Here is a 54774-nt window from a genome sequence, read left to right on the forward strand (position 1 = left end):
AATCCGCTGGTCAGCGCAATCCGCACCGCCTCCTGCTTGAACTCTTCTGTATGCTTGATCATCTCGTCGGTCTCCTGTTGCGAGCTCTAATCGCTCAGGTGACCGGCGCAAATCCGTTACAAGTCCAGTGCGCCATCAGTGGGAGCACAGCATCGCCCCTATCGAACAGCCCCGCTGGTCGATCACCTTTAGAAGCCTTTCCGACCGGAACCGCACGGGGTGAGCGGGCGGGACTATCCCAAGACGCCCGACGGTCGTTACTTCGTCGTGCGCGGGCGACTGTGGCGGACGAGCAATCCAGCGCTCGACCCTGGACTTCGCGAGCGCCTCGTCGGCGAGCTTATGGACGCCCGTCGTGCCGTCGGCGCCGCAAAGCGAACGGATGACCGAGTGGCGGAAAAGGCGGCACGCGATGCTGTCGATCACGCCAAGGTCGCCCTGGGCGAACGCGGTCCAGTCTGGTGGAACGACGGTGCACCTGACCTCAACCGTCATCTCGCCAGCACCGGCCCTTACGCAGACTGGTATGCCAACCTCTCGAAAGAAGAGGACTAGGTCTTTCCGCGCCGCTTGCCCTTGTCGGCAAGCTCGACCCATACCGGCGCATGGTCGCTGGTCTTTTCCCAGCCGCGCGGGCGGCGGTCGACATCCGCCGCAACAAGACGAGTGGCAGCCGGCCGGTTGAGCAGGATGTGGTCGATGCGCAACCCCGCGTCCCGTTCGAAGGATTGACGCCAATATTTCCAGAAGGTGTAGATCTGCTCGCCGGGATGGAGATGGCGCAAGGCATCGGTCCATCCTTGCGCGACCAGTTCGGCATAAGCCTGCCGCACCTCGGCTGCGAACAGCGCATCGTCGCGCCAGCGCTCGGGCGCATAGACATCGAGGTCGGTCGGCATGACGTTGAAGTCACCGGCGACGACGACGGGGGCATCCAGGTCGAAGAGGCCCGCGAGGTGGTCATGCAAGCGGTCGAACCAGCGCAATTTGTAGTCGAACTTGGGTCCTGGTCGGGGATTGCCGTTGGGAAGGTACAGGCCTGCAATAAGCACGCCGTTTACGGCGGCTTCGATATAGCGGCTCTGGTCGTCATCCGCGCGTCCAGGCAGGCCACGACGCGTCTCTTGGATTTCGCCGACTCGGCTCAGGATCGCGACGCCGTTCCAGCTCTTCTGTCCGTGCCAGATCGCGTCATAGCCAAGATCCCGGATGGCGGCCTCGGGGAAGCTTTCATTGGGCGCCTTCAATTCCTGGAGGCAGACCACATCCGGCTCGGCCAGTTCAAGCCAGCGCAGCAGCACGGCGAGCCGCCCATTGATCCCGTTCACATTGTAGGTTGCGATCTTCACGCACAGAGAAGTGCATTGAGCGCGTTGTCGTTCCGGCAGCACCAGTTCAGGAGATGGTTGGTCCCGCTCGCCCGCGACCGAATTGCCAACTGATTCCGTCGGTGCGCATGATGCCCGAAGCGGCCTTGCCGATGTTGCGTTCAAGCACGTCGCGCCACGGCACCAACGTGAAGTCCCGCGATCGCTCGACGACAGCGAAACTCCCGCTTTCGAGATTCACCCGCCGAGCGATCTTGCCCTCGATCCGCTCGCCGATCCGGGCAGGCTCAAACCGTTTCCCGATCTCGTCGCCGATCCGCTCGCCGGCGTGTTGCAATTCACGCTGGCGCAGCGTGTCCAACGCGCCGTCGCGATATCGAAATGCAGACCGCTCGCCATCCGCCAACTGCTGCTCGATCAGCCACTGCCGCCGCGCCGCCAGCGCGGTTCGCACCTCCTGCCCATAACCGACATCGCGCATGGCAGCCTGAATGCCCTCGGCGAGTTCCCGATCGAGCCAGGTCGGTGCGTCCTTCCCGGCCAGGTCGTCGATCGGTGACCGCGAAAGGACCGAGAGCGTTACTGGCCGGTCGCGCTGCTGGGATTTCGCAAAGGCATCGGCGCGAGCGAGATGATCGTCGGGGATCGTCCAGCTTCCATCCGCCTGACGCTCAGGTCCGCTGCCCATGCGCCGCATCGCCTCGAGCCGCCGGACATGGCTGGTCGCGAACGCCTCGCTGGCTTTCGGATCGTGCGCCAAGTGCAGGTCGATCGAATAGCGCCCGCCATTGGCACGGGCGACTGCATCGACATTGCGATCGGCTTGGGTCACCTCGATCCGCGACGGCGCGATCCGCACTGTCGATCCCTCTGGCACCGATGGCGTGGCGTCCCCTCGGCCGATATCGAGATAATGGACCCGGCCATCGACCCCGTCGATCATCAGGTAATGCCGGTCGCGATGCTCATCGGAAAAGCCTCGGCTGATGACCCGTCCGACCAAGGCCTCGCGCAGGTCATTCGACACGACCTGCTCAACGCCGGCACGGTCAAGCCTGCGGGCGGTCAATTCACGCTGCATGAGCCGGATGATGTCGCCGCGCTCACCCATGCGTCGGAGCGTGTCCTCCAGCCCCTCGGCAAGCCTGTAGCGTCCGCCGCCGACATCATCGGCCAGGCCCATTGCCTTGAGTTTGCGCAGTCGGCCTGCCGCGACCGACTGCTGGAAGGGGTCGTTGTCGGCCGGCGATACCGTTCGATCGACGTCCATGCGGCGCAGCAGGCGGCGGTCGATCGCGGTCAGCCGTTCCTGGTCAATATCATGGCGCAGGCGCGCCGCGATCTCCTGATCGGTACAAGGGCCGAGGTCGAGCGTCACAAGCTCTGCGGCGCGCTCGCGAAGCCCGTGCGCAATATACCCACGCGCGATGACCAGATTGTCGCCTTGGTCATCGACCCCGCGCAGCACGATGTGGGTATGCGGACGCTCGGTGTTGAAATGGTCGACCGCGACCCAGTCGAGCTTCGTCCCGAGGTCCTGCTCGACCTGCGTCATCAATCGCCGGACATAGGGCTTCAGGTCGGGATATTCAGCGCCGTCCTCGGCAGAGACGATGAATCGAAACTGATGGCGGTCGCCAGCGGTGCGTTTCAAGAAATCATCACCGTCGGCGCGGTCGGTTTCCGGGCCGTAGAGTTCGCCCGGCAAACCCTCGCGCGTGACGCCGTCGCGCTGGATATACCGCATGTGCGCGCGGGCAGCCTGACCGCCCTTGCCCTGGAACCGTATCAGGCTTGCCTTTACCACCGCGCGACGGCCGCGAAAACCGCCAAGCCGATCACGGCTCGACAGCAATCGTCCCATGCTCGCGCCGCGCCCGATCCGACTGCCGTCGAACCGACGCGAGCGCAGTCCGTCTTTGGGCCCCGTCTTGATGCCCGCGAGACGCGCCGCGGCGAGGATACGTCCGCCATATTTGACGACCTTCTTGCCTTCCTTGCCGCGCTGCCTGCCGAGCCTGGGGATGAAGTCGTCGTCAGACATCGAGACGACCCCGAGTCTCGCGATAATCGGTGATAAATGGCAGAATTCCGCCGCTCTTGAGCGCCATGTCTCGCGGTCGCGATTGCCTGTCTCGTGAAAAAAGGATGTGCAGACAAATGCTTGGCAAGGGTCGCGAGACACTGCCTTTATCTTGTTTCCCCTCTCTTCCTTCCTTCCCACCATCAAGGCTCAAAAAAATGGGAGAGACGCCGCCGAACCGACGCCGCCTCTCTCCGCGAAATCCATCTACGTCAGTGCGCATGGAGCATTGCATCCCGCGCCCTGACCAGCGATCTGAACTGGCGGCATCCCATCATCCCGTGGGCCTGGCCATCGCCATTCACGAGCATGGTGGCACAGAACCACTTGCCATCGAGCCGCCCGCAAATCGCGATCCGATCGAGCTCGAAATCCTCGTCGTCAGCGCTTTCGTAGGTGCCGATCCAGCGTTCCTCGACCCTCGCATCCCAGCGAAAGTCCGCTTCCTCAGCCTCCAGAAACCGGTGTGCCAGTGCCTCTCCGGCGCCGCGTCCGAACTCCAGTTCCAAGCCTGAGATCAGCGCCGCCATCACGCGATCCGACGCCGTTCCGATGCTTTGATACATGCTCATTGTGACCTCCAACGCTTCTGTTCTCACCATCGAGAACGGCGTTTGAGGGACGGGTGGCGGAGCGGCTGTCAGGGCCGCGGAGCGCAGTGCAGCGCCGCGAAGCGGACGTGGGGGGAACCGATTTTCGAAGAAAATTGGGGGGCACCCGCGGGCCTTGATAGCCGCTCCGCCGCCCGTCATGCTGGGTCTATCGAGACGAGCTTCCTCCCTCTCCATCAGGCAGGACATCTCTCTCAATCCCGCTGCGACAGGGCGACGAACAGGGAGGGAACCGGCGTCGTGGCCGGCCGATCCGCATCACCTGTGAGTACATTCCGGCGCACGGCGAAGATCGACTGAGGCGAGGCTGGCCGGGCCGCGACCATCGCCGGCACAGATGCCGATGGCGCGACGCTGGCGAGATAGCCGATCGTCTCCGACGGCAGCGCACGACGCCCGGCAAGATGCTCGGCATAGCGGCCGGGGCCGGCATTATAAGCCGCGAACAGGCCCGGATAGCCGAAGCGGTCGTACATCAGCCGGAGGTAGAACGTGCCCGCCAGGATGTTGTCACGCGGGTCGTCGGGATCACTGCCAAGCCCGAGCCTGGCGCTCATCTCCTCCCATGTGCGAGGCATCAACTGCATTAGTCCGATCGCGCCTGCCGACGAACGGATCGGGTGGCCACCCAGATGCGTGCGGCCCCGGCTCTCGGCGTGCATGACGCGCTCGATCCACGCGACCGGCACGCCGAAGCGGTTCGAAGCGTCGACGATATATGGCCGCCAGTTGTCGACCGATTGGGCGTGCGTCGGGCTGGCGAAAAGCAGCGAAGCAGCGGCGAGCCAGAACCTCAGCGTGCCCATAGCAGCCGCGCCTTTCCGACGACATCGGTGCCCTCGGTCACCCCGAAATAGCGCCCGTCGAACGAAGCCGCCGCATCCATCAGGAGGAACAGCTGGCGTCCGCGCAGCCGCACGCAGCCCGACCACATCGGCATCGCACGGCCTGCGCCATCGGTGACGCGGCGCTCGGCGATCCAGTGTCCGTTGACGAAGATTTCCTGCCCCAGCGCGCAGACCTCATCGCCCGCCGCAGCCGCGACGCGCTTCACCAACGGCACGTTCGTCGGCAGGTAGCGGCGCGTCCCGGCGAGGCGGCGGAAGGTTTCGGGAACGCGCGCGATCACCATGTCACCGGGTTCGGCGAGACTTTTCGGCGCTACCGAATAGAGACCGATCGGCGCGCTTGCCGAGGCATTCCACACGAGGCGCGGAGTAGGCGGGAAGGCTGCGGAGGCGAGCAGGATTGCCGCGCCCGTCGCACCGATCGCAATGCGCCGTCCGAGCCTTTTTCGACGCAGCTTCGCCGCGCGCAGTGCATCGCCCCAGGCGAGCAGCGGCGCGTCCGCGCCGCGTGCGTTGCGCCCGGTCACGAGCGCGAATCCCGCGCGCCGCTGTCGCGGCTCCAGGCGTCGAGGTCGTCGATATGGTACTGCACCATGCGGGTGTGGCGGCGAAATGCCGGCCCCTTGCCATCGCGCCGCAGCCGCTTGAGCGACTTGGGCGAGATCTTGAGATAGGCCGCGGCCTGGTCCGTGGTGAGGAAGGGCGAGCCGCGCTTCGCGCGGCCCGCACGGTCGATGTCGCTGTCGTCATGCATGGTGGTCGGGGTCCGAATCTGGCGGCGGCGAAAGTGCCGGCGCGTCCCCGAACCTCGCCAACCCGGCCCGGCGGCGGGAGTGTCGAACCGATTTCCGGTTTCGACACCCCCGGCACGCGGGTTCAGCGGGACCAGATGAGCTTCCAGTCGGTGCCGTCGCCTTGCACGAGTTGCGCATAGATCGGCGAAGGCAGCGAAGGGTCGTCGAGTTTCAGCGACAGATATTCGGTGCCGGTCTCGCGCGCGGCCTTGGTCCAACCCGCGCCGATCTCAACGGCGCCGGCGAAGACGCGGTGGTCGGGTGCCTTGTCGTTGTCGCGTTCGACTGGCCGGATGGTCGCCTTGACGTTGAGCGTGAGAGTGCGGATCGAGCCCGAAAAGATACCGGATTCGTCGCGGGTGAAGGTTCCGATCTGTGCCATGATGCAATGTCCTTTGCTTCTCGAAGCCGCCCCATGCGGCCTCGACGGGCGGACATCGGCGGCAGCAGGTCCGGCGCTGCACCCGCAGGGCCGAAGCGCAGCGGAGGACGCGGTTAGCGGGCTTTCTTGTCCCGCGAGGAGGACGCGCACGCGTCCGGGGAAGAAAGTTCGCTTGCCGCGTTGCGGCGGCGGACGGCCTGCCGCAGGCCGCCTTGTCAGACGAGGCCAGTGGGGCGGTCGGGACGCGCGGCACATGAGCCAGGCACGGTTCGTGTTACCCACAATCACTATCCGGCTGTCTTGCAGGGGCGTCGGCTCCGCGATTTTCTCGCCGGAGCCGGCATCCATTCGGGGGACTCGCATGACCAGCAAAGACATCGCCGACAGGCTCGCCGCGACGCGTGGGATCAGCAAGGCGAAAACCCGCGAGATCGTCGCGGCGGTGCTCGACGCGATCTCGACGGGCGTTGCAAAAGGCGAAGTATCGCTGGCCGGGTTCGGGAAATTCTCGGTGTCGAGGCGCGCCGCGCGTCCCGGTCGCAATCCCCGGAGCGAGGAGACCATCGTGATCGGGCCGTCCTCCCGCATAGGCTTCCGCGCCGCAAAGGCATTGAAGGACCGCCTGGCCGGGCGATGACAAACTCGGTCTCCGATCTTGCGGAAACCGAGGCGCACGGCGCGAAATCTTTGAGACCTCGGGTCGCGCCGAGGGAGACGCGGGCGGCACTTGACCCGCCGCCCGCGTCTCTTTTTCCGATCAGGCGGCAAGCCTTTCCTGCTCGCGTTCCGGCTCTTGCCTGGCCGCCCTAATGGCGGCGGCGATACTCGCGACACCCCCGCGCGCAGTATAGGCAGCGGGCGGGAAGCGCATCCAGCGCGGCACCCAGCGCTCCACTTTGGCGCGGCCATTTGCGCCTTCAACATGATCGCGGGCGATCTTCTTTAGTGTCTTCGCCTTCTCGCTTTCATTCGCCTTGGCGACGACATCGCCCGCGATTTCGGTGAGCAACGCGGTCGCCACCTCACGGTCGCGGATCAGATCGAACAGGCATTCGTCGGCCTGCCACCAGTCAGCCATGTCGATGCCGAGATGGCTGCCGACCGCATCGACGGCGGCGCTTCCGACCGCCAACGTCTCGCCCATCGCGACAGCGACGATGTCGAGCACGACGCCATCGGGAAGCTCCAGCAGTCGGTGGAACAGCTCGCAAAGACCGTGGTCGTCGCCATTGCCGCCGGTGACGGTCGGCTCTTCGGGCGACAGGTCCAGCACCGCCAGCACGGCGCGACGATGCTCGTCGAAGCGCGCCTCGCCGACGCTGGTTTCGACGCTCTCGCGCACCTCGTCGTTGCGGGTCGATTGCGGATCGGGCCGCACGGTCCACAGCGGCGAGCCCATGATCGCATGAGCGACCATCAAGCGCAGCGCCACCCCCGAATGCGCTAGAATCGCGGCTCGCACGGCGGTATGGCGGTGCAGATCGACATAGGTCTGCATAGCGCTGGTGATCTCGGGCCGCGGGGGCTTTGCGCCGCTGTCGAGGGGTTCGCCGCGTGCGGCACGGCGCGCCTCCGTGCGGGTCAGATAGCCTTCATGGAAGGCCACCTCGCCATTGGCGCGCACATCGATATAGACGCGCCCGCCCTTGCGCTTGGCAGCCTTCTCATACTCCCAGCTATCGAACCGTGCGGACGGCGGCACGATCACGACATCGCTCCACCCGGCCTCCAGATAGGCCTCGCGGCGCGCGTCGATCGCCGCGTTCTGCGCCGCCCAGAAGGCGTCGGCGTCCGCGAAATACCGGTCGCAGCCGAACAGGTCGGCGACCAGCGCACCGGCGTATCCATCGAGGTCGAACAGTGCGTGGGCGGCGCTGATCGACTGCCCGCCCAAGAGCCACGCCTTCAATTGATGGCCGGTTGGGACATAGGCATTGGGGTCGACCAGTAGCGCCAGCCACGCGCGCTGTTGGGCCTTGCTTGCCATGGTCAGGTGACGGACGGTGACGCGGTCGATCTCCTCGCGGCGATAGAGGTCACGGATGCGCGGCATGAGATTGCCGAGCGCCAGAACGCGGCGGATGGTGAGGTCGGGAAGCCCGAAGGTCTCCGAGATGTCGGCCACCTCACGCCCTTCCTTGACCAGCCGGGTGAAGGTTTCCCATTGCGTCACCTCGTCGGCGTCGAGGCGGGCGAGGTTCTCGATCATCGATGCCTCGATGGCATCGGCATCGTCGCCCGCCGCGAGGATGCGGCACGGCAGGGGCTCGGCCTCGCCGGTCTCTGCGGCGATTAGCGCGGCGGCGTGGAAGCGCCGCGCGCCCGCGACGATCTCGTAACGATCTTCTTCGCCGGTCGACCGCACCAGCAGCGTCTGGATGACGCCGCGCTTGCGGATGGTGGGGAGGATGTCGCTGACATCGGGTGCCTTGCGGCTGTGGCGCATGTTGGTCTTGCTGACCGAAAGTCGGTCCTGCGCGATGAACATCAAGGTCATTGGTCTGCTCCTTCATTGGAGCCGGACGCGCGCGTAACCTTTGCGGGTCCGGCAAAATGGGCGGCGCGGACAAGCGCCGCCCGGTGATCATCCGTTGCCGGATGCGTCGGGCGGCGGCCCGATTTCTTCACCGCGCGCGAGGCGGCGCAGCAGGGTTTCAGCCCAGAGGATCGACCCGGCGCGGCGGCTCCATGCCGTCCAGACCGACAACCGGTGCCGGCTTTCGAAGGCGAGGTCGCGCTCGATGCCGAGGCCGAACGGCAGCCGGACCCCTGCGATCTCGGACAGGCTGAATGACCCGAGTTCGGGGCAGCCGAAGCCGAGGTCGGCAAGGCCGAACAGGGTGTCGTCGTCCTCGTCCAGTTCGGTCGCGAGCCATGTTGCGGCACCCAGCGGATTGAACAGCTTGAGCACCGGCACGGGATCAAAGGCCGCGTCCTTGGCGTCGGCGGCACGGCGGTTGACGGCGTTGGCGCGCAGCGCGAAACGCAGGTCAGGAGGCAGGAGGATCATGCCGCGATCCTCCCCTCGACCTGTGCGTCCATCGCCTCGCGGTGGCGCGCCATCAGCCAGTCAGCTGCCTTGCTGGCCTGACTGGCGGCGCGGAAGATCGCGCGATTGTCCTCGCGCAGCACCTCCAGCCACGATGCGATATAGTCGGCGTGGCGCACGGTCGGGACGATGCCAAGCGCGGCGCAAAGGAAGGCCGAACCCAGTTCGGCGACCAGCTCCTCGCGCGCATAACCCTTGGTCCCGAACCCGTTGGTCAGGTCGCGGTCCAGCCGCTTGGCGTGGCCGGTCGCGTGAGTCAGTTCGTGCAGGCAGGTCCGGTAATAGTTGATGTGCTCGAAGAAGGCGGGCTGCGGCGGCACCGACACGAAATCGGCGGACGGCACATAGAAGGCCTTAGTTCCACCGATCCGGAAATTGACACCCGACGCGGCGATCACCTCCTCGGCGACGGGCACGATCTCGCGCTCGGGGAGCGGCGCGGGGTCGAGCGCGAGGCCGGGCCGCAGGCCTTCGCACTGCGCGATGTTGAACACGGTGAAGCGCTTGAGGAACGGCACGGCCTTGGCCTCGCCGCCATCACGCGCGGCGCGGGCCTTCTCAGCCTCGGGGGTGAAGCGGTCGGCATAGACCACGGTCTGCCCGCGCTCGCCCTTGATGACACAGCCCCCGGCTTCCTGCGCCTGCCGGAAGGTCAGCCAGCTTTGCGAGGGGTAGCCATTGGCGATGACAGCGCCCCACAACAGCAGCACATTGACGCCCGAATAGCTGCGTCCGGTGAGCGCATTACGCGGTAGCGACGGCCCGGCGCAGGCGGCACCGCACGCCGCTGAATTCCATGGCTGGACCCAAGGGAAACGCCCGGCCTCAAGCTCGGATACGATCCGCGCGGTCACCTCGTCATAGAGATTGACGCGGGGTTCGGCAGAGTCGCCAGCAGCCTTGCCAAGGGCGCGACGGTTGGTTGGTTTGGACACCATAGCCTCCTCACCCGCCCAAAAAGCCCCATGGCCTCCCCCGAGAGGCGGGGGTGGGCGGCGAGACGCGACCAGAGGAGGCCCGGCTCCAGCGGCGCGTGCACCGACAGGGCGCAATGCAATGAAGCACTCCGCGCAGCGGAGTTGCGCGCGCCGCGACGGGCCTCAGGCGGAAGCGCCGGCCACTCCCGCCGACGAGGGAAGGCCCACGAGACAACGCCGCCGCGCCAGCGAGGCGCGGCGTCCATAGATGCGCCATGTGATCGTCACCGCAGGCCGTGCGCCGTTGTGGCGCGAGAAGAAAGGAGTGTTCTACCGAACGAAACTTACTGGCACAGTTTCTGCCTGACCGACTTACCGGTGCTGGTGATGAGCCGGCTGAGATTCCGAAAGGGAAACGGGACCATAGCATGTCGGTGAAGGGATCGAAGCCTGACTCCGCAGTCGGGCGGCTGACCTCCGGGCAAGGTGCGCATGGTGAAGACTGGATTGTCTGAATCCCAGTTTCCAGCGGTTAATAGGTGAGCGATGGCGAACGCGGATGACACGCCATTTCGTGCAGGGCGAGGAGCGCGGCCTAGCGAATCGCCGCCAGTCTGCACGGCGCGGCCCCGGTCAGGGGATCAAGGAAACGAACGGGGCACCTAAACGCATCGCGACTCCTCCTCGTGCAACTACGGGATCGCCTAAACAGGCCAGCGTATCGGACCTGCATGGCGACGGAGCCGTCATAGTACTCAAATGCCCGGTGTAATGGCCGGGACAGCCACCGCGAGGTGGACGGACCGGCGGTACAAGCGGCGAGTGATCGACCGTGAAATCCGCCCGGTGCGGGGGAAGGACGGCAGTTCTGCGTAACTCGACCAATCGATGGAAAGGAACTGCTGATGCAGACCGCTATTATCCTGAGAAGGCTCGAGACTCTTCCGGCCCTGTCGCGGGCGGGAAAGCGGGTCAATGGTCTTCACCGCTTGTTGAGATCGTCGCATCTCTACGAACGGGCCTATGTCAAAGTGTCCCGGAACCGGGGTGCAGCGACACCGGGCGTTGACGGGCAAAGCTTCGACGGCATGACGCTTGAGAGGTTAGCCAATCTCGCCCGGCAGGTGGCCGATGGCACTTACCGCCCCCGACCGGTCAGACGGGTCTATATCCCCAAGGGCAATGGCAAAATGCGCCCATTGGGCATCCCTACGGTCGATGATCGCATTGTTCAGGAAGCGGCTCGAATCGTCCTCGCGCAAATCTATGATCCTGTGTTCTCAAAGCATAGTCATGGGTTCCGCACGGGGCGCTCGTGCCATACGGCGCTCGAAGAGATCCGTAATACCTGGACAGGCATGAAATGGCTGATCGAGGTGGATGTTCGCGGGTTCTTCGACAACATCGACCATGACATCCTGCTTAGGCTTCTCTCGAAACGCATCGATGACCCTCGGTTCATCGGTCTGATCGAACGGATGTTGAAGGCGGGCGTCATGGACGACTGGACGTTCGAGCGGACCTATAGCGGCACCCCTCAGGGCGGCGTAATCTCGCCCTTGCTGGCCAACATATATCTCCATGAGCTTGATGAGTTCATGGAGGAAATGCGGATCGGCTTCGATCAGGGAAAAACGCGCAGGGCAAATCCTGCCTACACGCGTCTATCTCGCCAGATCGCTGATTATCGTGCCGAGATCGATGCGCTCCGCGCCGGTGGCGCGGACGATGCCGAGGTTCGTAACCTGTTGAAGCGGATCAAGGCAGTCACGAAAGAAAGGCGGGCATGTCCGTCTGTCGATCCAATGGACCCGGACTTCCGGCGCCTGCGCTATTGTCGCTACGCCGACGACTTTCTCGTCGGTGTAATCGGCAGCAAGGCTGATGCAACAAGGATCAGGGCTGAAATCGAAGCGTTCCTTCGTGATCGGCTCAACCTTGAAGTGTCACCGGAGAAGACGCGGGTCAGTGATGCATCGAAGGGATCGCCGTTCCTTGGCTTCCACGTTTGCGCCTTCACGTTGCGGTCTGCCGGATCAATGGCAGGGCGGTCGAAGGTCGGTGGCGGATCACGTCGTGTCCGTCGCCGACCAACGCGGGGCAATATCAAGCTGTGGGTGCCGAGGTCTCGGGTCTATGGGTTCTGCAGGCACAAGAAACTCGGCAACCTCGATCTGAGGAATGGCCGGGTACGTCCGCAGTTTCTCGACTCCAGTGTCGCGGAAATGGTCATTGCCTACAACTCGGAGCTACGTGGCCTCGCCAATTATTATGCGATCGCAGACGGCGTGAAAAGCTCGCTCGACGGCCTTGAACTCGTCATGTTCAGGAGCCTGCTGGCGACCATCGCGGCGCGGCAGCGCATAACGCGGGCGCGGGCCATGGCAAATCTGAAACTGGGGACGGACTATGGCGTGAAAACCATGGTTCGGGGCGAACTGCGGGTCCAGATGCTCTGGAGGTTGAAGCACCTGAACGTTCGGCCTTGGCAACGGTCGGTCGTGGATAACACCACGGTCGGCTCACGCCTTGCGCTGAGCACGAACGATATCATCACACGCCTCAGCGCACGCGAATGCGAGAGCTGCGGCGATGTTGATGGTCCGTTCGAAGCGCATCATCCCAACAGGCTGAAGGACAAGCGGCGCGGACCGATGACGGCGTGGAAACAATCGGCTCGGCGGCGCGGAACTATCGTTCTGTGTCGCTCATGCCACGTCCATCTCCACGGCGGCCGGTTGACCAGCGGAATGGAGAGCCGTGTGCATTGAAAGGTGCAAGCACGGTTCGGGGGGAGGCGCTGGAACGTCCTCGAAAGAGGCGTTCCGCGTCGACCCTACGAGACCCGGCACGGGGCTCGGGGCCGCACCGCGGCCTAAAGCGCGGTCGCAGACGGCGAACCGCGATGCACCGCGCCGCCAGGCGCGAGACAGAACGCACCCTTGCATGCGGCCGGCCAGCACGGCGGCGTGCGCGCGGGCCTGTGGGCCAGCCGCCGCCGTGCCACGGCCGCGCAAGCGTGCAGACGCGGGCAAATCCAATGCGCGACCCCTGGCGGCAGCGCAGCGCCGGCAGAGTGCGCTCATCATATCCCGCGTTCGATCAGGCATCGCCGCCGCCCCGCGAGGCGCCGGCAGACAGGTAGCCTTCAGCTATTCAGGCCGGGATTCGGCTTCCTTGAAACGGGGCATCTTACCGAAGGCCTTGGTCGCGGACTGCAGCCCGTCCCCGATGATCCAGCGCGCACGGGCGAGATGGCTCTGCCAGCAACATCGCGCGAAGTCGGGATTCACGTCTGGATCAACACCGAGGATGGCGGTCGCGCCGTCACGCCACATCAGCCCGGCATCGTCGGCGTCGAGCAACTCGGCATAGATCAGCAGATGCTGGCGATCGTAGAGAACGACATCTCCGCGTGGCGCTTCGCGATCAAGTTGATGTGCGGCCATGCTGCTTGTGGCCCTCCGTTCGAAACACCTCCGACCCGGTCGGATCGAACGATTCAGAGTATACTCCGTGGCGTTATACTCATCAAGGCGGCTGAACATGCAAGATGACGAGCCGCGCTGTCCTTGCCCATAACCTGAAGTTCCTGCGTGCGCGAAAGGGCCTGTCCCAAGAAGCGCTGGCTGACGCTGCCGAAATCGACCGAACCTATGTGAGCGCGCTCGAGCGGAAGAAGTACAGTGCAAGCATCGATCGGCTGGATCGGCTGGCGGCGCAACTCGATGTCCCGACCCATTTCCTTCTGATGCCTGAAATGCCGATCGGCGACGCGGAAAGCTAGTCGCCCTAGATTCGCCCGGCTAGCACCGCACGCGGACCCGCCCGAACCAGCGCACAGGCCAGCGGGATCATGCGCCGGACACGCGATTTCAGATGCTCGCCATCGCCAGGCCAGTCGCCGCCATAAATGCCGAGTGCGATGTCGCGTTGACTGGCGCCCTCACGGAGCGCGTCGCCAACGCGCAGCGCATCGACCAGTCGCGCAAGCCGCTGGTCGTTTTCTCCCTCGGTCACGCCATCGACCAGCTTGGCCAAGCGGCGAATCTCTCGTAGCTGGGGGTCAAGAGGCCGACCGAGATCGACCTGCGGGACGATCGACAGGGCGTCGCCACGGAGAACGTCCGCGCCGCGAACGAGAAGCTGCAGCGTTCCCGACGGGAGGTCGATCAACAGGTGACAGACATTCTCTGCCACTACTGCACGATATTTAACGCGCGATAGGTCGAGGCGCGGTCCCGACACTTCAATCACCGCCGCCAGCAAACACGGGTTTGCGGCCGCCGTCCAAAGCGGCGTCGCGTGCGCGCAGTCCAGCGACGGATCAATCGCGAAAGTGCAGCCCCCAGACCGACGCGCCCGCGACATCAGTTTTGCCGTCACCGATCTGCACCGCGTCGCGGTATGCTAGGTCTCGGCGCAGCAGTTCCCAGGCGAGCGCCGGGCGCCCTGCGGCACGGACCGGCGCATAGGCACCGGCGTCACGCCAGTCGGGCAGGCCAGTCTGCTGCATCAGTCCTGTTCCTGCCGGAGAAAGGCAGCGGCTTGAGCTTCCTGATCGGGACGCAATGCATCGATGGCGCCAAGATGGTCCGCCACCGTGTCACCGAGCAGGATCGATGGGCATTGCCCTTCGACATTGCCGAGATTGGGTCGGTGCTGGGCGTAGCCGACCAGCGCGGCGAGCTCGGGCGAGAAGTGCCGCGCGACCGCGGGCGGATAGACCAGCCATTGCAGCTCGAAGGGCTTGAGCCAGCCCAGGCAGTAGCTGACGATGATCCCGCGCCGGGGCGCGAGAGACAGGTTCGCGCCGCCACCATGGAGGGTCGAGCCCAGGAACAGCAGCGCGTCGCCCGGCATCACTTCGGGAAAGACCGCGTCCGCCTCGGGTAGCTCGCCAATGTCAGGATCGACATGACTGCCCGGCCAGAGCCGCGTTCCGCCGTTGGTGGCCGTGAATGGATCGATCGGCCACATGACATTGACGAGGTATTCGACGGCGCCTTTCGGCCCCGCCCACATATCCTGATCGCGGTGTGGCAGTTGCGCCGGGGCACCGGGATGGATCTCGATCGCCTGCGTCAGGTTCAGCGCGATGCGCTGACACCAGGGCAACAGCATGTGCTCGGCGATCTCGAGAACGCCGGAGTGCCGGACCAGCGCTTCGGCCTTCTCGGATCGACGCAGGAGCGCGCCGAAACGCCGCGTCCGCTCGCCATAGAAGACGCCCCGACACATCGGGGTCAACGCGAAAGCCGGTGCGAGATCGGCGGCAAGCGCGTCGATGATGGCTGGATCGAGCGCACCGCGCAGCACGCAATAGCCCGCGCGCGACAGTTCGCCGATGGCGATGTCCGCCACCGCGCTCACGCCGCAACCTCCAATGCGCCGACATAGGTGCCGGTCCAAGTGAGACGTTCGCGCATGTCCGGCGTCACGTCGATGCGGAACGCGCCGATTGTTCCGCCCTTGATGCGGACCGCAGGCCCCAGCGGCTCGGCACGCCAGCCCATCGCGAGCACCTCGCGGCGAAAGCCGTCGGGAATGACTCCGGTGATTTCAGAGATCCCGCGCGCCAGCGCAAAGTCGGCCATTGCCGAGATCAGCGCATTGCGCAGTTCGCGGCGGCGCAATGCGCCGTGCCGGCTCGGGAGACAGAGCCGCGTACTTTCCCAGATGCGTGGTCCGACCGGCACGCCGGCGACGCAGAGATGCGCAAAGATGTCACCTAACAGATGAGGCAGCCAGCTCGGCAGCATGCGCAGCGACGCCTCGTGGCGGCCGTCCGTTCCGATCGCGATAATATATATCGCATTCGGACCATCGAACTGGTCGACCTCGAAGCGGCCGTCGACGACCGGCACGTCCCAGGCGAAGAAATCTACGAACTGCGACTTGCGGTCCATGAACATGGTTTCGAGCGCGAGGGTGTGGGCGCTCTCAGGGTAGTTTTCGATCGTGAGGATCATGTGCTGCTCCCATGGCTAGATGCGCCATGGGAGGAAGCAGTTTGCCGCGTTCAGGATCAGAGCCCGGAAATCACGGTAGCTGGTAGATCTCGTCGACACCGATCTCGCCGGCGAGGACGGCGGCCACCCGCAATTCCTTGACCGACCGCACCCCATAGGCACGGCACGCGTCGCGGAAATAGCTCTCGACGGTGCGCTCGGTGAGGCCGAGCTTGTGGGCGACCGTCTTGTTCCGAAACCCGCGACCGGACAAGACGACGCAATCGCGCTGGCCCGGCTTGAGCCGCGGCGGCGGCGCGATGGCCGCAGGCGAGCCGGAGAGTTGCCGGGCGCGCGCGAATGCGAACAGGCCGAAGGTCTGCGCCGGGCCAACCGCCAGTTCTGCGCGTCGGGTGCTGGTGAAGCCGGCGAAGGTGCACGAGCCGAAGCAATGGCCGAGTTTCGCACAGGGCACGGTGACTCCTTCGACCAGATTCTCGCGCCGGCCGAGCTCGATCGAAACCCGGTCGGCATTGTCCAGCGCCATGCGCGCGAAGAGTTCGGTCCAGGTCGCGGCGGTCTCGATTAGCAGCGAACCCCGCATGACAACGTCGCGGCGATAGCGGCAGCGGTCTATGATGCGACGTGATGCACCCTCGGGATAGTGACGGATATCGACCATCCCGGGCCGCCACTCCCTCAGGTCCTCATGGGTGACGAGCGCGAACCATGGCGCGCCGATGTACGCGCCGAAATCGCCGGCCAGCGCGCGCATCGCGGAAAAGTCGGCAATCGCGCGGATCGCCTGAACAATATCGTGCGAAATTTCGCACGCACCTTCTCGCCACAGCTCAATCTCCAGAGCCACGTTTCGACCTCCTGCCGCGGCTCGTCCGCGATCCCGGATCCCCTTCGCCGGTCCGTTGATGCCATCTCCCCGCTCGCGACCATGACAAAGCGAGCGCCGCCAATGGGTAACGCCAATGTGGCGCCAGATCGGCGCGACCGATCTCCCGCGACAGCGTTACCCATTCCGGCCGGCCGCTTGTCCAAGACCGCACTCGCGAGGATCGCGGACCTCAAATCCGGTGCTCGCGAAAAAAATGGGAGGCAGGCAAAATTCGCGTTACCAATTGTCGGGTGGGAAACTGTCTATCCTTCTTCGAACAATTGTAGCGAGGCCGGCCCCGCCTGAATGATCGACGATGACGACCTCAATGCTTGGTTCGTGCGAGAGGTGCTCCCTCTCGAGCGGGCGTTGTCGTCCTACATTCGCCGGAACTGGAGGGTGCCCGAAGACGTGCTGGAACTGAGGCAGGACATCTACGAAAACGTACTGATCGGCGCGCGCCGCACGCGGCCGGCGAACACGCGCGCCTATGTCTACACGGTCGCGCGCAACCATCTGATCAACAATGCCAAGCGCGCAAGGATCGTACCGATCGAGGCGATCGCAGATCTCGACAGCGTAAATCAGGACATCGACTTCGCGATGTTCGAAGCCGAACGGACTCTGACCGCGCGCGATGAACTGCGGCGCGCGAAGGAGGGCATCGACAAGCTTCCGCCCAAGTGCCGCGAGGTGATCCTCCTGCAAAAGGTCGATGGCCTGACCGATCGCGAGGCCGCTGAATCGCTGGGCGTCTCGATCGAGACGGTGCGGCGGCAGATCAAGCTCGGCATGAAGGCGCTGTTCGATCACATGGCGGGCGGCACGGGCCGGATCGTCCGCAAGAATTATCGCCGTCGCAGCGACCACGAGGTGCTGCCATGAAGCGGCAGGAAGCAATCGAGGACCAGGCGCTGGACTGGCTGATCCGACGCAACGGCGAAGGCTGGACCGAGGACGAGCAGGCCGAACTGGACCTTTGGCTCGAGGAATCCATGGCGCACAAGGCCGCGTTCTGGCGCGCCGATCATCTGTGGCAGCAGGCGGATCGCATCGGATCGCTCGGTATCGACACCCATGCGGAGCCGGAGGAGGCAAAATCGCAGCGCAAATGGTGGCCCGCGGCCATCGCTGCCAGCATCGTCGCCGCGGTCGGCATTGGGGGCATGTCGCTCGGCCCTCGGTTTTTCGAACAGCCGGCCATTGAGAGGCAGCAGGCCCGCTTCGACACACCGGTCGGCGGCCGCCGTATCGTGCCGCTGACCGACGGCAGCAAGGTCGAGCTGAACACCCAGACGGTGATGCGCGCGGTGGTTAACGAGACGAAACGCGAGGTCTGGTTGGATTCGGGCGAGGCCTTCTTCGAAGTGGCTCACCGCGAAGGCGAGCCGTTCGTGGTCCATGCCGGCCGCCAGACGATCACGGTGCTCGGCACCAAATTCTCGGTCCGCCGCGACAAGGACCGCGTGACGGTCAATGTGCTCGAAGGCCGAGTGCGGGTCGAGGACGGCGCCGGGACTATGGCCCATGCCGCGCTCATAACGGCGGGCGACACCGCGATCTCGCGCGGGGCGTCCACCCTGATCGCAGCCAAGTCCGAGGAGCGCGTCGAGAGTGCGCTTGCGTGGCGGGACGGCATGTTGAGCTTCGACCAAGCGCCACTCACCGAAGTGGTTGCCGAGTTCAACCGCTACAATCGCATGCAACTTGTCGTCACCGATCCGGCGACGGGTCGTATCCCGATCGGCGGCTCGTTCCAGGCCTCCGGCGTGGAGTCATTCACGCGCTTGCTGCGCGACGCCTATGGCCTCAAGATCGAACGCGACGACACCAGTGTGAAAATTTCAAGTCAGTAGCGTTACCAAAAGCCGTTGCCCAATTGTCGTGCGCTTCCAATGGGGCGGATAATCTGCCCGGAATGGGGGCATAATGATCCGGACACTCGCAGCGTTACTCGCAACCAGCACCTGCATCGTGGCGCTCGCCACACCAGCGGCCGCGCAGACGCGCGAATACAATATTCCTGCCGGATCATTGAAGTCCGCCCTCGACGCCTATGTGCGCCAGTCGGGGCAGCAGGTCGTCTATCGCTCTGACGAGGTCCGCTCAGCGCACTCGCCCGGCGCTCGCGGAGCCCTCTCCGCCGAGGCAGCTCTCGCAAATCTGCTCACCGGCAGCGGCTTCACCACCCGCGTCGATGGCAAACTCGTGGCAATTGTACGGGGGGGAAACGGAAGCATAGCAGCTGGTAATGGTCCGGGGGAAGGCGGACTTCCTTCGTCAAATGAGGACGTGATCACCGTAACGGGAACTCGCATCCGCGGCGTCACCGTGGCATCACCCATAATTTCGGTAACAAGAGACGAGATGGCCAATGCAGGCCAGACGGATGTCGGTCAGGTAGTTCGCTCCATCCCCCAAAGTTTTACCGGCGGGCAAAATCCTGGCGTAGTATCGGGGACCCCGGGTATTCAGAATCAGAATTTCAATGCTTCCTCAACAATCAATCTTCGCGGGTTAGGCGCCGATGCGACTCTTACGCTCATCAATGGTCATAGGGTCGCCTATGACGGCGCGTCGCAGGCAGTCGATATTTCTGCGATACCTCTTGCCGCCGTTGATAGGCTTGAAGTTATCACCGACGGGGCGTCTGCGATATACGGATCCGATGCGGTGGCGGGCGTGGCGAATGTCATTTTGCGAAAAGACTTTGAGGGTCTGGCTGCTGAAGCCCGCATAGGAGCCGCGACCGAGGGTGGCTATTTTCAGCAACAATATAGCCTTGTCGGCGGCGCGCGTTGGAGCAGCGGCGGGTTCATGGCTGCCTATAACTATGTTCGCGATACCGATATTTCGGCAGGCCAAAGAGACATAACCAGCGCAATCAACGAAACGACTACGCTCTTGCCCTATCAGCGGCAGCACTCCGGAATATTTACAGGACATCAAGCGCTGTCGCCCAAGCTCGATCTCGTTATCGATGCAACTTATAATTGGCGAGCCAACAACTCAGGCTATGCCGATACCACGACGCAACCGTATCAATATGCCGGTTCATTTGCGACGCAAGATACAGAGAGCTTTTCCATCGCCCCAAAGCTCGATTGGAATGTGTCAAAGGACTGGCGGTTATCCCTACAAGGGCTTTATGGAGACAACCGGTCGGACTTTAACTCATTCCTGTACGCCAATGGCGCCGCCTATCTGCAACTGCCAGGCTACTACAAGAATGAGACGAGGCTCGTCGAGCTGAATGCAGAAGGCTCGCTCATCCGACTTCCTGCGGGCACTGCTCGAATTGCGATGGGTGGGGGATATCGACGGGTTGGTTTACACGGCTATGGTCGACAGGAAACGCCGACCTCCTCGCTGTTGTCGGCCGACTATGATCGCTCGCTCAAAAGCAAATATGCATATGCGGAGCTGTTCGTCCCGATCGTTTCGCCCGCACTGGCCGTTGCAGCCGTATCACGCCTGGAAGCGACTGCTGCCGTACGATATGAGGATTATGGATCACAAGGGGCTCTGGCCACCCCGAAGCTGGGGCTGATTTATGCTCCCGTCAGCGAACTCACCCTCCGCGGAACCTGGGGCAAATCTTTCAAGACGCCGACGCTCTACCAGCTTTACACGGGCTATCGGGCTTCCCTGCTCTCAGCATCAATGGTGGGGACGACGAATGCGCCGCCAGGCTCGACGGTTCTCCTTGCCACGGGTGGGAATCCGGACCTCAAAGCTGAAAAGGCAACAAACTGGACGATTGGCGCCGAATTCAAACCTAGATGGCTGCCGGGGCTGTCGATTGAAGGCAGCTATTTCGATATCCGATATCGAAACAGGATCAACACGCCAGGGATCGCGCTGAGCAACATCCTGACGAATCCACTTTTTAGTGACGTCATCACGGGCAATCCTGCAGTGGACCTAGTCTCCTCGCTAGCTGCGGGTTCGCGCACACCATTGAACAATGTATCAGGTCTTCCGTTCGATCCCTCCAAGGTCATTGCATTTATCGACGGCCGATATCTGAACGTGTCACGCCAGGATATTCACGGTGTCGATATCCAACTGCGTTACTCGACGACTCTGGCTAGTGGAGATCGCATCCTAGTCAGCGGATCGACAGCATATTTGTCCAGCAATCAGAAGCTGCTTGCCCAATCGGATGCAAAGCAATTGGCCGGGGTGCTCTACAATCCACCTCATTGGAGAGCGCGAGGCGGCGGAACATGGAGCCACGGATCGCTCAATACCTCCCTGTTCGTCAATTATGTCGGATCGGTGATGGACAACAGCGCCACGCCTTTTGTGAAAGTGAGAGGCATGACGACAGCTGATGCTGTTGTCCGGCTGGCCATACCTTCGGATGTCTCGGCGATTGGAGGTATGACCTTCGGATTTGCGATCAACAACATATGGAATACGAAACCGGCCGTCATTCGGGAAACCGACCCACGCCAGCCACCTTATGACTCCACCAACTACTCAGTCATCGGCCGGACGATAAGCTTATCAGTTTCGACGCGGTGGTAGACGCGCGCTTGTTCATGCTCAAGCGTCTACTACTCGTTGGTTTCGCAGTGGGAACTTCGCTAAATGCCGATGCCCACGCCCGGCAGTTCGCGACGGTTCGTACCGGCATAGAGATGACTCTTGTCGGCACGCCATATGATACAGGGTCGGGCCATCCAGCTGTTTTGTCGCCAGATGGTCGCCGCGCGGCTGTAGTGACCTACAGGGGCGACGTCAGCCAAAACACCCTTCAATATCGAATTCTTCTATTCCAAAGACGACGTGACGGACGATTTGGACGGCCAGCTGTCACAATGGCCCTGTCCTCACAGGAAATAGGCAATAAACCGGGTATATCGACGCTTAGATGGAGCCGAGACTCGAGAATCCTTTATACACTCGCCGCTGACGATAAAGGGATCACACAGTTATTCACCGTCGATCTGTCCGACGGAAGGCGATCAGCCGTCACTTCATCTAAGTCTGATCTTATCGATTTTGCTACTGACGCCAGTGGAAGGATTCTGGCCTATATAGAACGTAAGCCAATTGTCTCGGTAACGGGGCAGCGAGGCGTATTCGCCGGGAAGATAATCTCTAGTGAGAATATTTACACGCTCCTGTCCGGTAAGTCACAGCCATCAACAGCCCAGGGAATAGGCGGCGGCAATATTGTCAGGCTTGAAATTGATGGTGTCACTGCCGCGATCGACTTGCCTGCTGAAGAATGGCCTGTGTCGGGAGGGATGTCCGTATCTCCATCAGGCCGATATGTCGTTATTCCGGTCGCAATGACCAGATCAGCCATTCCGGCTTCTTGGTCGGCGCTGCCATTGCCCGTCCACTGGGACTTTTTTTACGGCCTGCGCGCTTATGATCGCGTTTCCGGTGAGTTGCGCTGGCTCTATGATGGGCCCGTAAACTGGAAAAACCGAACGGTAACCTGGTCTCGCGATGAGCAGAGCGCCTTGATAACAGCCTTGCTTGTGTCGCAAGCCGATGGGCAAGTGCCGCAGGAAAGCATGGCGGTCGTCGATGTCGCGACGGGGATTAGCGCCTCGAAATTCCCCGGCGATTTTGAAGTCGTCAATCCCGACGCCGCGCTTGAAGATGTCCAGTTGATAGACCCAGCCACTGATGGACGGCCCTATTCCATGTCGAGACTGGAGGCCGAGTGGGTGATAAAATCCATCCCGTCTCAAGATTGGCAGATAATCCTTTCGCAATCCATGAATCAGGCTCCATTGCTGATGCAGCAAAAAGAGGGAGCACAGCGTCTCCTTCTCGACCTTAATCCTGAAATGACGCGTGCGCGTTTGAATCATGTCCAACAATATCGCTGGAAAAACAGCGCCGGCGTCACTCTAACCTGCGGCCTTTACATGCCTCGGGGGTTCAAAAAAGGCTTCCGCTATCCGTTGATCATCCAGACGCATGGATGGACCGACAAGCTCTTCTGGTTCGATGGCCCATCGAGCGCCGGTTTCGCGGCGCAAAGTCTGGCGGATGAAGGATTTCTCGTTGCACAGATTGGAGGCTTGGAGAATGGGCTCTCTACAACGCGTGAAGGCTCAGCGAGCGCCGACGCGTTCGACACACTGATCGATGCCCTGGTTCGCGAAGGATGGGCCGATGACAGCAGATTGGGCATTACGGCCTGGAGTCGGACTGGCTTCGCCGTCCGTTCAGCATTGGCGTTCGGCCGGCACCGTTTCGGCGCGGCCGTGCTTGTTGATTCCATGAACTCTGGCTTCCTCGACTACCTATTAAGTTCAGACACCTTGAAAGGCGTGGCAGAGCGCCAGATGGGCGCGGCGCCTTACGGCGCCGGTCTCGATGCATGGCGCATATCCTCACCAATGTTCAATTTCGACCGTATCACCGCGCCTGTCCGACTCGTAAAGCTTGGCCCCCAATTATTGGAGCAATGGGAGGACTGGGCATCAGCACGCCATTTGGGCAATCCTATAGATTTCGTCTGGTTGCCCGAGGCAAACCATTGGCCCATCCTTCCTCTGGAGCGCTTGGAGATTCAGCAAGGCGCGGTCGACTGGTATAAATTCTGGCTTTTAGACAGTCTGGATCCTACTGACGATAAAAAGGCGCAATATATCCGTTGGCAAGCGCTCAAGCAGGTCGGCAGATGACATCTGATTTATCTGGCAAGCGGACACGGACATTGTCATTTTGCTGGTAGGCGTTTGCGTTGGATGGCTCTCCACTTCTTTGCACGCCGGCCCGCTGCCGCTGGTCGGATTGGCACTCAGGATTACCAAATCGCTTGATGTCTGATTCATGAGGTTCTGTGTCGAGACGCGGAGCGGACGATGGAGATCAAGCGATACGAGTTGAGCGAAGCGAAGTGGACGAAGATAGCACCTGTGGTGTCTGGCAAGGCGGGCGCTCCGCGGGACGGGCACTGACAACCCCTTGATTGTGAAAAGATGTTTGTGGGTGTTACGCTCGGGCGCACACTGGTGCGACCTGCGGGCAACATCACCGCTTTCCGCCACAATGACGCTATGCCATCCGACCTAGTGACGGCCGACGTTGTGACTGAAAGCGCGGCGTCATTGGCAGCGGTAAGATCTGCTGACCCCAAAAAGAACCTGTGGACCCCAACGGGTCACTGCCGCCAATCCCGCACTTTTGAGAGCTTGGGACCAAGCCCGCAGACAATGATGTCGGCCAAGCGGGCAAGAGGCCCGCATGACCCCGACCAAACTCCTCATCGGCCAGATCCTCGTGGTGCTCGCGATCATCCTCGCGAGCATCTGGACGGCGACCCAATGGGCTGCAGCCCAACTCGCCCACCAGCCGGAGCTCGGCTCGCCATGGTTCGTGCTTTTCGATGCGCCGGTCTATCACCCTTGGTCGATCTTCCCGTGGTGGTTCAGCTTCGATGCGTACGCGCCGCTAGTCTTCGACGAAGCTGGCGCGATCGCGGCGGCCGGCGGATTTATCGGCTGCGGCGCCGCGATCTTCGGTTCGGTGTGGCGCGCACGCCAGTCCAACAACCTCACGACGTATGGCTCGGCGCGATGGGCGACGCACAAGGACATCCTGTCCGCAAAGCTGTTTGATGACCGTGGTGTTGCGCTCGGCCGGATCGGCGGCAACGACTTGCGCCATGACGGCCCGGAGCATGTCATGGCCTTCGCGCCCACAAGAAGCGGCAAGGGTGTCGGCTTGGTCGTGCCGACCCTTCTATCTTGGACCGGCTCCACCGTCGTCCATGACATCAAGGGCGAGAACTGGCAGCTGACTGCTGGCTGGCGCGCCTGTTTCTCGCACTGCCTGCTCTTCAACCCGACCGACTCCCGCTCGGCGCGCTATAATCCGCTGCTAGAAGTCCGGCGCGGCGTGAACGAAGTCCGCGATGTCCAGAACATCGCCGACATCCTCGTCGACCCGGAAGGCGCGCTGGAGCGTCGAAACCACTGGGAAAAAACCAGCCATTCGCTTTTGGTCGGCGCGATCCTGCATGTCCTCTACGCTGAGGAAGAGAAGACGCTCGCACGCGTAGCGACATTCCTATCCGATCCACAACGCTCATTCGCCGCGACCCTGCGCCGGATGATGGCGACCAACCATCTCGGCAGCGCAGATGCTCCGCGGGTGCATCCGGTGGTCGCCTCGGCCGCCCGCGAACTGCTCAACAAGAGCGAGAACGAGCGCTCAGGCGTGCTGTCGACCGCCATGTCATTCCTTGGGCTGTACCGTGATCCGACCGTGGCCGCGGTCACGTCCGCCTCCGACTGGCGGATCGCTGATCTGGTGGAGGCCGCGCATCCAATCTCGCTCTACCTTGTCGTGCCGCCGTCGGACATTAGCCGCACGAAGCCGCTGGTCCGCCTGATCCTCAACCAGATCGGCCGACGGCTGACCGAGGAACTGCGCGGTACCGGCAAGGACGGCGAAGCCGCGAAGGGCCGCCACCGCCTGCTGATGATGCTCGACGAGTTTCCGGCGCTGGGGCGGCTTGATTTCTTCGAGACGAGCCTCGCCTTCCTCGCCGGCTATGGCGTGCGCGCCTTTCTGATCGCGCAGAGCCTCAACCAGATCGAGAAGGCTTACGGCGAGCACAACGCCATCCTCGACAATTGCCACGTCCGTATCGCATTCGCGACCAACGACGAGCGCACCGCCAAGCGGATATCGGACGCACTGGGCACCGCGACCGAGCAGCGCGCGATGCGCAATTACGCCGGACATCGTCTCGCACCTTGGCTCGCGCATGTCATGGTCAGCCGGCAGGAGACCGCGCGTGCGTTGTTGACGCCGGGCGAAGTGATGCAACTCGCGCCGACCGACGAGCTGGTGCTGATCTCGGGCCATCCGCCGATCCGCGCGAAGAAGCTGCGCTACTATGAGGATCGCCGGTTCACCGCGCGTGTCCTGCCAGCGCCGTCGCTTGATGCCGACGGGTACCGCGACCGTCCGGCCGCGCGTCCCGACGACTGGGCCGGACAGGTGCGTGGCGCCGATATGCGCCTCTCTGCCGCTAGCGACAACGAAGACGGCGCCGATGCCGGCGGCCTGGAACAGGCTCGCCATCCGGCGCACGAGATTGAACCGGTGGTCGTGGTCGAGCCTGAGATCGCCGACCCGCTCGGGCTCGGCGAGGACGATGGCGACCAAGCCGCCGAACGCCGGGCAATGGACCGTGTCCAAGCGCTCGGCACCGCTCGCACCGTCTACGGTCTTGATGCCGCCTCTGGTCGCCCCGACGACCTCCAGCTGGGGTTCTGACCATGGACAAGGTCCGCCACCAGCTGTTCCTGCCCAAGACATTGTCTGATCGGTTGGAAGCTCTCGCCGTCAAGCCGGGAGCCAGCAAGTCCGCGATTCTCGTCGATGCGGTAACTGCTTGGCTCAATCGCCGCGGTGCCTCCGAACTGGAGGACCGGTTCGCAATCCGGCTCGACCGGCTGACGCAGGCGATCTGCCGGGTCGACCGGGACACCTATGTCATTCTCGAGACGCTGGCGCTGTTCATCCGCTTCGAACTCGCGATCCAGACCCCGCTCGCCGAGAACGATCAAGCCGGCCGTGCGCTCGGCGCCAAGCGGTTCGAAGCCTTCGTCACCCAGGTCGGTCGGCAGGTCTCGACCGGGCGTCGCACGCTCGGCGCATCGGGGGACGGCGAATGAGCGCCACCCTGTCCGGCGAACGTCGCCGCCGCATGCTCATCACCGCGCTCGGCGCCGACATCGCATCGGCCATGCGCGACCCGCTGGTCATCGAGATCATGGTCAATCCCGATGGCGCGCTGCGGCTTGACCGGCTCGGCGAAGGCCGCACCGATACCGAAGTCCGGATCGAACCTGAACAGATCGAGCGAATCATCCGGCTGGTCGCGAGCCATGCCCGCGCCGAAGTCCATGCCGAGCATCCGATCATCTCGGCCGAACTGCCACCGCATATCGAGGGCCGGGCAGGAGAGCGGTTCGAAGGCGTGCTGCCGCCAGTGTCAACGGCGCCATGCTTCTCGATCCGGAAGCCTGCGCAAAAGCTCCACACGCTCAACGACTATGTCGCTGACCGGCTGATGACGGAGGCGCAGGCCGACGCGCTGCGCGCTGCGGTCACCCAGCGCTACAACATCCTCGTCGCGGGCGGCACCAGCTCGGGCAAGACCACTCTCGCCAATGCGCTGCTCGCCGAGATGGCGTGGGTCGATGCCCGCGTCATCCTGATCGAGGACACGCGCGAGCTGCAATGCCCGCTACCCGACACGGTGGCGCTCCGCACCCGGCCGCCGCATGTGTCGATGACCGAGCTGGTCCGCTCGACCATGCGCTTGCGCCCCGACCGCATCGTGGTCGGCGAGGTCCGCGGCCCCGAAGCGCTCGACATGCTCAAGGCTTGGAACACCGGCCACCCCGGTGGAATCGCGACCGTTCACGCCAACAGCGCGACCGCGGCGCTCTACCGCATCGAGCAGCTCGTGCAGGAGGCGGTGGTCACAGTGCCGCGCCAGCTGATCGCGGAAGCCATCGACATCATCGTGTTCATATCCGGGCGCGGCATCGATCGCCGCGTCTCGACCATCGCGCGCGTCGCCGGGCTCGACCCCGACACCGGCAGCTACGCGCTCGCCGACTTTCCCACCGCCAGACCCAAGGAGATCTGATCCATGACCCGCGCCCAACTATCTCGCCTTCCCGGCAACCGCCATCTGCTGGTCGGTGCCGCGATCGGCCTCGCGCTCACGCTCGCCACCCAGGTCCAGGCCGCCGGCTCCGGCATGCCGTGGGAAGAACCGCTCCAGCAGGTGCTGGAATCGGTGCAAGGACCGGTCGCCAAAATCGTCGCGGTGATCATCATCATCGTCACCGGCCTCACCCTCGCGTTCGGCGAAACCGCGGGCGGGTTCCGGCGCCTGATCCAGATCGTGTTCGGATTGTCGATCGCGTTCGCCGCCTCGTCCTTTTTCCTGTCCTTCTTCAGCTTCGGCGGCGGGGCGCTGATCTCGTGATCGGAAGCGGCCAGCATATCGAAGGCTTCGAGGTGCCGATCCACGGCTCGCTCGGCAGTCCACTGCTGCTCGGCGGCGCTCCGCGCGGCCTCGCGATCGTCAACGGCACGCTGGCCGCTGCGGTCGGCCTCGGCCTCCAGCAATGGTTGGCCGGGGTGCTGCTCTGGGCGGTCGGGCACAGCGTGGCGGTGATGGCCGCTCGCCGCGACCCGAGCTTCGCCCCCGTCCTCCTCCGCCACATCCGCCAGAAGGGGTATTACGCATGCTGAGCCTGCGCGAATATCGCGACCGCGCCGAGCGGCTTGCCGACCATCTCCCCTGGGCGGCGCTGGTCGCCCCTGGCGTGGTGCTCAACAAGGACGGCAGCTTCCTTCGGGTGCTGGCGTTCCGCGGTCCCGATCTCGAATCCGCGACCGAAGCCGAACTGGTCGCGGCCTGCGCGCGGGCGAACAATGCGCTGAAGCGCTTCGGCAGCGGCTGGGCCTTGTTCTTCGATGCCGAGCGGCGCGAGGCACTGGCCTATCCCGACAGTGCCTTTCCCGATGCGGCGAGCTGGCTGGTCGATGGCGAGCGGCAGGCGGCGTTCGAGGCGGACGGCACCCATTTCGAGAGCCGCTATCACCTGACGCTGACCTGGCTGCCGCCGGCCGACGCGACCGATCGCGCGGGACGCTCGCTGGTCGAGCGACCCGATGGCGACAAGGAGCGTGACTGGCGCGGTGCGCTGGAGAGCTTCGTCGCCGAGACCGAGCGGGTGCTCGATCTGCTCGCCGGCTTCATGCCCGAGGTGCGGCCGCTCGACGATGGCGCGACGCTGACCTTCCTCCACGGCACGATCTCGGACCGGCGGCATGCCGTCGCGGCACCCGAGACACCGATGTATCTCGACGCGATCATCGCCGACACGCCGCTGGTCGGCGGGCTGGAGCCGCGGCTCGGCGACCTGCATGTCCGCACGCTTACGATCCTCGGCTTCCCGAGCCTCAGCCGGCCGGGCATCCTGGATGCGCTCAACCACCAGGACTTCGGGTATCGCTGGGTCACGCGCTTCATCGCGCTCGATAAGACGCTCGCGACCAAGACGCTCACGTCGCTGCGCCGCCAATGGTTCAACAAGCGCAAGTCGGTCTCCGCGCTGCTACGCGAAGTGCTCTACAACCAGCCGGCACAACTGCTCGACAGCGACGCCGACAACAAGGTCGTCGATGCCGACCTCGCCCTGCAGGCGCTCGGCGGTGACCATGTGGCCTTCGGCTACCTGACCACGACGATCACGGTCACCGACCGGAGCCGGGCGGCGGTCGAGGACAAGGTCCGGGCGGTCGAGCGGATCGTCAACGGCCTGGGCTTCACCTGCGTCCGTGAAGGCGTCAACGCTGTCGAAGCCTGGCTCTCGTCCTTGCCGGGACACGTCTATGCCAATGTCCGGCAGCCACTGGTCCACACCCTCAACCTCGCGCATCTGATGCCGCTCTCGTCGGTGTGGGCCGGGCCGGTGCGCAACACGCATCTCGACGGACCGCCGCTGCTTGTCGCGAAGACTGCCGGCTCGACGCCGTTCCGACTGTCCACCCATGTCGGCGATGTTGGCCATATGATGGTGGTCGGGCCGACCGGTGCGGGCAAGTCAGTGCTGCTTAGCCTGGTCGCGCTTCAGTTTCGCCGCTACGCCGACGCGCAAGTCTATATCTTCGACAAGGGCAATTCCGCCCGTGCCGCCGTGCTGGCGATGGGCGGCGCGCACCATGCGCTCGGCTCGGCCGAATCCGATGGCGATGCGCTCGCCTTCCAGCCACTCGCCGGCATCGACGATGCCAATGAGCGGAGCTGGGCCGCAGACTGGATCGCGGCGCTGCTTGCCGCCGAGAATGTGCCGGTTACGCCGGAGGTCAAGGACGCCGTCTGGACTGCGCTCGGCAGCCTCGCCTCGGCACCGCGCGAAGAGCGGACCATGACCGGCCTCGCGCTGCTGCTCCAGTCGAACGCGCTTCGGATCGCCCTCCAGCCCTATACGCTCGAAGGCCCGCATGGCCGCCTGCTCGACGCGGCCGAACAGCAACTCGCACTCGCCGACGTCCAGTGTTTCGAGACCGAGGCGCTGATGGGCCAGGCCGGGGCCGTCGCGCCGGTGCTGACCTATCTGTTTCATCGGCTTGAGGAGCGGTTCGACGGGCGGCCGACGCTGCTGATCCTCGACGAAGCCTGGATCTTCCTCGACCACCCGTTGTTCGCGGCGCGCATCCGCGAATGGCTCAAGGTGCTGCGCAAGAAGAATGTTGCGGTGCTGTTCGCGACGCAGAGCCTCGCCGACATCGCAGGGTCGGCGATCGCGCCGGCCATCATCGAGAGCTGTCCCCAACGCATCCTGCTGCCCAACGACCGCGCGATCGAGCCGCAGGGCCACGACATCTATGCGCGGTTCGGGCTCAACTACGCCCAAATCGAGTTGATCGCTCGGGCCACGCCCAAGCGGCATTATTACCTGCAATCCGCGCGCGGCAACCGGCTGTTCGAACTCGGCCTCGGCCCTGTCGCACTGGCGCTGTGTGGGTCGTCCGACCCTGCCGCGCAGGCGCGGATCGACGCCATCCTCGCCGAGCACGGCCGCAGCGGCTTTGCCGCCGGCTTCCTGCGCGATGCCGGGCTCGACTGGGCGGCCGATCTCGCCGCCGGCTTCCCGGCTCCAGACCTGTCCACCTCCCAAGCCCCCCAAGAAGGAGAAGAGTAATGCGTATCCCCACTCGAAAGCACGTCATCGCGGCGGCCCTTGGCCTCGGCACCATTGGTTCGCTTGGCATGGGCTTGGTGTTGTCGGCCACGCCGGCGCACGCCCAGTTCGGCGGCGTCGTGTTCGACCCCAGCAATTACGCGCAGAACATCCTGACCGCCGCGCGCACGCTGCAGACCGTGAACCAGCAGATCCAGCAGCTCCAGAACGAAGCACAGATGCTGGTGAACATGGGCAAAAACCTCACCCGCATCGATTTTCCGCAGCTCAATGCGCTCAAGCAGAAGCTCGCCGAGATCGATCGGCTGATGGGCCGGGCACAGGCGATCGACTTCCGAGTCGACCAGCTCGACGACAAGTTCCAGTCGCTGTTCCCGCAGGACTTCTCGTCGGCGCTGCGCACCGATGCCCGTGTACGCGATGCCCGCTCGCGGCTCGATGCCAGCATGGGTGCCTTTCGCCAGACGATGACGGTGCAGGCGCAGGTCGTGGAGAATATCCAGTCGGACACCGAGGCACTCGCCGACATCGTCGCGCGCAGCCAGGGTGCGGAAGGGTCTCTGCAAGCGCAACAGGCGACCAACCAGTTGCTCGCGCTCACCACCAAGCAGCAGTTCCAGCTCCAGCACATGATGGCGGCGCAGTTCCGCAGCGAGGCTGTTGAACAGGCGCGTCGCGCCACCCAGGCCGCCGAGGCGCGCGCGGCGACCAAGAAGTTCCTCGGATCCGGATCGGCCTACACGCCCCGATAGCCCCCTCGGGCCCGAGAGGCCCGATCCGGACCTGCGATCGGCGGCGTTCCATCCCGCCACCGGTCGTCGTCGCGGGGCGCGGTCCAGCTCCCCCACCGCGTCCCGCGACATCTCTTCAATCGCCAGCAGGAAGGCAGCCACTTGAACGACCTCAACGTCATCGACCGCTTCCTGCAGGCGTTCATCACCTACATCGACAGCGGGTTTGGGCTGCTCGGTCCCGATGTCGGGTTCCTGACCGCGACGCTGATCGGCATCGACATCACGCTCGCCGGCCTGTTCTGGGCGATGGGCGGCGAGGACAATGTCATCGGCCGCTTCCTCCGCAAGATCCTCTACATTGGCGCGTTCGCGTTCATCCTGAACAGTTTCTCGACGCTCGCCGACATCATCTTTCGCTCATTCGCGCAGGCCGGCCTGACCGCGGGCGGCGGCACCTTGTCGGCCGACGACCTGCTCAAGCCCGGGCGGCTTGCCGGCACCGGCTTCTCGGCGGCGTGGCCGCTGCTCGAACAGGCGAGCGAGATGGTCGGCTTCACGACCTTCTTCGACAATTTCCTGACGATCATGATCCTGCTGTTCGCCTGGGCGCTGGTGATCGTCGCCTTCTTCATCCTCGCCGTGCAGATGTTTGTCTGCATCCTCGAGTTCAAGCTGACCAGCCTCGCCGGCTTCATCCTCGTGCCGTTCGCGCTGTGGAACCGGACCAGCTTCCTCGCCGAGCGCGTGCTCGGCAATGTTGTGAGCTCGGGCATCAAGGTGATGGTGCTCGCCGTCATCGTCGGCATCGGCTCCAACTTCTTCACGGAGTTCACCGAAGCGCTCCAGGGCCAGGAACCCGATATCGGCCAGGCCATGAGCCTCGTGCTCGCCAGCCTGTCGCTGTTCGGCCTGGGCATCTTCGGTCCGTCGATCGCCTCCGGCCTGGTCGCCGGGGCACCGCAACTGGGTGCCGGCGCGGCGCTCGGCACGGCGGTTGGTGCGGCCGGCGTGACCATGCTGGCCGGTGGCGCAGCCGCCGGTGGCGCGCGGGCGCTGGGCGGGGCGGCGCTCGGCGCGGTCCGCTCGGGCACGGCGATGGGGTCGGCCGCATCGACCGCCTACCAGCTCGGCCGCGAGACGGCCGCGACGCCATCGGTCGGCGCTGGCCTTGGCGGGGTGGCGCGTGCCGCCGGCAATGCCGCCAAGTCGCGCGCCAGCAGTGCGCTCGGGCTGGGCGAGGCCGCTGCCGGCGGACGCCAGGCTGCATGGAACGCGCTCAACCAAAATTCGACCCAGAACTCTCCGTCGTCGTCTCAGGGTGGACCGGGCGGCGGCGGGGAGACCGGCACGCCCGCCTGGGCACGCGCGATGCGCGACCTGCAGACTAGCCGGCATCGGCGTCAGCTCGCCATCCACACGCTCCAGCAGGGCGATCGCGGCGGAGCCTCCGCCACCCCCGACATCAAGGAAAGGAACGACTGAGCCATGTTTTTCAAGCGAAGTGCGCAGCGCTACGGGCGCACACCACCCCCGGAAACGCCGTACCAGCGCGCGGGTCAGCTCTGGGACGACCGGATCGGCTCGGCGCGGGTGCAGGCGCGCAACTGGCGGCTGATGGCGTTCGGCTGCCTTGCTCTCACCGCCGGCACTTCGGCAGGACTCGCATGGCAGTCGCTGCAAAGCCGCGTCACGCCCTATGTGGTCGAGGTCGACCGGCTCGGCGAGGCGCGGTCGGTTCAGGCCGCCGATGTCGATTACCGACCGACTGATCCGCAGGTCGCCTGGCACCTGTCGCACTTCATCACCAATGTCCGCTCGGTGTCGCTCGACCCGGTGCTGATGCGCCGCGACTGGCTCGAGGCCTACGACTTCGCCACCAAGCGCGGCGCGCAGTTTCTCGGCGAATATGCCCGTTCGGCCGCGCCCTTCGCCAATGTCGGCGAGCGGACTGTGTCGGTTCAGGTCACCAGCGTGGTGCGGGCGTCGGACAAGTCGTTCCAGGTGAAGTGGACAGAGACCGCGTTCGAGCGCGGCTCGCAATCCGGCACCAGCCGCTGGACCGCGATCCTGACGACCGTCACCCGCCCGCCGGCCTCCGCCGATGTGCTGCGCAAGAACCCGCTCGGCATCTACGTCGACGCGATCGACTGGAGCCGCGAACTGGACGGCGAAGCGCCCGTTGCGCCTGCGCCGACCGCGTTACCCGCGAAGGCACCCTCGACTGTCGCAAGCTCGATCCCCGCCGGGTCGCCGCTCGATCCCGCGACCGGCACCCCGGCCATCAACTCCCAGGAGACGCAACCATGAAATCGGCCATCCTTCCAGCGCTCGCCGGAATTCTCGCCGCCACGCCGGCACTCGCCCAGCCCGAAACAACGGCGGGATCGATCCGTCATGTCGCGACCGCAAACCGCGTTGCGACCTTCCGGCCGGCGCAGTCCGGGTTCATCGGCGGCGCGCAGGTCTATCCCTGGAGCGAGGGTACGATCTATATCGCCTACACGGCGCCCGGACTGGTGACCGACATCGTCCTCCAGTCCGGTGAATCGCTGATCGCGGTGGCGAGCGGCGATACCGCGCGCTGGGTGATCGGCGACACTACCAGCGGCTCCGGCGAGACGAAGCAAACGCATTTGCTCGTGAAGCCCTTCTCGGGCGGTCTCGTCACCAATCTTGTCGTTACGACAGACCGTCGCACCTATCATGTCCGGCTGGTCAGCACTTCGGCGACCGCGCTGTCGTCGATGCGCTGGACCTATCCGCAGGATGAGCTGCTGGCGTTCCGACGCAAGGCGGAAGCCGAGCAAGCCGCTGCGCCAGTCGCTACGGGACTGTCGGTCGGGACGCTTCACTTCAACTACGCGATCAGCGGCGACAAGCCTGTATGGCGTCCGTTGCGCGCATTCGACGACGGCCAGCGGACCTATGTCGAGTTCCCCGCATCGTTGGCGAGTAACGAGGCCCCGCCACTGTTTCTCGTCGACCGTGAGGGCAAGGCTGAGCTGGTCAACTACCGGCTGAGCGGCCGCTTCTATATCGTCGACCGAATTTTCGACGCCGCAGAGCTTCGTCTCGGCCTCAAGAAGCAGCAGATTGTTCGCATCGACCGCACAGCGCCATCCGCCAAGCGGAGGGGCGCATGACGGAGGCAGCTGCACCCGCGACAGCCGCATCGGGCTTGCCCCCGAAGGTCGATCCAGAGACCTTGGCCATCCGTTCGCGCCCGGCGCGGGCGATCCGCTTCCGCAAGGGTGCGATCATCGGCATTGCGGCGCTTGGATCGGTCAGCCTGATGGGAATCGCCTGGATGGCGCTCAAGCCGCAGGTGTTCCGGCAGGTGGCCCAGGAAAGCGAGCTTTCGCAGCCGATGTCGAAGCCGGCGTCCGACGCGCTATCCAGCTTGCCGTCCAGCTACGGCGACGCGCCGAAGCTGGGGCCGCCGCTTCCCGGCGACCTCGGTCGGCCGATCCTGCGGGCGCAGCAACAGGCGGAGGGTGTGGCCCCACCCGCGCGGGTCGATACCGCCGAGGCCGAACGCCAACAGCGCCTCGCCGATCTCAAGGCCGCGCGGGAATCGGGATTGATGGCGCAGGTGCAATCGAGCCGTGGTGCTCCGGTCTCGAGGGAGATTGATCCGGCCGCGAGTGTATCAGGCACCCAACCAACGCCGTCGGCCGCAGCCGGCACCCGCAAGGAGCAATTTGTCTCGGCGCGGGACAAAGACGGCGACATCAACTCCGGCGGTTTGGTCGCGCCGGTTTCACCGAACAGCCTGCTCGCCGGCAGTGTCATCGCAGCGAGCCTCATCACCGGGCTGAACTCCGATTTGCCCGGCATGGTCACGGCGCAGGTGACGCAGAACGTCTTCGACACGGTGACGGGCCATATCCTGCTAGTGCCGCAGGGTGCACGGTTGATCGGCAAATACGATTCCGTCGTAGCGTTCGGCCAGCGTCGCGCGCTCGTCGTGTGGCAGCGCCTCATCCTGCCCGATGGCAGCTCGATCCGGCTCGACAACATGCCCGCGACCGATCCGGCAGGCTATTCAGGTCTCGCCGACAAAGTCGACTTTCACACCTGGGCGCTTCTGAAGGGCGTGGCGATCGCCACGTTGCTCGGCGTCGGTTCTGAATTGTCGATCTCGGGTGAAACCGATCTCGTTCAGGCCATCCGCGAGTCCGCCCAATCGAACACGGCACGGGCGGGCGACCAGATCGCGCAGCGTAACCTCGACATCCAGCCGACGATCACGATCAGGCCGGGCGCGCCGCTCCGAGTGCTCGTGACCCGCGATCTTGTCCTGGCGCCGTGGCGCGGCATAACGGGGAGTTGACCGATGGTTGATCTGAAACTCGCCAAGTTGCCGGATCGCACACCGGTCAAGCTCGCCATCACCATCACACCCGACTTGCAGAGCTCTCTCAATGATTACGCCGCGCTCTATGCGCAGGCCTATGGCCGCGAGGAGCCGGTGACCGAACTGATCCCCGCGATGCTGACGTCGTTCCTCGAGAGCGACCGCAACTTCGCCAGGGCGCGCGACGACGCGCGCAAGGGGCGGCCATGATCGAGCGGGCTTGGGAGCAGAAGATCGAGCCCCTGACGGTGCGTATCTCGACGGCCGTCCGCATCACCGGTCTCAGCCGGTCAAGGATCTACGAGCTGATCCAGTCCGGCGACATCGACACGGTGAAGGTCGGTCGCTGTACACTGGTTCAGTTCGAGAGCCTGAAAGCACTGACCCGCAGTCGGGCGGTGTCGGACGGCTGAGGTTGGCTAGCGGCCATTCGCTCGAACCCGACAGCTTATTGCAACCTCCGCGGAATTCGCCCCAAACTGGATGGTCGGCTATCGATCGATGCCATCGTCGGCGCGGGCGTATAGTTCGGGACGCGTCCGGGCGAAGTGAAGGCGTGTCGCGCGAGCCTCGGCAAGCCCCGGTGCGAAGGCCTCCCATGCCGCCACCGCCGCGACGAGACTGCCTGATCGCTTGAGCAGCCGGTCAGCGAGCGCGACCACGACCAGGTTCGGCGTGACTTCGGGCCGGACCGCCAGCAGTCGTTCCAGCGCCTGCGCCTCATTTCCGGGACCAAGTCGGTCGGCGAGGATCGCCAGCGCTACCCCGGCGGAGCGTCCCACGCCGTGGAAGCAATGCACCAGCAGCGAGCGATCGGTCCAAGCCCGCGCGAAGACGACCGCGCGCTCCACGTCTCCCAGCGTCGCCACGCGGATGCCGAGGCTGTCGGTGTCGACATCCTCGAACTGGAGCACGAGATGCGCCCTTCCGGGATCGGGCGCGAACCGTAGTCGCAGGTTTGGCCGGGCACCCGGCTCCTCGATCGTGATCACCGCGTCGAACTTCCGCTTGTGGCGCTTCGCCTGCGGCAGGCTTCCGACGGACACGCCGCCGGGCTCGGGTGATGCGAGCGGGGTTGGTTTCGTATGTCCCGACATGGTTCGTGCTCACGGAATTGCAGTGAGACCGTTAGGACAATGCCCGCGCCATTGTGGGGAACGTGCCGGTGCCTGTCTGGCCACCGGTACGCCCACGGCCGGCGATCAGGCGCGCCGCGCCGCCGGAAAGGCTGGCCGTAGGATCTTCCCACCGCCGCGCAGCTGGTCGAGATAGTCCGACCAGCGCTGCATCATGACGACGCGCTCGTCCCAATATTCGCCGCGAGCATAGGCTCGCCGGACCTGGTTGGTGTCGACATGGGCGAGCTGGCGCTCGATCGCGTCGGGGTTCCATTCGCCCATCTCGTTGAGCAGCGTCGCGGCCATCGCCCGGAAGCCGTGCGCGGTCATCTGGTCGGTCGTGTAGCCGAGCTTGCGCAAGCCTTGGTTGACGGCATTCTCCGACATCGCCTTGCGCGGCTTGCCGAGGCACGGGAACAGGTACTTCCACCAGTGCGTGTGCTCGTGAAGCTCCTTGAGCATCGCGATCACCTGCCGTGACAGCGGCACCCGGTGCGGCCGTCGCATCTTCATGCGCTCCGCAGGGATGAACCAGATTGCCTCGTCGAAATTGATATCGGTCCATTCGGCCTGCCTCAGCTCGCCGGGCCGAAGCAGCACATGTGGGGAGAGCCGCATTGCCATGACGGTGACCTTGTGGCCGCTGTAGCCGTCAATGGCCCGGAGCAAAGCGCCGACCTCGGATGGCCGCGTAATGGCCGCGAAATGCTTGACCTTGGGCACGGCGATCGCGCCGCGAAGGTCGGCGGCCACATCCTTGTCGCACCGGACGGTCGCCACGCCATAGCGAAACACCCGGCTCAGGACGCTGCGCATGCGCCGCGCACTCTCGTAGGCCCCGGTCGCCTCGACCTTGCGAAGCACGGCGAGCGCCTCATGCGGCGTGATCTGCGCGATCGGGATGGTGCCGATCAATGGATAGGCCTTGGCAAGCAGCCAGCGGATCTTGTCGACGGTCACCGGCGCGAGACCGTCCCGCTCGCATTTGACGAGCCATTCCTCGGCGACCGCCTCGAAGGTGTTGGCAGCGGCATATTTCGCAGCGATCCGTGCGCGCTTTTTCTCGAGCGCCGGATCGATCCCCTCGGCAATCTTCTTTTTCGCTTCGTCGCGCCGGACACGCGCGTCCGCGAGGCTTATGGTTGGCCACCCACCGAGATGAAGCTTCTTTTGCTTGTCCAGAAACCTGTAGTTTAAGCGCCATAGCTTCGAGCCATTGGGCTGGATGACGAGATAGAGGTTTTGAGAATCGGATAGGTTCCAAGCCTTCGCTCTCGGCTTGGCGGCATTGATCTGGATGTAGGTCAGCATGGTCGTTTTCCCAGCAAGGCCGGGTCAATCCGAGGGCAGCAAAAAGGGCAGCATTTGTGGTCGCTGCTGATGCCCTTAGCCGGATTTCGCCGGACGGTGTCTGGCGATTCTCGGCCTAAAAATGCTGTGAAACCAGCCGCTTACTGGACGTCTCTGGACGTATCCAGAGCCAGTATTGGTGCCCAGAAGAGGACTCGAACCTCCACGACCTTGCGATCGCCAGCACCTGAAGCTGGTGCGTCTACCAATTCCGCCATCTGGGCACGGGGTAGGAGCGCGCAACTAGCCGCTGCCCTTGGGGCTGTCAACGCAGGAAAGCGGATAATTTTTGTGGTTCGGGCAAAAAGGCGGGTTATGGGCGATCACGCCCTTAGCCTAACAGGATGCCCTGCCATGACCCATGCCGACTTTGTGCCGCCCGCCCTGTTTGTCCGGTCTGACGGGTTGCGTTTGGCCTATCGGCAGCGGAGCGGGGTGGGGCCGACGGTCGTCTTTCTGCCAGGCTATATGTCCGACATGGAGGGGGGTAAGGCGATCGCGCTCGATGACTGGGCGGCGGCAACCGGGCGGGCGATGCTGCGAATGGACTATGCCGGGTGCGGGGCGAGCGACGGCCGGTTCGAGGATGGGACGCTGGCCAGTTGGCGCGATGATGTGCTGTTGCTGATCGATGCGCTGGTTGAGGGGCCGGTGGTGCTGGTGGGATCATCCATGGGTGGCTGGCTGGCGCTGCTGGTGGCGCTGGCGCGGCCGGAGCGGGTGGCGGGGCTGGTCGGGATCGCGGCGGCGCCGGATTTCACCGACTGGGGCTTTACCGACGCGGACAAGGCATTGCTGATGACCGAGGGGCGGATCGAGGAGCCGACCCCCTATGGCGACCAGCCCTATGTGACGACATGGGGGTTTTGGGAATCGGGGCAGGCGCTGCGACTGCTCGATGGGCCGATCGCGATCGACTGCCCGGTGCGGCTGCTTCAGGGGCAGCGGGACGATGATGTGCCATGGGAGACGGCGCTGCGGATCGCGGGGCTGGTGCGTTCATCCGATGTGCAGACGCTGCTGGTTAAGGACGGCGACCACCGCCTTTCCCGCGACGGCGACATCGCCCTGCTGATCCGCACCGTCGCCAGCCTGCTGGATAGTCTCTGATGCCCCTTTTTCTACCGATCCTGTTGCTGGCTCAGGCCTATGATCCGGAGATAGAGGCGGTGATGAGCCGCAGCCGCAAGGAGAAGCAGGAGGCTGCCGCCGCAGCGGTTGCAGCGCCCAGGACGACGGCGGCGCGGGAGGATGGGCAGATTCCTGTCCCCGCCAAATTCGCCGCGCCCTTCCAGGCCTGTCTGGATCAGGCGGTCGAATCGCCCGATGCGGCGGTGGCCTTTGCGCAGAAATGGCGGATCGATGGCGGGAGCTTCTATGCGCGGCACTGCATGGGCTTTGCCTATGCGCGGGCGGAGCGTTGGGCGCCCGCGATCGTCGCGTTCGAGCAGGCCGCCGAGGAGGCCGAGCGCAGCGCCGAGATGGCACAGAGCGCAAGGTTGTGGGCGCAGGCAGGCAATGCGGCGCTGGCCAGCGGGGACGTGGCCAAGGCGCGGCAGGATTTCGACGCGGCGCTGGCACGGGGACTGCCCGACGGCATGGAGAAGGGCGAGGTGCATCTCGATCGGGCGCGGGCGCTGGTGGCGCTGGGTGACGGGGCGGCGGCGCGGGAGTCGCTGGATGTGGCACTGGCGCAGGCGCCCAAGGATCCGCTCGCCTGGCTGCTGTCGGCGACGTTGGCGCGGCGGTCGGGTGAAATGCCGCTGGCGCAGGCGCATATTGCCCGCGCGGTGCAACTGTCGCCCGATGATGCGTCGGTAGCGCTGGAGGAGGGCAATATCGCCGTCCTGACCGATCATGAAGATGTGGCGCGATCGGCCTGGCAGCGGGCGGTCAGGCTGGCGCCGACGGCAGCGGCAGGAAAGGCGGCGGCGGACAATCTGTCACGATTGCCCGCCGCTGGCCGATGAAAGCCGACACTGAGCCGTACATATGTAATGGTTTTATTGTTACATATTTAAGTCATTGTTATTTAAGGTAAAAATCAACAGTCGTGACGACACGGACCTTTTTATAGGGGGTGTCGCTCGATCCGTCGCCGCCTTCGCCGTCGCGGGCCTCGATCGAGAAATAGCCCTGGGTCGCGCTCTTGATGCTGCCGACGCTGATGCCGCTGTCCTGCGCGAATTGTTCGGCGGCGTTGCGCGCGTCCTTGGTGGCGGCGGCGACCATGGGCGGCTTGAGGTCGTTGAGCTTGGTAAAGCTGTAGCGCATCCCCGACCCTTCCTGCAGCGTCACGCCGCGCCGGACGAGGTCGAATTGTTGCGCCACGGCGCGCTGGGCACGGGCGATGTCGGTGGTGCGCAGCAGCATCCGCTGGGTGATGGTGATGTTGTTGACGCCATTGTTGAGATATTGGTTCACCCCCGCGCCGACCGGGGTGAGCGCATCGGGCTTGAAGCCCAAGCTGGCGAAATAGGCCTTGAGTTCGCGGGTGTTATTGTCGATTTCGGCGCGGACCGAGGGCAGGTCGAAGCCGGTCGCGGAATAGCTGATCGACCAGGTGGCAAGGTCCGCCGTCACGTCCTTTTCAGCAAGACCGCGCACGGTGACCGATCGGTCCGCCGCCTTGGCGCGTTTAAGCCCGTCGCCCAGCAGATAGCCGCCGCTCATGACACCCAACGCCAGCAGCGCGGCGCTGCCCAGTAAAACCTTGTCCCGCAATTCCAATGCCATAATGCTTTCCTCTTCCTTCGGGGGATGCGCGACCTTATCTATAGGGCAGCCTTGCACGTCCTGAGATGAACCGTTGCTTTATGGCGACGAATGGAGTGACCCTTGCCCAAATATCTGCATAGCATGGTCCGTGTGACCGACGTGGACAAAAGCATCGCCTTTTTCGACCTGCTGGGGCTGAAAGAGGTCAAAAGGTTCGACAGTGAACAGGGGCGTTTTACGCTGGTTTATCTCGCCGCGCCGGGGGACGAGGATGCGCAGGTCGAGCTGACCTATAACTGGCCCCCGACCGATGGCAGCCCGGCGGAAGTCTATGATGGCGGGCGCAATTTCGGCCATCTCGCCTACCGGGTCGAGAATATCTACGAGACCTGCCAGCGCTTTTTGGACGCAGGCGTGACGATCAACCGGCCTCCGCGCGACGGGCATATGGCGTTTGTGCGCACGCCCGACGGCATTTCGATCGAGCTGTTGCAGGACGGGCGGCTGGACCCGGCCGAACCCTGGCTGTCGATGCCCAATGTCGGCGCGTGGTGAGCGCGATGCTGGAAGTGGTCCGCATCCCCGTGCTGAGCGACAATTATGTCTGGCTGATGCATGACGCGGCCAGTGGCGAGACGGTGGTGATCGACCCGGCGGTGGCTGATCCGGTGCTGGCGGCAGCGGCAGAGCGCGGCTGGACGATCGGGCAGATCTGGAACACCCACTGGCATGGCGATCATGTCGGCGGCAATGCGGCGATCAAGGCGGCGACGGGCTGCACGATTACCGGCCCGGCGGCGGAGGCGGCAAAGATCGGCACGCTCGACCGGACAGTGGGCGAGGGCGACACTGTGCGGATCGGGACGCATGTCGCGACCGTGATGGAGGTGCCCGCGCACACCGCCGGGCATATCGCCTATCATCTGGCCGACGACGCCATCGTCTTTGTCGGCGATACGCTGTTTGCGATGGGCTGCGGGCGGTTGTTCGAGGGGACGGCGGCGCAGATGTTTGCGAATTTGGGCCGGCTGGGCGCGTTGCCGGAGGATACGGCGGTCTATTGCGCGCATGAATATACGCTCTCCAATGGCCGCTTCGCTCTGGGGGTGGAGCCGGACAATGATGCGCTGACCGTGCGGGTAGCGGAGGTCGAGGCGGCGCGGGCGCGCGGCGAGGCGACGGTGCCGACGACGATCGGGCAGGAGCGGGCGACCAATATCTTCATGCGGGCGCGGAGCGTAGAAGAGCTGGCGCAGCGCCGTGCGGCAAAGGATGCGGCCTGACGGAAACGGCTTTATGCTGCCGTCTTGTGGGCAGAGAATGAGGAGAGGTATAATGCGTGCCTGGATATGCCTGATGCCCCTGATGCTGGCCGCCTGCACCGGCAGTTATACGCCCACGCCACTGACCGACAAGCAGGCCGCGACGCTCGACAAGGCGCTGGCGGGGAAGGTCGCGGGCGAGAAGGTCAGCTGCATCAATCGCGAACCGCAGACCAATTTGACGGTGATCAGCAATAATGTGCTGCTCTACCGGGTCAGCAGGCGGCTCGTTTACAAGAATGAGCTGATCGGCAGCTGCAACGGGCTGACGTCTGGCGACACGATGATCACCCGCAGCTTCGGGTCGCAGCTGTGCCGGGGAGACATCGCCACCAGCGCCAATCTGTTGACGGGGATGACGACTGGCAGCTGCGCGCTGGGGGATTTCATACCCTATCGCGCGCCGGGGAAATAAGCCGCCGCCTTTATCGACGTTTTACGGAAGCCGCCTCGCGAGCCAGTCTCTGGTCGAGAGTCTTGCGCGCGTTGGCGGCATAGGTGGCGCAGGCCTTGCTGTCGATCAGCGGAGCCTTTCCGGCGAGGCGATCGTAGAGATTGCTGGAAGCGGGATGCGGGGTGATGAGCAGGTCGCAGCGCAGGGCCGCGACCTTGGCGATTGTGGTGCGCAGGCGCGCGACATAGGCGGGGTGATCGGCAAAGCGATAATCGTCCGCCGACACTGCGCTCAGACTGTCGGCATAGACGATCCTGCGGCAGCTTTTGCCAGCGCAGGCGACCCAGGACCAGCTGGTGCCGCCCGGCGAATGGCCCGGCGTCAGATGGGCGGTCAGGCGGAGCGACCCCAGCGCGATGGTCTCGCCATCCTTGACGATGCGACCCACGCGCGCGCCGGCGAAGTCTGGGATGCTGCCGCGTTGCGGATCATCCTTGGCCGGGGTGCCGCTTTCCAGCATGGGGCGGGCCGCTGCCGATGCGATCAGGGTAGCACCGGTGCGTTGCTGAATGGCGTGCAGACCGCCGACATGATCGACATGTTCATGGGTGGTGAGCAGATATTTGACGTCTGTGGGACGAAGCCCCAGCCGCTCGATATTCGCGATAATCGACGGGACGGCCTGCGCGGTAGCCGCGTCGATCAGGATATGGCCCTTCGATCCGGTGATGAGAAGCACGGTGATGCCGCAACTGCCCACATCATAGACATTGGCGAAGATGCGGACGGGCGGGGCGGGATCGCTCCAGCCATCCTTGCCCGCGCATTGGCGCTGATGCTCGGCGATGCTGGCCGGGCCTGATGGCGCAGCTTGCAAAGGCGTGGTCGCAAGCATCGCCGCCGCTACCGAAACAAGACGCACAATCATCAATCGCTTCACCCTTTGTACAGCGCGTCCATCCGATCGGCATAGCGTTTGCGGATGATATGGCGGCGGATCTTCATCGACGGGGTCATTTCCTCATTGTCGATGGTGAAGGGTTCGTCGGCCAGGATGAAACGGCGGACCCGCTCGATCACCGACAGGTCGGCATTGACCCGGTCCACCGCCGCGCGCAGCGCCGCCATATAGGCGGGATTTGCCGGGGCATCGGCGGGTGCGACGCCATTGGCCTGCGCCCATTCGCGGGTCCAGTCGGTGTCCGGCACGATCAGGCCAACGAGATAGGGGCGGCGGTCGCCATGGACCATGGCCTGCCCAATCTCGTTCTGGAGCGTCAGCATCCCCTCGACCTTTTGCGGGGAGACATTGTCGCCCTTGTCATTGACGATCAGGTCTTTCTTGCGGTCGGTGATGCGGATGCGGCCCTTGGCGTCAAATTCGCCAATGTCGCCGGTGTGCAGCCAGCCGTCTTTCAGCACCTTCTCGGTTTCGGCCGGGTTGCGCCAATAGCCGTGCATGACCAGTTCGCCGCGCACGAGGATTTCGCCATCCTCGGCAATCCTGACCTCCACCCCTTTGAGCGGCGGGCCGACCGTATCCATCGCGATGCCCGCGCTGGGGCGGTTGCAACTGACCACCGGGCCAGCCTCGGTCTGGCCATAGCCCTGAAGCAGGGTCAGGCCCATCGCGTCGAAGAACAGGCCGACATCGGGGTTGAGCGGCGCGCCGCCGGATACGAGGGCCTTGAGCCGGCCGCCGAAGCGGGCGCGGATCTTGGGGATAAGCGTGCGGGCGAGGAGTGCCTTCAGGGGCCGGTCGAGGATCGAGGCCTTGCCCTGCTGCTCCTTCGCGCCGATGCGCAGCGCCTGCGCCATCAGCCAGGTCGGGAATTTGCCCTGCTTTTCGATCGATTTGATGATGCGGGCGCGCAGCACTTCGAAAAGGCGGGGGACGACGACCATGATGGTCGGCCGGGTTTCCTCGATATTGCTGGCGAGCTTTTCCAGCCCTTCGGCATAATAGATTTGCCCGCCCAGCAGCATGGGCAGGAACTGGCCGCCGCTATGTTCATAGGCGTGAGAGAGGGGGAGGAAGGAGAGGAAGCTTTCCTCGCCCCAGCCGAAATCCTCCGCGACGATCGTGCCTGCGCCCTCGGCATTGAGCAGGATCGCGCCATGATGCTGCATTACCCCGCGCGGCGCGCCGCCGGTGCCGCTGGTGTAGATGATGCAGGCCTGGTCATTGCGGGTCGCGGTCTGGGCGGCGGCGCAGGTGGCGACGTCGGTCGGGTGGGCGGTGATCAGATCGTCCCACAAATGGCAGGTCGCCTGTCCCTGCGCGCCGCGCAATGGCTCCATGCCGATGACGAAACTGGCCTGCGACCGGACGACGGCGGGCATCAGCGCCTGGGCCAGTTTGGCGGTGGAGATGATGACGGCGCGGGCGCCGCTGTCGGTCAATATATGCTGGTGATCGCGCGTGGTGTTGGTGGTGTAGGTCGGTACGGTGATGCAGCCCGCCGCCATGATGGCGAGGTCGGCGACGCAGAATTCCGGGCGATTCTCGCTGACCAGCATGACCGGGTCGCCGGGTTTGAGGCCGAGGGACCGGAGCGCGGTGGAGAGGGAGGCGACCTGCGCGGCCACTTCGTTCCAGCTGAGCGAATGCCATGTGCCGCCGCTTTTGCGCCACAGGAAGGGCTTGTCGCCCTGCTCTGTAGCGCGGGTGAAGAACATGGTGACGAGGTTTGGAAATGTCTCGATGGCCCTCAAGGCTCGACTCCTGGGTTTCATGGCGCATCTGGCGCGCGCCTGATCATCGCCAAGCTATAGCCACGCCATGCCGTAGCGGCCATGTTTTTCTCAGTCGAAAAGGCCGTCCTGCACGTCCTGTGGCGGGTTGAGGCCCAGATGCTTCCAGCCCGGCCCGTTGAGGCAGCGGCCGCGTGCGGTGCGGGCAATCAGGCCAAGCTGGATGAGGTAAGGTTCGATCACTTCCTCAATCGTGTCGCGCGCTTCGGATAGACCGGCGGCGAGGGTTTCGACGCCGACCGGGCCGCCGCGATAAATGTCGGCGATCATCATCAGATAGCGGCGGTCCATGAGGTCGAGGCCCAGTTCGTCGACCTCCAGTCGGCGGAGCGAGGCGTCGGCGACCTTCGCGTCCACGGCGGGTACGCCCGCGACATTGGCGAAGTCGCGCACCCGGCGCAGCAGCCGCCCGGCGATGCGCGGGGTGCCGCGCGAGCGGCGGGCAATCTCCATCGCGCCGTCGGGGGTGATGGCAAGGTCCAGCAGGCGCGCGGCGCGGCGCACCACCAGTTCCAACTCGGCGACGGTGTAGAATTGCAGGCGCACCGGGATGCCGAAGCGATCGCGCAAGGGCGTCGTCAGCAAACCTTGACGTGTGGTCGCGCCGACCAGGGTGAAGGGCGGCAGGTCGATGCGGACCGATCGGGCGGACGGGCCTTCGCCGATCATCAGGTCGAGCGCGCGGTCCTCCATTGCGGGGTAGAGGACTTCCTCGACCGCAGGGTTCAGGCGATGGATTTCGTCCACGAACAGGACGTCGCCCTCATCCAGATTGGTGAGCAGGGCAGCAAGATCGCCCGACTTGGCGATGACCGGGCCGGACGTGGCGCGGAAGCCGACGCCCATTTCCTTGGCGACGATCTGCGCCAGCGTGGTCTTGCCCAGGCCCGGCGGGCCGAAGAAGAGGACATGATCGAGCGCCTCGCCACGCGCTTTCGCGGCCTCGATAAAGACGCGCAGATTGCCGCGCGCGGCTTCCTGCCCGATAAATTCGTCGAGCGATTTGGGACGCAGCGCGGCGTCGACATCCTCGACGCGGCGGGCGGGGGTGAGGAGGCGGTCGTCGGTCACTTCGCCGCCTTTCGCAGTGCTAGCCGGACCAGCGCGTCGAGGCTGGCCTCGTCGCCCAGTTCCGCTTCGGCGGCGGCGACGGCGGTGCTGGCTTCATGCGGTTTGAAGCCGAGATTCTGCAGAGCGGACAGCGCGTCGGCGGCGAAGCTGCCGGTGGGGAGGATGGCGATGCCGCTTGCGCCGACCGGGCCGCCAGCAGGGGCCGCGCCGATCTTGTCCTTCAGTTCATTGACGATGCGCTGGGCGAGTTTGGGGCCGACGCCATTGGCCCGCGCGATCATTGCCTTGTCGCCCATGGCGACGGCGCGGTGGAGGTCTAGCGGTTCGAGCGCGGAGAGGATTGCCAGCGCGACCCGCGATCCCACGCCCTGCACATGGGTGAGCAGCCGATACCAGTCGCGTTCCTCCGCGCGGGCGAAGCCGACGAGGCGGATCGAGTCCGCCGCGACCAGCATTTCGGTGTGGATCGTCACCGCTTCGCCGATCGTCCCCAATGCCGCGAGCGTGCGCGAGGAGGCGCCGACGAGATAGCCCACGCCTCCGACATCGATGATGGCATGGTCCAGCCCGGTGCTGTCGAGCCGTCCTTTAAGTTTGGCGATCATGTCCGCTGCCCCATGGTCATGATCTGTTCTTTACAGCGTCCGACGCACTACGCCAGAGTAAAAGCGCGGCACCTTTTGCGCGCCCATGCGTAGTGCAGCGCGAAACCACAATTTCAAGGACGTGATGATGTTGATGACCGCGCCGATGCTTGGCCCCAGAGATTTTGAATATCCGTCGATCATGCTGTCGGGCGTGGTCGATCATGGCATGTATCTGCATTTCAAGAATTGCCTGGCCAATGCGCCGCAACAGGGGCTGGTGGTGGTGGAGATTTCCACGCTGGGCGGCGACCCGGAGATTGCCCGGTTGATGGGCGAGGATATCCGTTTCCATTCCGACCTCTATCCTGAGCGGCGTCTGGTGTTTCTGGGCCGCACCGCGGTCTATTCGGCGGGTGCGACCTTCATGAGCTTTTTCGCGACCGAAAATCGCTATGTGACGCGCGGTACACGGCTGATGATCCATGAGCGGCTGATCACGAAAAATATCCAGCTGGCCGGGCCATTGTCCACCTGCATCGCGACATTGAAAGCGACGCTGAACGAAATTCAGTCGTCGATCGCGATCCAGAATGAGGGGTTCCAGAATCTGATCCTGGGATCGGAAATCACCATGGACGAGCTGCTCGAAAAAGCGCCGGAAAACTGGTATCTGGAGGCCAATGAGGCGCAGGCGCGCGGATTGATCGCCGCCGTGCTATGAGCCGTGTTATGGCCGGGGTATGAGCCGCACCCGTCCCCGCCAACCGATCTTCCCCTGGCGCTATGGCATGTTTCTGGCGCTACTGGCGACGGCAGCGCCGCTGGCGCTGTGGCTGCGCTGGCATGAGGCGGTAATGGCGGGGTTCGACATTGCCGCGCTGGCCTTCATGGCGTCGGTCGTGCCGCTGATCCGGGCCGATCCCGACGCAATGCGGGCCAAGGCGAAGGCGAATGACGCCAACCGCGAACTGATGCTGCTGCTGACCGCGATCGTCAGCCTGGTGATATTGGTCGCGGTCGGTGTGGCGGTGAGCCAGCATGGCGGACCAAAGACGGCAGTGGTCGCGCTTCTGCTGGTGACGCTGCTGATCGCCTGGTTATTCTCCAATCTCGTCTATGCCATGCATTATGCCCATATCTTCTATCGCGCCGACAGGTCTCAGGCGGATGGGGGCGGCGGCGATTGCGGCGGGCTGGATTTCCCGGCCACGGCTGAGCCAGGCTATTGGGATTTCCTCTATTTCGCCTTCACACTGGGGATGACGTTCCAGACGTCCGACATATCGGTCACGGACAGCGATGTACGGCGCACCGTTTTGTTCCAGTGCCTCGCAGCCTTCCTGTTCAACCTTGGCATATTGGCCTTCACCATCAACGTGCTGGGCGGCTGATCGGCCCTAGGCGGCGGTGTCGATGGGGCCGCGGCCTTGCGACTGGCGCTGTTTGCGGGCGCGGGGTGCGGCATCGTCCATATTCATGTGGCGGATGGTCCGCCACCATTCGGGCAATATGGGCTTGAGCAGCGAGAGGCTGCCGCTGCGGGGCGTGGCGTACCAGTCGTCGCCGACGCGCTGAAAGCGCCAGACCGGATCGCAGTTGAGCGGGACGCGCTCGAAGCCGGGCTGGGCGTCGGGGCTGGCAGGGTTCGGGATTTCCTTCAGCTGGGCAGGGATGTTGCGGACGCTGCCATCGGGAAATCGCACCGCAATCGTCATCTCCTGTCTCCATTGTCGAGGGTTATGAAAGAGGTAACGCACTGAGATAAAAAGGGTTCATGGCCTTGCTGCAGGTTAAGATGATTCCTGTCTGTGCGGCTTGGCGACGTCTTTCACCGCTTGCTTACCCTTTTGCGCTAGAGCGAGGATCATGCGCGATTCTGCCGATCCCTGCCCCCAATCCGCCGTCAGCCATGGCGTGGGCATTGCTGGTCTTGTCGGCCTTGGCCTGTGGACGCTGGTGGCGCGCCATTATGGCATGGACGGTCCCAATGCCGGGTTGGCCGCCGTGGTCGCCTGCGGCTTGCCGATGGTGCTGTGGTCGCTGGTGGTGGACAAGGTGCATCGCAACGCATCGACCGGGATCGACTGGCGCGGGCCGGCAAGGCCGGTGCGCGAGGTGATCGACATCAGCATCGTCAAGATCGCCGGGCTGTGGGCGACCTGGCTGGCCATCGCCATCTTCTATTGCATCGCCCGCTGGTACTGGAGCGGCAATTATCGATTTTCGATGGACCTGTTCACCGCGGCTGCACCATGGCTGCTGGCGCTGTCCATCCCCTATATCCTCTGGATCGACCGGCGGCTGGTGCAGCCCAAGGATGCCAGTTACAGTTTCGGCCAGTGGGTGATCGGTGGCGCAGCGGGCGCGCCCGACATGGCTCAGGTCGCGCACCACGCCCGCGCCTGGACCGTGAAAGGCTTTTTCCTGGCCTTCATGGTCTCGATCGTGCCGGGCAATTTTGCCAGCGTGGTCAATTGGCGTATCGAGGACGCCTTTGCCAATCCGGTGGCGCTGGCCGGTTTCCTGATCGCGGTCATGTTCATGATCGACGTCTGTCTGGCGACGGTCGGCTACATATTAACCTTCAAGCCGCTCGATTCGCATATCCGCACCGCCAACCCCTATTTAGCGGGCTGGGTCGCGGCGTTGATATGCTATCCGCCCTTCGTACTGATGGGCGGGGGCGGGCCGCTCGATTATCATGCGGGCGGGGCGGAATGGGACTATTGGACGCAAGGGTCCGGGCTGCTGCAATGGGTGCTGGGCGGGTGGCTGGTGCTGCTGACCGGCCTCTACGCCTGGGCGACGGTGGCGTTCGGCCTGCGCTTTTCCAACCTGACCCATCGCGGGATATTGACGCATGGGCCGTATCGCTGGACCCGGCATCCGGCCTATCTGGCGAAAAACCTGTTCTGGTGGCTTTCGGCGCTGCCTTTCCTGAGCGTGTCCGGCTCGATGGCCGACATGGTACGCAACTGTGCGATGCTGGCGCTGACCAACGCGGTCTATTATTGGCGCGCGCGGACCGAGGAACAGCATCTGTCCGCCGACCCGGACTATCGCGCCTATAGCGACTGGATGGAGCGCAACGCCCCGGTGCCGCGCTTCTTTGCGTGGGTGACGGGGCGGAAGCGACCGGCTGCCGCGGTCATTCAGGCGGCGGAGTAAATTGGTCAAAGGCTGCGTTTAGGGGCACGCCCCCACCCCAACCCCTCCCCTAAAGGAGAGGGGCTAGTAATAGTCAGAAACTCTCTTCCGCATAGACTTTGCTGACGTCGCCGCCCCATTCGCCATGATAGCGATCGAGCAGCCGTTCGGCATGGGTCTTGCCGGACGAGACGACCTCTTCCAGATCAGACAGATAGCCGGTTTCATTGTCGCCTGCCGCGTTGAGGCGACCGCGCGCCGCGAGGCCTGAACGCGCGATGTCGAGCGCGGGGCGGGCGATGTCGCGCAGGGTGCGGCCCCTGCCGATCGGTGCGTCGAGGCCGAGCTTGGGCACGGAATCGCGCAAGATCTGGCGATCTTCCATGCTCCAGTCCTTGACCAGATCCCAGGCCGCATCAAGTGCGCCCTGATCATAGAGCAGGCCGACCCACAAAGCAGGCAGGGCGCAGATGCGGCCCCAGGGGCCGCCATCGGACCCGCGCATTTCGAGGAAACTTTTGAGCCGGACTTCGGGGAAGGCGGTGGAGAGATGATCCTCCCAATCCTTCTCGGTCGGCTTTTCGCCCGGCAGGACGGACAGTTTGCCGTTCAGGAAATCGCGGAAGGAAAGGCCGGAGGCGTCGATATATTTGCCGTCGCGATAGACGAAATACATCGGCACATCGAGCGCATAGTCGGCATAGCGTTCATAGCCAAAGCCGTCCTCGAACACGAAGGGCAGCATCCCGGTGCGACCCGGATCAGTGTCCGACCAGATATGGCTGCGATAGGACAGGAAGCCGTTGGGCTTGCCTTCCGTGAAGGGCGAATTAGCGAATAATGCGGTGCCGAGCGGTTGCAGGGCGAGGGAGACGCGGAATTTCTTGGCCATGTCCGCTTCGCTGCCATAGTCCAGATTGGTCTGGATGGTGCAGGTGCGCAGCATCATGTCCAGCCCCATGGAGCCGACGCGCGGCATGTGCCGCAGCATGATCTCGTACCGGCCCTTGGGCATGATCGGCAATTCCGCGCGCGTCTTGTCGGGCCACATGCCAAGGCCGAGGAAGCCGAGGCCCAGCATGTCGCCGACATATTTCACCTGTTCCAGATGGCGACCGGTTTCAGCGCAGGTCTGGTGAATATTGTCGAGCGGCGCGCCGGACAGTTCCAGCTGGCCCGCCGGTTCCAGGCTGATCGTGCCGTCGGTGCCGGACAGGGCGATGATATTCTCGCCCTCAAACACAGGGTTCCAGCCATAGCGGGTCAGGCCGATCAGCAGTGTGTGGATGCCGCCTTTTTCCTCATAGGAGGGCGCGTGATGATCCTTGCGGCTATAGACGAATTTTTCATGTTCGGTGCCGATGCGCCAGCGATCCTTGGGCTTTTCACCCTTGGCAAAGGCCGCGATCAGCTGGTCGCGGCTTTCGATGACGGGATCTTCGCCCGCTGAGTCGGTTCTGGTGCTCATGCCCCGCCCTTAATGCTTCCCCTCGGCCGGTCAAACAGTGACCGGCAATGATCAGATAGGCTCTGCCTATAAACGGTTCAATCCAATGGCGAAATGAAACTTAGTGCCAGTCGCCGTTCAGGGTCATCCAGGCTGCCGTCGCGGCGATGGCGGCGGTTTCGGCGCGCAGGATGCGGGGGCCGAGCGAGACCGGCACGGCGCGCGGATGGGCGCGGATCGTTTCGCGTTCGGCTGGATCGAACCCGCCCTCCGGCCCGATCAGGAAAGCGGCGGGGCCGGGATGGGCGGCAAGGGCGGTGGTCAGCGGCGCGCCGCCGGTTTCGTCGGCGAAAAACAGGTGGCGATCCTGCGGCCAGTCTTGCAGCAGCGCGTCGAGTTTCACCATCGCGGCCAGTTCCGGCAGGGAAGTGCGGCCGCATTGTTCGGCGGCTTCGACCAGATGGGCGTGCAACCGGTCCAGGTTGAGCTTGTCCACCACCGCGCGGCGGGTGAGGACCGGCTGGAGCTTTGCGACCCCCAGTTCGCACGCCTTTTCCGCGATCAGGTCGATGCGGCCTTTCTTGATCGGCGCGCAGCAGAGCCAGAAATCGGGGACGGATTCGGGCGGCCTGGTCTGGCTGACACATTCTAGTATCAGGTCGCGCTTGCGAATGTCGCGGGCGCGGGCGGCCCATTCGCCGGACCGGCCATCGAACAGCAGGACGATATCGTCGGGCTTCACCCGCATGACGCTGATCAGATAATGGGCTGGATTGCCATCGACCGGCACTGACACGCCATCCCCCAACTGGGTTTCGACATGGAGGCGCGGCGCGCTTTGCGGCGGCCAGGCGGGGGTTGCGGTCATGATGCGCTTTCCGTTCGACGAAACTTGCCCGGAGGCTATGGGAGTCTTTAGAGAAGAATGGCCCTTCGACAAGCGCGGGGCGAATGGAGTTGCGTGTGAGCCAGACGATCGTCCCCGACAGCCAGGCGCGCGGACTGCTGGCGCGGCTGCCGGACACGCCGCGCGCGCTGGTGCAGATGGCGCGGTTCGACCGGCCGATCGGCTGGTGGCTGCTCTTCTGGCCGGGTGCCTGGGCGGTGGCGCTGGCGGGGGGCGGCTTTGCGCGCTGGCCGCTAATTGTCTGGCTGCTGCTTGGCAGCATCGCGATGCGCGGCGCGGGCTGCGTGTTCAACGATATTGTCGATCGCGATCTGGATCGCAAAGTGGCGCGCACGGCCGCGCGGCCGCTGGCGAGCGGGGCGATGAGGGTGCGCACGGCGTGGCTCTGGCTGGTGGCACTGTCTTTGGTTGGACTGATCGTGCTGCTGCAATTGCGCTTCTATGCGCAGATCGTGGCACTGTGGTCGCTGGCGCTGGTGGCGGCTTACCCCTTCATGAAGCGGATCACCGGCTGGCCGCAAATCTGGCTCGGCCTCGTCTTTTCCTGGGCGGCGCTTGTGGGGTGGAGCGAGGTGATGGGGGGGCTGACCCTGGCGGGAATTTCGCTCTACGTCGGAACCATTTTCTGGGTTGTGGGCTATGACACCATCTACGCGCTGCAGGATCGGGAGGACGACGCGCTGATCGGCATTGGTTCCAGCGCGCTCTCCATGGGGCGGCACGTCCGGGCGGGCGTGGCGCTCTGCTATCTGTGCGCGCTTGGCCTCTGGGCGGCGGCGATCTGGCAGGTGCGGCCAGAAGCGCTGGCGCTGGCCGCGCTGCTGCCGGTGGCGGTGCATCTGCTGTGGCAGATTGCGACGCTGCGCGAGGATGGCGTCGATCCGCTGGCCAAATTCCGCTCCAACCGTTTTGCCGGATTGCTGATGTTCCTGGGATGCCTAGTGGTCGGCAGCGCATGAGCGCTGGACCGAAACCGGGCGAGGATTGCTGGCGGATCGCGCGGGCGACGCGGGCCAGCACGATCATCGACGCAGACGCCTATTTCCGCCATGCGCGCGCCGCGATGCTCAAGGCGACGCGGCGTATCATGCTGATCGGCTGGGATTTCGACGCGGCGATCAGCTTGATCCGGGAGGATGAGGCCGATGATGGCGCGCCTGTGGTGATCGGCGATTTTATCAGCTGGCTGGTGGAGCGGACGCCGGAGCTGGAGATATTTCTGCTGCGCTGGGACATTGGCGCGATGAAGTCGATGGTGCGGCCGACCAACCTGTTCACGACGCTCAAATGGATGGCGCATCCGCGCGTGACGGTGAAGCTGGACAGCCATCATCCGCCCGCCGCCTCCCATCATCAGAAGATCGTGGTGATTGACGATTGTTTCGCTTTTTGCGGCGGCATCGACATGACGGGTGACCGGTGGGATACGCGCCATCATCGCGATGAGGAGCCGGGGCGGCTGCATCCTGACGGGTCGCCTTATGGTCCCTGGCATGATGCGACCACGGCGCTGATGGGACCGGTTGCTGCGGCGCTGGGCGATCATGCGCGCAATCGCTGGGTTGGCGCGGGTGGCGACGCGCTGGAGCCGATCGCGGGGGTGCAGGATTGCTGGCCCGACCATCTGCCGGTGCAGTTTACCGATGTCGACGTGGCGATCGCCCGCACCGCGCCCAAGATGGACGATCAGGACGAACTGACCGAGATTGAGCGGCTCTATTGCCACCAGATCGCGGCGGCCAGGCGCTGCATCTATGCCGAAAGCCAATATTTCGCGTCGCGCCGGATTGCCGAGGCGATCGCGAAACGGCTGGTCGAGCCGGACGGGCCGGACATCGTCATCATCAATCCGACCCAGGCTGATGGCTGGCTGGAGCAGCAGGCGATGGACACGGCGCGTGCGCGCCTGTTCGAGGCGCTGAAGGCGCGCGACGCCCATGGCCGCCTGCGCATCTATCACCCCTTCACGATGCGCGGCGTGCCGATTTATGTCCATGCCAAAATATTGATCGTCGATGATCGGCTGATCCGGGTCGGATCGTCCAACATGAACAACCGGTCGATGCGGCTGGATACCGAATGCGACGTGACGATCGACACCGCGCTGCCCGCCAATGCCGGGTGGGAGGACAAGATTCGCGCGGTTCGCGATGACCTGATCGCCGAACATCTCGACCTGCCGGTCGAGCGGGTGGCAGCGGTGATCGCGCAGCGCGGGCTGGTCGCGGGGATCGAGGAGATGCGCCAGAAGCCAGGTCGGACGCTGCGCCCCTATGAAACGCCGGACCTGAACGA

The 54774-nt window shown here is 64.3% G+C and carries 58 protein-coding genes and 1 tRNA gene (1 of these 59 only partly in view); 32 read left to right on the plus strand and 27 right to left on the minus strand.

Annotated elements, in window-relative coordinates:
* The first annotated feature begins 342 nt into the window (after positions 1 to 342).
* Positions 343 to 555 (plus strand): hypothetical protein, encoded by a 213-nt coding sequence (locus KRZ98_RS04295; RefSeq protein WP_368389782.1) that lies wholly within the window; start codon positions 343 to 345, stop codon positions 553 to 555.
* Here the strand turns inward: KRZ98_RS04295 and xth are convergent.
* From xth to KRZ98_RS04330, 7 genes are all read right to left on the minus strand, one after another.
* Positions 552 to 1349 (minus strand): exodeoxyribonuclease III, encoded by a 798-nt coding sequence (gene xth, locus KRZ98_RS04300; RefSeq protein ID WP_217672440.1) that lies wholly within the window; start codon positions 1347 to 1349, stop codon positions 552 to 554. The genes KRZ98_RS04295 and xth overlap by 4 nt on opposite strands.
* Positions 1350 to 1395: 46 nt before the next feature.
* Entirely contained in the window at positions 1396 to 3372 is a 1977-nt protein-coding gene (rlxS, locus tag KRZ98_RS04305) for a relaxase/mobilization nuclease RlxS (RefSeq protein ID WP_217672441.1), read from the minus strand.
* Between the two features lie 251 nt (positions 3373 to 3623).
* The gene (locus KRZ98_RS04310; RefSeq protein WP_254798093.1) at positions 3624 to 3983 is read right to left on the minus strand and encodes a hypothetical protein; all 360 of its coding nucleotides are present in this window, start codon (positions 3981 to 3983) and stop codon (positions 3624 to 3626) included.
* Positions 3984 to 4216: 233 nt separating this feature from the next.
* Positions 4217 to 4828: a lytic transglycosylase domain-containing protein gene (locus tag KRZ98_RS04315; protein WP_217672442.1), complete on the minus strand. Its 612-nt coding sequence runs from the start codon at positions 4826 to 4828 to the stop codon at positions 4217 to 4219.
* On the minus strand, positions 4816 to 5397 hold the full coding sequence (locus tag KRZ98_RS04320) for a S26 family signal peptidase (RefSeq protein WP_217672443.1): 582 nt from the start codon (positions 5395 to 5397) through the stop codon (positions 4816 to 4818). The genes KRZ98_RS04315 and KRZ98_RS04320 overlap by 13 nt, the downstream gene beginning before the upstream one ends.
* Positions 5394 to 5624, minus strand: coding sequence for a helix-turn-helix domain-containing protein (locus KRZ98_RS04325; protein ID WP_217672444.1), 231 nt, complete (start codon positions 5622 to 5624; stop codon positions 5394 to 5396). Before KRZ98_RS04325 ends, KRZ98_RS04320 begins: the two co-directional genes overlap by 4 nt.
* A gap of 122 nt (positions 5625 to 5746) precedes the next feature.
* Entirely contained in the window at positions 5747 to 6046 is a 300-nt protein-coding gene (locus tag KRZ98_RS04330) for a DUF736 domain-containing protein (protein WP_217672445.1), read from the minus strand.
* 361 nt (positions 6047 to 6407) lie between these two features.
* Between KRZ98_RS04330 and KRZ98_RS04335 the strand changes: the two genes are divergently transcribed.
* Positions 6408 to 6683, plus strand: coding sequence for an HU family DNA-binding protein (locus KRZ98_RS04335; RefSeq protein WP_217672446.1), 276 nt, complete (start codon positions 6408 to 6410; stop codon positions 6681 to 6683).
* 120 nt (positions 6684 to 6803) lie between these two features.
* Here KRZ98_RS04335 and KRZ98_RS04340 read toward each other — a convergent pair whose 3' ends face one another.
* The 3 genes from KRZ98_RS04340 to KRZ98_RS04350 all read right to left on the minus strand — a co-directional run bounded on the left by KRZ98_RS04340 (position 6804) and on the right by KRZ98_RS04350 (position 10033).
* Positions 6804 to 8543 (minus strand): ParB/RepB/Spo0J family partition protein, encoded by a 1740-nt coding sequence (locus tag KRZ98_RS04340; RefSeq protein ID WP_217672447.1) that lies wholly within the window; start codon positions 8541 to 8543, stop codon positions 6804 to 6806.
* A gap of 87 nt (positions 8544 to 8630) precedes the next feature.
* Complete coding sequence (locus KRZ98_RS04345) at positions 8631 to 9056, minus strand: DUF2958 domain-containing protein (protein WP_217672448.1); 426 nt, start codon at positions 9054 to 9056, stop codon at positions 8631 to 8633.
* Positions 9053 to 10033 carry an ArdC family protein gene (locus KRZ98_RS04350; RefSeq protein WP_217672449.1) on the minus strand — a complete coding sequence of 327 codons (981 nt, stop codon included), beginning with the start codon at positions 10031 to 10033 and terminating at the stop codon, positions 9053 to 9055. The genes KRZ98_RS04345 and KRZ98_RS04350 overlap by 4 nt, the downstream gene beginning before the upstream one ends.
* Positions 10034 to 10571: 538 nt before the next feature.
* Here KRZ98_RS04350 and KRZ98_RS04355 point away from each other — a divergent pair.
* Both KRZ98_RS04355 and ltrA read left to right on the plus strand, forming a co-directional pair.
* Positions 10572 to 10784: a hypothetical protein gene (locus tag KRZ98_RS04355; protein WP_217672450.1), complete on the plus strand. Its 213-nt coding sequence runs from the start codon at positions 10572 to 10574 to the stop codon at positions 10782 to 10784.
* A gap of 133 nt (positions 10785 to 10917) precedes the next feature.
* A complete protein-coding gene (gene ltrA / locus KRZ98_RS04360; RefSeq protein ID WP_217672451.1) occupies positions 10918 to 12783 on the plus strand; it encodes a group II intron reverse transcriptase/maturase in 1866 nt (621 codons plus the stop codon).
* Positions 12784 to 13164: 381 nt separating this feature from the next.
* Here the strand turns inward: ltrA and KRZ98_RS04365 are convergent, their stop codons facing one another.
* Entirely contained in the window at positions 13165 to 13461 is a 297-nt protein-coding gene (locus KRZ98_RS04365) for a hypothetical protein (protein WP_217672452.1), read from the minus strand.
* 104 nt (positions 13462 to 13565) lie between these two features.
* On the opposite strand from KRZ98_RS04365, the gene KRZ98_RS04370 reads away from it, so the two are divergent.
* Positions 13566 to 13799, plus strand: coding sequence for a helix-turn-helix domain-containing protein (locus KRZ98_RS04370; RefSeq protein ID WP_217672453.1), 234 nt, complete (start codon positions 13566 to 13568; stop codon positions 13797 to 13799).
* A 5-nt stretch (positions 13800 to 13804) separates the two neighbouring features.
* Here the strand turns inward: KRZ98_RS04370 and KRZ98_RS04375 are convergent, their stop codons facing one another.
* The 5 genes from KRZ98_RS04375 to KRZ98_RS04395 all read right to left on the minus strand — a co-directional run bounded on the left by KRZ98_RS04375 (position 13805) and on the right by KRZ98_RS04395 (position 16831).
* Entirely contained in the window at positions 13805 to 14269 is a 465-nt protein-coding gene (locus KRZ98_RS04375; protein WP_217672454.1) for a DUF2285 domain-containing protein, read from the minus strand.
* 70 nt (positions 14270 to 14339) lie between these two features.
* On the minus strand, positions 14340 to 14528 hold the full coding sequence (locus tag KRZ98_RS04380) for a DUF6499 domain-containing protein (RefSeq protein ID WP_217672455.1): 189 nt from the start codon (positions 14526 to 14528) through the stop codon (positions 14340 to 14342).
* A complete protein-coding gene (locus KRZ98_RS04385; RefSeq protein WP_217672456.1) occupies positions 14528 to 15385 on the minus strand; it encodes a phytanoyl-CoA dioxygenase family protein in 858 nt (285 codons plus the stop codon). The genes KRZ98_RS04380 and KRZ98_RS04385 overlap by 1 nt, the downstream gene beginning before the upstream one ends.
* Complete coding sequence (locus KRZ98_RS04390) at positions 15382 to 15984, minus strand: acyl-homoserine-lactone synthase (protein WP_217672457.1); 603 nt, start codon at positions 15982 to 15984, stop codon at positions 15382 to 15384. Before KRZ98_RS04390 ends, KRZ98_RS04385 begins: the two co-directional genes overlap by 4 nt.
* 70 nt (positions 15985 to 16054) lie before the next feature.
* On the minus strand, positions 16055 to 16831 hold the full coding sequence (locus KRZ98_RS04395; protein WP_217672458.1) for an autoinducer binding domain-containing protein: 777 nt from the start codon (positions 16829 to 16831) through the stop codon (positions 16055 to 16057).
* 327 nt (positions 16832 to 17158) lie between these two features.
* Between KRZ98_RS04395 and KRZ98_RS04400 the strand changes: the two genes are divergently transcribed.
* The 17 genes from KRZ98_RS04400 (at position 17159) to KRZ98_RS04480 (ending at position 36077) form a co-directional block, all read left to right on the plus strand.
* A complete protein-coding gene (locus tag KRZ98_RS04400; RefSeq protein ID WP_217672459.1) occupies positions 17159 to 17737 on the plus strand; it encodes an RNA polymerase sigma factor in 579 nt (192 codons plus the stop codon).
* Positions 17734 to 18708, plus strand: coding sequence for a FecR domain-containing protein (locus tag KRZ98_RS04405; RefSeq protein WP_217672460.1), 975 nt, complete (start codon positions 17734 to 17736; stop codon positions 18706 to 18708). The genes KRZ98_RS04400 and KRZ98_RS04405 overlap by 4 nt, the downstream gene beginning before the upstream one ends.
* A gap of 73 nt (positions 18709 to 18781) precedes the next feature.
* Positions 18782 to 21385 carry a TonB-dependent receptor gene (locus KRZ98_RS04410; protein WP_217672461.1) on the plus strand — a complete coding sequence of 868 codons (2604 nt, stop codon included), beginning with the start codon at positions 18782 to 18784 and terminating at the stop codon, positions 21383 to 21385.
* An 8-nt stretch (positions 21386 to 21393) separates the two neighbouring features.
* Complete coding sequence (locus KRZ98_RS04415; RefSeq protein ID WP_217672462.1) at positions 21394 to 23511, plus strand: hypothetical protein; 2118 nt, start codon at positions 21394 to 21396, stop codon at positions 23509 to 23511.
* A gap of 562 nt (positions 23512 to 24073) precedes the next feature.
* On the plus strand, positions 24074 to 26116 hold the full coding sequence (locus KRZ98_RS04420) for a conjugal transfer protein TraG (protein WP_217672463.1): 2043 nt from the start codon (positions 24074 to 24076) through the stop codon (positions 26114 to 26116).
* A gap of 2 nt (positions 26117 to 26118) precedes the next feature.
* On the plus strand, positions 26119 to 26517 hold the full coding sequence (locus KRZ98_RS04425; RefSeq protein WP_217672464.1) for a CopG family transcriptional regulator: 399 nt from the start codon (positions 26119 to 26121) through the stop codon (positions 26515 to 26517).
* Positions 26514 to 27500 carry a P-type conjugative transfer ATPase TrbB gene (gene trbB / locus KRZ98_RS04430; protein ID WP_217672465.1) on the plus strand — a complete coding sequence of 329 codons (987 nt, stop codon included), beginning with the start codon at positions 26514 to 26516 and terminating at the stop codon, positions 27498 to 27500. Before KRZ98_RS04425 ends, trbB begins: the two co-directional genes overlap by 4 nt.
* Positions 27501 to 27503: 3 nt before the next feature.
* Complete coding sequence (locus KRZ98_RS04435) at positions 27504 to 27845, plus strand: TrbC/VirB2 family protein (RefSeq protein ID WP_217672466.1); 342 nt, start codon at positions 27504 to 27506, stop codon at positions 27843 to 27845.
* On the plus strand, positions 27842 to 28114 hold the full coding sequence (locus tag KRZ98_RS04440; protein ID WP_217672467.1) for a VirB3 family type IV secretion system protein: 273 nt from the start codon (positions 27842 to 27844) through the stop codon (positions 28112 to 28114). Before KRZ98_RS04435 ends, KRZ98_RS04440 begins: the two co-directional genes overlap by 4 nt.
* Positions 28108 to 30573 carry a conjugal transfer protein TrbE gene (gene trbE, locus KRZ98_RS04445; RefSeq protein ID WP_217672468.1) on the plus strand — a complete coding sequence of 822 codons (2466 nt, stop codon included), beginning with the start codon at positions 28108 to 28110 and terminating at the stop codon, positions 30571 to 30573. Before KRZ98_RS04440 ends, trbE begins: the two co-directional genes overlap by 7 nt.
* A complete protein-coding gene (gene trbJ / locus KRZ98_RS04450; RefSeq protein ID WP_217672469.1) occupies positions 30573 to 31325 on the plus strand; it encodes a P-type conjugative transfer protein TrbJ in 753 nt (250 codons plus the stop codon). The genes trbE and trbJ overlap by 1 nt, the downstream gene beginning before the upstream one ends.
* A gap of 141 nt (positions 31326 to 31466) precedes the next feature.
* Positions 31467 to 32789 (plus strand): P-type conjugative transfer protein TrbL, encoded by a 1323-nt coding sequence (gene trbL, locus KRZ98_RS04455; RefSeq protein ID WP_217672470.1) that lies wholly within the window; start codon positions 31467 to 31469, stop codon positions 32787 to 32789.
* Between the two features lie 3 nt (positions 32790 to 32792).
* Positions 32793 to 33614: a conjugal transfer protein TrbF gene (trbF, locus tag KRZ98_RS04460; protein ID WP_217672471.1), complete on the plus strand. Its 822-nt coding sequence runs from the start codon at positions 32793 to 32795 to the stop codon at positions 33612 to 33614.
* Complete coding sequence (trbG, locus tag KRZ98_RS04465; protein ID WP_217672472.1) at positions 33611 to 34450, plus strand: P-type conjugative transfer protein TrbG; 840 nt, start codon at positions 33611 to 33613, stop codon at positions 34448 to 34450. Before trbF ends, trbG begins: the two co-directional genes overlap by 4 nt.
* Positions 34447 to 35640, plus strand: coding sequence for a TrbI/VirB10 family protein (locus KRZ98_RS04470; protein WP_217672473.1), 1194 nt, complete (start codon positions 34447 to 34449; stop codon positions 35638 to 35640). The genes trbG and KRZ98_RS04470 overlap by 4 nt, the downstream gene beginning before the upstream one ends.
* 3 nt (positions 35641 to 35643) lie before the next feature.
* Positions 35644 to 35874, plus strand: a complete 231-nt coding sequence (locus KRZ98_RS04475; RefSeq protein WP_217672474.1) for a DUF2274 domain-containing protein — start codon at positions 35644 to 35646, stop codon at positions 35872 to 35874.
* The gene (locus KRZ98_RS04480; protein WP_217672475.1) at positions 35871 to 36077 is read left to right on the plus strand and encodes a helix-turn-helix domain-containing protein; all 207 of its coding nucleotides are present in this window, start codon (positions 35871 to 35873) and stop codon (positions 36075 to 36077) included. Before KRZ98_RS04475 ends, KRZ98_RS04480 begins: the two co-directional genes overlap by 4 nt.
* Positions 36078 to 36155: 78 nt before the next feature.
* Here the strand turns inward: KRZ98_RS04480 and KRZ98_RS04485 are convergent, their stop codons facing one another.
* The 3 genes from KRZ98_RS04485 to KRZ98_RS04495 all read right to left on the minus strand — a co-directional run bounded on the left by KRZ98_RS04485 (position 36156) and on the right by KRZ98_RS04495 (position 38356).
* Complete coding sequence (locus KRZ98_RS04485; protein ID WP_217672476.1) at positions 36156 to 36761, minus strand: tyrosine phosphatase family protein; 606 nt, start codon at positions 36759 to 36761, stop codon at positions 36156 to 36158.
* A 105-nt stretch (positions 36762 to 36866) separates the two neighbouring features.
* Complete coding sequence (locus KRZ98_RS04490) at positions 36867 to 38093, minus strand: integrase arm-type DNA-binding domain-containing protein (protein WP_217672477.1); 1227 nt, start codon at positions 38091 to 38093, stop codon at positions 36867 to 36869.
* Positions 38094 to 38269: 176 nt separating this feature from the next.
* Positions 38270 to 38356, minus strand: a tRNA-Leu gene (locus KRZ98_RS04495).
* A gap of 130 nt (positions 38357 to 38486) precedes the next feature.
* Between KRZ98_RS04495 and KRZ98_RS04500 the strand changes: the two genes are divergently transcribed.
* Together KRZ98_RS04500 and KRZ98_RS04505 are read left to right on the plus strand one after the other, a co-directional pair.
* Positions 38487 to 39242: an alpha/beta fold hydrolase gene (locus KRZ98_RS04500; protein WP_217672478.1), complete on the plus strand. Its 756-nt coding sequence runs from the start codon at positions 38487 to 38489 to the stop codon at positions 39240 to 39242.
* Positions 39242 to 40102: a tetratricopeptide repeat protein gene (locus tag KRZ98_RS04505; protein ID WP_217672479.1), complete on the plus strand. Its 861-nt coding sequence runs from the start codon at positions 39242 to 39244 to the stop codon at positions 40100 to 40102. The genes KRZ98_RS04500 and KRZ98_RS04505 overlap by 1 nt, the downstream gene beginning before the upstream one ends.
* Before the next feature lie 58 nt (positions 40103 to 40160).
* Here KRZ98_RS04505 and KRZ98_RS04510 read toward each other — a convergent pair whose 3' ends face one another.
* The gene (locus tag KRZ98_RS04510; RefSeq protein WP_217672480.1) at positions 40161 to 40868 is read right to left on the minus strand and encodes an SIMPL domain-containing protein; all 708 of its coding nucleotides are present in this window, start codon (positions 40866 to 40868) and stop codon (positions 40161 to 40163) included.
* A 102-nt stretch (positions 40869 to 40970) separates the two neighbouring features.
* Here KRZ98_RS04510 and KRZ98_RS04515 point away from each other — a divergent pair, with 102 nt between their 5' ends.
* Genes KRZ98_RS04515 through KRZ98_RS04525 form a run of 3 tightly spaced genes read left to right on the plus strand, consistent with a single transcriptional unit; the run spans position 40971 to position 42587 of the window.
* Entirely contained in the window at positions 40971 to 41405 is a 435-nt protein-coding gene (locus tag KRZ98_RS04515; RefSeq protein WP_217672481.1) for a VOC family protein, read from the plus strand.
* A gap of 5 nt (positions 41406 to 41410) precedes the next feature.
* Positions 41411 to 42133: a hydroxyacylglutathione hydrolase gene (gloB, locus tag KRZ98_RS04520; RefSeq protein ID WP_217672558.1), complete on the plus strand. Its 723-nt coding sequence runs from the start codon at positions 41411 to 41413 to the stop codon at positions 42131 to 42133.
* 52 nt (positions 42134 to 42185) lie between these two features.
* On the plus strand, positions 42186 to 42587 hold the full coding sequence (locus KRZ98_RS04525; protein WP_217672482.1) for a hypothetical protein: 402 nt from the start codon (positions 42186 to 42188) through the stop codon (positions 42585 to 42587).
* 10 nt (positions 42588 to 42597) lie between these two features.
* On the opposite strand, the gene bla is transcribed toward KRZ98_RS04525, so the two are convergent.
* The 4 genes from bla to ruvA form a co-directional block, all read right to left on the minus strand.
* Complete coding sequence (gene bla / locus KRZ98_RS04530; protein ID WP_217672483.1) at positions 42598 to 43494, minus strand: subclass B3 metallo-beta-lactamase; 897 nt, start codon at positions 43492 to 43494, stop codon at positions 42598 to 42600.
* An 8-nt stretch (positions 43495 to 43502) separates the two neighbouring features.
* A complete protein-coding gene (locus KRZ98_RS04535; RefSeq protein ID WP_217672559.1) occupies positions 43503 to 45245 on the minus strand; it encodes a long-chain fatty acid--CoA ligase in 1743 nt (580 codons plus the stop codon).
* A 126-nt stretch (positions 45246 to 45371) separates the two neighbouring features.
* A complete protein-coding gene (gene ruvB / locus KRZ98_RS04540) occupies positions 45372 to 46391 on the minus strand; it encodes a Holliday junction branch migration DNA helicase RuvB (protein ID WP_217672484.1) in 1020 nt (339 codons plus the stop codon).
* A complete protein-coding gene (gene ruvA, locus KRZ98_RS04545) occupies positions 46388 to 46996 on the minus strand; it encodes a Holliday junction branch migration protein RuvA (RefSeq protein WP_217672485.1) in 609 nt (202 codons plus the stop codon). The genes ruvB and ruvA overlap by 4 nt, the downstream gene beginning before the upstream one ends.
* Positions 46997 to 47123: 127 nt before the next feature.
* On the opposite strand from ruvA, the gene KRZ98_RS04550 reads away from it, so the two are divergent.
* Both KRZ98_RS04550 and KRZ98_RS04555 read left to right on the plus strand, forming a co-directional pair.
* The gene (locus KRZ98_RS04550; RefSeq protein WP_217672560.1) at positions 47124 to 47699 is read left to right on the plus strand and encodes a peptidase S14; all 576 of its coding nucleotides are present in this window, start codon (positions 47124 to 47126) and stop codon (positions 47697 to 47699) included.
* A 19-nt stretch (positions 47700 to 47718) separates the two neighbouring features.
* The gene (locus KRZ98_RS04555; RefSeq protein ID WP_217672486.1) at positions 47719 to 48369 is read left to right on the plus strand and encodes a DUF1345 domain-containing protein; all 651 of its coding nucleotides are present in this window, start codon (positions 47719 to 47721) and stop codon (positions 48367 to 48369) included.
* A gap of 6 nt (positions 48370 to 48375) precedes the next feature.
* Here KRZ98_RS04555 and KRZ98_RS04560 read toward each other — a convergent pair whose 3' ends face one another.
* Positions 48376 to 48693, minus strand: coding sequence for a hypothetical protein (locus tag KRZ98_RS04560; protein ID WP_217672487.1), 318 nt, complete (start codon positions 48691 to 48693; stop codon positions 48376 to 48378).
* 151 nt (positions 48694 to 48844) lie between these two features.
* Between KRZ98_RS04560 and KRZ98_RS04565 the strand changes: the two genes are divergently transcribed.
* A complete protein-coding gene (locus KRZ98_RS04565) occupies positions 48845 to 50146 on the plus strand; it encodes an isoprenylcysteine carboxylmethyltransferase family protein (RefSeq protein ID WP_217672488.1) in 1302 nt (433 codons plus the stop codon).
* A 73-nt stretch (positions 50147 to 50219) separates the two neighbouring features.
* Here KRZ98_RS04565 and KRZ98_RS04570 read toward each other — a convergent pair whose 3' ends face one another.
* Together KRZ98_RS04570 and KRZ98_RS04575 are read right to left on the minus strand one after the other, a co-directional pair.
* Positions 50220 to 51593, minus strand: coding sequence for a glutamate--cysteine ligase (locus KRZ98_RS04570; RefSeq protein ID WP_217672489.1), 1374 nt, complete (start codon positions 51591 to 51593; stop codon positions 50220 to 50222).
* A 100-nt stretch (positions 51594 to 51693) separates the two neighbouring features.
* Positions 51694 to 52440, minus strand: coding sequence for a 16S rRNA (uracil(1498)-N(3))-methyltransferase (locus KRZ98_RS04575; protein ID WP_217672490.1), 747 nt, complete (start codon positions 52438 to 52440; stop codon positions 51694 to 51696).
* Positions 52441 to 52535: 95 nt separating this feature from the next.
* Here KRZ98_RS04575 and ubiA point away from each other — a divergent pair, with 95 nt between their 5' ends.
* On the plus strand, positions 52536 to 53438 hold the full coding sequence (ubiA, locus tag KRZ98_RS04580; protein ID WP_217672562.1) for a 4-hydroxybenzoate octaprenyltransferase: 903 nt from the start codon (positions 52536 to 52538) through the stop codon (positions 53436 to 53438).
* A protein-coding gene (locus KRZ98_RS04585) for a phospholipase D-like domain-containing protein (RefSeq protein ID WP_217672491.1) crosses the window boundary here: on the plus strand, positions 53435 to 54774 show its 5' portion. It continues 127 nt past the right edge of the window; only the first 1340 of its 1467 coding nucleotides appear in the window; its start codon is at positions 53435 to 53437; its stop codon lies beyond the right edge, outside the window. Before ubiA ends, KRZ98_RS04585 begins: the two co-directional genes overlap by 4 nt.

It is taken from the genome of Sphingobium sp. AS12, from assembly GCF_019097845.1.
GTDB lineage: Bacteria > Pseudomonadota > Alphaproteobacteria > Sphingomonadales > Sphingomonadaceae > Sphingobium.

What these genes read in the sequence shown, in the direction of transcription:
- KRZ98_RS04370 (WP_217672453.1), top strand. Translation starts at nt 13,566, where the DNA reads ATGACGAGCCGCGCTGTCCTTGCCCATAACCTGAAGTTCCTGCGTGCG.
- KRZ98_RS04470 (WP_217672473.1), top strand. Translation starts at nt 34,447, where the DNA reads ATGACGGAGGCAGCTGCACCCGCGACAGCCGCATCGGGCTTGCCCCCG.
- KRZ98_RS04325 (WP_217672444.1), bottom strand. Translation starts at nt 5,624, where the DNA reads ATGCATGACGACAGCGACATCGACCGTGCGGGCCGCGCGAAGCGCGGC.
- KRZ98_RS04505 (WP_217672479.1), top strand. Translation starts at nt 39,242, where the DNA reads ATGCCCCTTTTTCTACCGATCCTGTTGCTGGCTCAGGCCTATGATCCG.
- gloB (WP_217672558.1), top strand. Translation starts at nt 41,411, where the DNA reads ATGCTGGAAGTGGTCCGCATCCCCGTGCTGAGCGACAATTATGTCTGG.
- rlxS (WP_217672441.1), bottom strand. Translation starts at nt 3,372, where the DNA reads ATGTCTGACGACGACTTCATCCCCAGGCTCGGCAGGCAGCGCGGCAAG.
- KRZ98_RS04480 (WP_217672475.1), top strand. Translation starts at nt 35,871, where the DNA reads ATGATCGAGCGGGCTTGGGAGCAGAAGATCGAGCCCCTGACGGTGCGT.
- trbB (WP_217672465.1), top strand. Translation starts at nt 26,514, where the DNA reads ATGAGCGCCACCCTGTCCGGCGAACGTCGCCGCCGCATGCTCATCACC.
- KRZ98_RS04330 (WP_217672445.1), bottom strand. Translation starts at nt 6,046, where the DNA reads ATGGCACAGATCGGAACCTTCACCCGCGACGAATCCGGTATCTTTTCG.
- bla (WP_217672483.1), bottom strand. Translation starts at nt 43,494, where the DNA reads ATGATTGTGCGTCTTGTTTCGGTAGCGGCGGCGATGCTTGCGACCACG.
- KRZ98_RS04565 (WP_217672488.1), top strand. Translation starts at nt 48,845, where the DNA reads ATGCGCGATTCTGCCGATCCCTGCCCCCAATCCGCCGTCAGCCATGGC.
- KRZ98_RS04405 (WP_217672460.1), top strand. Translation starts at nt 17,734, where the DNA reads ATGAAGCGGCAGGAAGCAATCGAGGACCAGGCGCTGGACTGGCTGATC.
- KRZ98_RS04400 (WP_217672459.1), top strand. Translation starts at nt 17,159, where the DNA reads ATGATCGACGATGACGACCTCAATGCTTGGTTCGTGCGAGAGGTGCTC.
- trbJ (WP_217672469.1), top strand. Translation starts at nt 30,573, where the DNA reads ATGCGTATCCCCACTCGAAAGCACGTCATCGCGGCGGCCCTTGGCCTC.
- KRZ98_RS04355 (WP_217672450.1), top strand. Translation starts at nt 10,572, where the DNA reads ATGACACGCCATTTCGTGCAGGGCGAGGAGCGCGGCCTAGCGAATCGC.
- KRZ98_RS04295 (WP_368389782.1), top strand. Translation starts at nt 343, where the DNA reads ATGGACGCCCGTCGTGCCGTCGGCGCCGCAAAGCGAACGGATGACCGA.
- KRZ98_RS04365 (WP_217672452.1), bottom strand. Translation starts at nt 13,461, where the DNA reads ATGGCCGCACATCAACTTGATCGCGAAGCGCCACGCGGAGATGTCGTT.
- ltrA (WP_217672451.1), top strand. Translation starts at nt 10,918, where the DNA reads ATGCAGACCGCTATTATCCTGAGAAGGCTCGAGACTCTTCCGGCCCTG.
- KRZ98_RS04425 (WP_217672464.1), top strand. Translation starts at nt 26,119, where the DNA reads ATGGACAAGGTCCGCCACCAGCTGTTCCTGCCCAAGACATTGTCTGAT.
- KRZ98_RS04570 (WP_217672489.1), bottom strand. Translation starts at nt 51,593, where the DNA reads ATGAGCACCAGAACCGACTCAGCGGGCGAAGATCCCGTCATCGAAAGC.
- KRZ98_RS04390 (WP_217672457.1), bottom strand. Translation starts at nt 15,984, where the DNA reads ATGATCCTCACGATCGAAAACTACCCTGAGAGCGCCCACACCCTCGCG.
- KRZ98_RS04475 (WP_217672474.1), top strand. Translation starts at nt 35,644, where the DNA reads ATGGTTGATCTGAAACTCGCCAAGTTGCCGGATCGCACACCGGTCAAG.
- KRZ98_RS04310 (WP_254798093.1), bottom strand. Translation starts at nt 3,983, where the DNA reads ATGAGCATGTATCAAAGCATCGGAACGGCGTCGGATCGCGTGATGGCG.
- KRZ98_RS04490 (WP_217672477.1), bottom strand. Translation starts at nt 38,093, where the DNA reads ATGCTGACCTACATCCAGATCAATGCCGCCAAGCCGAGAGCGAAGGCT.
- KRZ98_RS04525 (WP_217672482.1), top strand. Translation starts at nt 42,186, where the DNA reads ATGCGTGCCTGGATATGCCTGATGCCCCTGATGCTGGCCGCCTGCACC.
- KRZ98_RS04500 (WP_217672478.1), top strand. Translation starts at nt 38,487, where the DNA reads ATGACCCATGCCGACTTTGTGCCGCCCGCCCTGTTTGTCCGGTCTGAC.
- KRZ98_RS04410 (WP_217672461.1), top strand. Translation starts at nt 18,782, where the DNA reads ATGATCCGGACACTCGCAGCGTTACTCGCAACCAGCACCTGCATCGTG.
- KRZ98_RS04535 (WP_217672559.1), bottom strand. Translation starts at nt 45,245, where the DNA reads ATGTTCTTCACCCGCGCTACAGAGCAGGGCGACAAGCCCTTCCTGTGG.
- KRZ98_RS04550 (WP_217672560.1), top strand. Translation starts at nt 47,124, where the DNA reads ATGTTGATGACCGCGCCGATGCTTGGCCCCAGAGATTTTGAATATCCG.
- KRZ98_RS04560 (WP_217672487.1), bottom strand. Translation starts at nt 48,693, where the DNA reads ATGACGATTGCGGTGCGATTTCCCGATGGCAGCGTCCGCAACATCCCT.
- KRZ98_RS04315 (WP_217672442.1), bottom strand. Translation starts at nt 4,828, where the DNA reads ATGGGCACGCTGAGGTTCTGGCTCGCCGCTGCTTCGCTGCTTTTCGCC.
- trbE (WP_217672468.1), top strand. Translation starts at nt 28,108, where the DNA reads ATGCTGAGCCTGCGCGAATATCGCGACCGCGCCGAGCGGCTTGCCGAC.
- KRZ98_RS04510 (WP_217672480.1), bottom strand. Translation starts at nt 40,868, where the DNA reads ATGGCATTGGAATTGCGGGACAAGGTTTTACTGGGCAGCGCCGCGCTG.
- KRZ98_RS04575 (WP_217672490.1), bottom strand. Translation starts at nt 52,440, where the DNA reads ATGACCGCAACCCCCGCCTGGCCGCCGCAAAGCGCGCCGCGCCTCCAT.
- KRZ98_RS04420 (WP_217672463.1), top strand. Translation starts at nt 24,074, where the DNA reads ATGACCCCGACCAAACTCCTCATCGGCCAGATCCTCGTGGTGCTCGCG.
- trbG (WP_217672472.1), top strand. Translation starts at nt 33,611, where the DNA reads ATGAAATCGGCCATCCTTCCAGCGCTCGCCGGAATTCTCGCCGCCACG.
- KRZ98_RS04435 (WP_217672466.1), top strand. Translation starts at nt 27,504, where the DNA reads ATGACCCGCGCCCAACTATCTCGCCTTCCCGGCAACCGCCATCTGCTG.
- KRZ98_RS04350 (WP_217672449.1), bottom strand. Translation starts at nt 10,033, where the DNA reads ATGGTGTCCAAACCAACCAACCGTCGCGCCCTTGGCAAGGCTGCTGGC.
- KRZ98_RS04485 (WP_217672476.1), bottom strand. Translation starts at nt 36,761, where the DNA reads ATGTCGGGACATACGAAACCAACCCCGCTCGCATCACCCGAGCCCGGC.
- KRZ98_RS04335 (WP_217672446.1), top strand. Translation starts at nt 6,408, where the DNA reads ATGACCAGCAAAGACATCGCCGACAGGCTCGCCGCGACGCGTGGGATC.
- KRZ98_RS04380 (WP_217672455.1), bottom strand. Translation starts at nt 14,528, where the DNA reads ATGCAGCAGACTGGCCTGCCCGACTGGCGTGACGCCGGTGCCTATGCG.
- trbF (WP_217672471.1), top strand. Translation starts at nt 32,793, where the DNA reads ATGTTTTTCAAGCGAAGTGCGCAGCGCTACGGGCGCACACCACCCCCG.
- KRZ98_RS04340 (WP_217672447.1), bottom strand. Translation starts at nt 8,543, where the DNA reads ATGACCTTGATGTTCATCGCGCAGGACCGACTTTCGGTCAGCAAGACC.
- KRZ98_RS04555 (WP_217672486.1), top strand. Translation starts at nt 47,719, where the DNA reads ATGAGCCGCACCCGTCCCCGCCAACCGATCTTCCCCTGGCGCTATGGC.
- ruvA (WP_217672485.1), bottom strand. Translation starts at nt 46,996, where the DNA reads ATGATCGCCAAACTTAAAGGACGGCTCGACAGCACCGGGCTGGACCAT.
- KRZ98_RS04345 (WP_217672448.1), bottom strand. Translation starts at nt 9,056, where the DNA reads ATGATCCTCCTGCCTCCTGACCTGCGTTTCGCGCTGCGCGCCAACGCC.